The 56,842-nt window shown below is 60.9% G+C and carries 50 protein-coding genes and 2 pseudogenes (2 of these 52 running past the window's edge); 25 read left to right on the top strand and 27 right to left on the bottom strand.

Going from position 1 to position 56,842, the window contains the following annotated elements; genetic code table 11:
• The 9 genes and pseudogenes from J2046_RS04535 to J2046_RS04495 form a co-directional block, all read right to left on the bottom strand.
• Positions 1-742 carry the 5' portion of a glycosyltransferase family 4 protein gene (locus J2046_RS04535; RefSeq protein ID WP_411828461.1) on the bottom strand. It extends 521 nt beyond the left edge of the window, so the window shows 742 of its 1,263 coding nt (coding positions 1-742); it begins with the start codon at positions 740-742; the stop codon falls past the left edge of the window.
• Positions 739-1,512: a polysaccharide deacetylase family protein gene (locus tag J2046_RS04530; RefSeq protein WP_210049892.1), complete on the bottom strand. Its 774-nt coding sequence runs from the start codon at positions 1,510-1,512 to the stop codon at positions 739-741. Before J2046_RS04530 ends, J2046_RS04535 begins: the two co-directional genes overlap by 4 nt.
• Positions 1,505-2,845, bottom strand: a complete 1,341-nt coding sequence (locus J2046_RS04525; protein ID WP_210049890.1) for an O-antigen ligase family protein — start codon at positions 2,843-2,845, stop codon at positions 1,505-1,507. Before J2046_RS04525 ends, J2046_RS04530 begins: the two co-directional genes overlap by 8 nt.
• A gap of 2 nt (positions 2,846-2,847) precedes the next feature.
• On the bottom strand, positions 2,848-4,512 hold the full coding sequence (locus J2046_RS04520; protein WP_233469542.1) for a GumC family protein: 1,665 nt from the start codon (positions 4,510-4,512) through the stop codon (positions 2,848-2,850).
• Between the two features lie 112 nt (positions 4,513-4,624).
• Positions 4,625-5,782: a GNAT family N-acetyltransferase gene (locus J2046_RS04515; protein ID WP_233469541.1), complete on the bottom strand. Its 1,158-nt coding sequence runs from the start codon at positions 5,780-5,782 to the stop codon at positions 4,625-4,627.
• On the bottom strand, positions 5,779-7,086 hold the full coding sequence (locus tag J2046_RS04510) for a lipopolysaccharide biosynthesis protein (RefSeq protein WP_233469575.1): 1,308 nt from the start codon (positions 7,084-7,086) through the stop codon (positions 5,779-5,781). Before J2046_RS04510 ends, J2046_RS04515 begins: the two co-directional genes overlap by 4 nt.
• A gap of 2 nt (positions 7,087-7,088) precedes the next feature.
• Positions 7,089-9,055, bottom strand: a pseudogene (gene asnB, locus J2046_RS04505) (asparagine synthase (glutamine-hydrolyzing)).
• Between the two features lie 103 nt (positions 9,056-9,158).
• The gene (locus J2046_RS04500) at positions 9,159-10,532 is read right to left on the bottom strand and encodes an FAD-containing oxidoreductase (protein WP_210049888.1); all 1,374 of its coding nucleotides are present in this window, start codon (positions 10,530-10,532) and stop codon (positions 9,159-9,161) included.
• Positions 10,529-11,005 carry a DUF4126 family protein gene (locus J2046_RS04495; RefSeq protein ID WP_210049886.1) on the bottom strand — a complete coding sequence of 159 codons (477 nt, stop codon included), beginning with the start codon at positions 11,003-11,005 and terminating at the stop codon, positions 10,529-10,531. Before J2046_RS04495 ends, J2046_RS04500 begins: the two co-directional genes overlap by 4 nt.
• 242 nt (positions 11,006-11,247) lie before the next feature.
• Between J2046_RS04495 and J2046_RS04490 the strand changes: the two genes are divergently transcribed.
• From J2046_RS04490 to J2046_RS04470, 5 genes are all read left to right on the top strand, one after another.
• Positions 11,248-13,074: a sensor histidine kinase gene (locus J2046_RS04490; RefSeq protein ID WP_267950827.1), complete on the top strand. Its 1,827-nt coding sequence runs from the start codon at positions 11,248-11,250 to the stop codon at positions 13,072-13,074.
• Complete coding sequence (locus J2046_RS04485; RefSeq protein ID WP_210049885.1) at positions 13,071-14,456, top strand: sigma-54-dependent transcriptional regulator; 1,386 nt, start codon at positions 13,071-13,073, stop codon at positions 14,454-14,456. Before J2046_RS04490 ends, J2046_RS04485 begins: the two co-directional genes overlap by 4 nt.
• Positions 14,457-14,666: 210 nt before the next feature.
• On the top strand, positions 14,667-15,650 hold the full coding sequence (locus J2046_RS04480; protein WP_210049884.1) for a tripartite tricarboxylate transporter substrate-binding protein: 984 nt from the start codon (positions 14,667-14,669) through the stop codon (positions 15,648-15,650).
• A 100-nt stretch (positions 15,651-15,750) separates the two neighbouring features.
• The gene (locus J2046_RS04475; RefSeq protein WP_210049883.1) at positions 15,751-16,212 is read left to right on the top strand and encodes a tripartite tricarboxylate transporter TctB family protein; all 462 of its coding nucleotides are present in this window, start codon (positions 15,751-15,753) and stop codon (positions 16,210-16,212) included.
• A gap of 9 nt (positions 16,213-16,221) precedes the next feature.
• Positions 16,222-17,727, top strand: coding sequence for a tripartite tricarboxylate transporter permease (locus J2046_RS04470; protein WP_210049882.1), 1,506 nt, complete (start codon positions 16,222-16,224; stop codon positions 17,725-17,727).
• Between the two features lie 65 nt (positions 17,728-17,792).
• Here J2046_RS04470 and J2046_RS04465 read toward each other — a convergent pair whose 3' ends face one another.
• Positions 17,793-18,845: a LacI family transcriptional regulator gene (locus J2046_RS04465; protein WP_210049881.1), complete on the bottom strand. Its 1,053-nt coding sequence runs from the start codon at positions 18,843-18,845 to the stop codon at positions 17,793-17,795.
• Positions 18,846-19,105: 260 nt separating this feature from the next.
• On the opposite strand from J2046_RS04465, the gene J2046_RS04460 reads away from it, so the two are divergent.
• From J2046_RS04460 to J2046_RS04435, 6 genes are all read left to right on the top strand, one after another.
• A complete protein-coding gene (locus tag J2046_RS04460; RefSeq protein ID WP_233469540.1) occupies positions 19,106-20,362 on the top strand; it encodes an ABC transporter substrate-binding protein in 1,257 nt (418 codons plus the stop codon).
• A 95-nt stretch (positions 20,363-20,457) separates the two neighbouring features.
• Positions 20,458-21,384 (top strand): carbohydrate ABC transporter permease, encoded by a 927-nt coding sequence (locus tag J2046_RS04455; protein WP_210049880.1) that lies wholly within the window; start codon positions 20,458-20,460, stop codon positions 21,382-21,384.
• On the top strand, positions 21,381-22,262 hold the full coding sequence (locus J2046_RS04450) for a carbohydrate ABC transporter permease (RefSeq protein ID WP_210049879.1): 882 nt from the start codon (positions 21,381-21,383) through the stop codon (positions 22,260-22,262). The genes J2046_RS04455 and J2046_RS04450 overlap by 4 nt, the downstream gene beginning before the upstream one ends.
• A 6-nt stretch (positions 22,263-22,268) precedes the next feature.
• Positions 22,269-23,375: an ABC transporter ATP-binding protein gene (locus J2046_RS04445; protein ID WP_210049877.1), complete on the top strand. Its 1,107-nt coding sequence runs from the start codon at positions 22,269-22,271 to the stop codon at positions 23,373-23,375.
• A gap of 239 nt (positions 23,376-23,614) precedes the next feature.
• Complete coding sequence (locus J2046_RS04440; protein ID WP_210049875.1) at positions 23,615-25,315, top strand: sensor histidine kinase; 1,701 nt, start codon at positions 23,615-23,617, stop codon at positions 25,313-25,315.
• A gap of 57 nt (positions 25,316-25,372) precedes the next feature.
• Positions 25,373-26,476: a DNA topoisomerase IB gene (locus J2046_RS04435; protein ID WP_210049874.1), complete on the top strand. Its 1,104-nt coding sequence runs from the start codon at positions 25,373-25,375 to the stop codon at positions 26,474-26,476.
• Positions 26,477-26,478: 2 nt separating this feature from the next.
• Here J2046_RS04435 and J2046_RS04430 read toward each other — a convergent pair whose 3' ends face one another.
• Positions 26,479-27,039, bottom strand: a complete 561-nt coding sequence (locus J2046_RS04430) for a type 1 glutamine amidotransferase domain-containing protein (RefSeq protein WP_210049872.1) — start codon at positions 27,037-27,039, stop codon at positions 26,479-26,481.
• Between the two features lie 40 nt (positions 27,040-27,079).
• The gene (locus J2046_RS04425; RefSeq protein ID WP_037152610.1) at positions 27,080-27,280 is read right to left on the bottom strand and encodes a hypothetical protein; all 201 of its coding nucleotides are present in this window, start codon (positions 27,278-27,280) and stop codon (positions 27,080-27,082) included.
• Between the two features lie 198 nt (positions 27,281-27,478).
• Between J2046_RS04425 and coxB the strand changes: the two genes are divergently transcribed.
• Genes coxB through J2046_RS04400 form a run of 5 tightly spaced genes read left to right on the top strand, consistent with a single transcriptional unit; the run spans position 27,479 to position 33,147 of the window.
• Positions 27,479-28,552, top strand: a complete 1,074-nt coding sequence (coxB, locus tag J2046_RS04420; RefSeq protein WP_210049870.1) for a cytochrome c oxidase subunit II — start codon at positions 27,479-27,481, stop codon at positions 28,550-28,552.
• On the top strand, positions 28,549-31,065 hold the full coding sequence (gene ctaD / locus J2046_RS04415) for a cytochrome c oxidase subunit I (protein WP_210049869.1): 2,517 nt from the start codon (positions 28,549-28,551) through the stop codon (positions 31,063-31,065). Before coxB ends, ctaD begins: the two co-directional genes overlap by 4 nt.
• Positions 31,062-31,445 (top strand): hypothetical protein, encoded by a 384-nt coding sequence (locus tag J2046_RS04410; RefSeq protein ID WP_210049868.1) that lies wholly within the window; start codon positions 31,062-31,064, stop codon positions 31,443-31,445. The genes ctaD and J2046_RS04410 overlap by 4 nt, the downstream gene beginning before the upstream one ends.
• Positions 31,442-32,086 carry a cytochrome c oxidase assembly protein gene (locus J2046_RS04405; RefSeq protein WP_210049867.1) on the top strand — a complete coding sequence of 215 codons (645 nt, stop codon included), beginning with the start codon at positions 31,442-31,444 and terminating at the stop codon, positions 32,084-32,086. Before J2046_RS04410 ends, J2046_RS04405 begins: the two co-directional genes overlap by 4 nt.
• Positions 32,083-33,147 (top strand): c-type cytochrome, encoded by a 1,065-nt coding sequence (locus tag J2046_RS04400; protein WP_210049866.1) that lies wholly within the window; start codon positions 32,083-32,085, stop codon positions 33,145-33,147. Before J2046_RS04405 ends, J2046_RS04400 begins: the two co-directional genes overlap by 4 nt.
• 229 nt (positions 33,148-33,376) lie before the next feature.
• Here J2046_RS04400 and J2046_RS04395 read toward each other — a convergent pair whose 3' ends face one another.
• Positions 33,377-33,643, bottom strand: a complete 267-nt coding sequence (locus tag J2046_RS04395) for a hypothetical protein (RefSeq protein ID WP_210049865.1) — start codon at positions 33,641-33,643, stop codon at positions 33,377-33,379.
• 113 nt (positions 33,644-33,756) lie between these two features.
• On the opposite strand from J2046_RS04395, the gene J2046_RS04390 reads away from it, so the two are divergent.
• Together J2046_RS04390 and glgX are read left to right on the top strand one after the other, a co-directional pair.
• Positions 33,757-34,041 carry a hypothetical protein gene (locus J2046_RS04390; protein ID WP_210049864.1) on the top strand — a complete coding sequence of 95 codons (285 nt, stop codon included), beginning with the start codon at positions 33,757-33,759 and terminating at the stop codon, positions 34,039-34,041.
• A gap of 307 nt (positions 34,042-34,348) precedes the next feature.
• On the top strand, positions 34,349-36,427 hold the full coding sequence (gene glgX / locus J2046_RS04385) for a glycogen debranching protein GlgX (protein ID WP_210049863.1): 2,079 nt from the start codon (positions 34,349-34,351) through the stop codon (positions 36,425-36,427).
• 17 nt (positions 36,428-36,444) lie between these two features.
• Here the strand turns inward: glgX and J2046_RS04380 are convergent, their stop codons facing one another.
• From J2046_RS04380 to J2046_RS04355, 6 genes are all read right to left on the bottom strand, one after another.
• Positions 36,445-36,933 carry an NUDIX hydrolase gene (locus tag J2046_RS04380; protein ID WP_233469539.1) on the bottom strand — a complete coding sequence of 163 codons (489 nt, stop codon included), beginning with the start codon at positions 36,931-36,933 and terminating at the stop codon, positions 36,445-36,447.
• Positions 36,934-37,049: 116 nt separating this feature from the next.
• Positions 37,050-38,528, bottom strand: coding sequence for a glycogen synthase GlgA (gene glgA, locus J2046_RS04375; RefSeq protein WP_210050297.1), 1,479 nt, complete (start codon positions 38,526-38,528; stop codon positions 37,050-37,052).
• 299 nt (positions 38,529-38,827) lie between these two features.
• Positions 38,828-39,187 (bottom strand): DUF2934 domain-containing protein, encoded by a 360-nt coding sequence (locus J2046_RS04370; RefSeq protein WP_210049861.1) that lies wholly within the window; start codon positions 39,185-39,187, stop codon positions 38,828-38,830.
• 396 nt (positions 39,188-39,583) lie between these two features.
• Positions 39,584-40,081, bottom strand: coding sequence for a YciE/YciF ferroxidase family protein (locus J2046_RS04365; RefSeq protein WP_210049860.1), 498 nt, complete (start codon positions 40,079-40,081; stop codon positions 39,584-39,586).
• Positions 40,082-40,168: 87 nt separating this feature from the next.
• The gene (locus J2046_RS04360) at positions 40,169-40,435 is read right to left on the bottom strand and encodes a hypothetical protein (protein WP_233469538.1); all 267 of its coding nucleotides are present in this window, start codon (positions 40,433-40,435) and stop codon (positions 40,169-40,171) included.
• Complete coding sequence (locus J2046_RS04355; protein ID WP_210049859.1) at positions 40,432-41,019, bottom strand: cysteine hydrolase family protein; 588 nt, start codon at positions 41,017-41,019, stop codon at positions 40,432-40,434. Before J2046_RS04355 ends, J2046_RS04360 begins: the two co-directional genes overlap by 4 nt.
• A 156-nt stretch (positions 41,020-41,175) precedes the next feature.
• On the opposite strand from J2046_RS04355, the gene J2046_RS04350 reads away from it, so the two are divergent.
• Complete coding sequence (locus J2046_RS04350; RefSeq protein WP_210049857.1) at positions 41,176-41,505, top strand: hypothetical protein; 330 nt, start codon at positions 41,176-41,178, stop codon at positions 41,503-41,505.
• Positions 41,506-41,513: 8 nt separating this feature from the next.
• On the opposite strand, the gene J2046_RS04345 is transcribed toward J2046_RS04350, so the two are convergent.
• Both J2046_RS04345 and J2046_RS04340 read right to left on the bottom strand, forming a co-directional pair.
• On the bottom strand, positions 41,514-41,693 hold the full coding sequence (locus J2046_RS04345; protein WP_210050327.1) for a hypothetical protein: 180 nt from the start codon (positions 41,691-41,693) through the stop codon (positions 41,514-41,516).
• 213 nt (positions 41,694-41,906) lie between these two features.
• A pseudogene (locus J2046_RS04340) lies at positions 41,907-42,089 on the bottom strand (hypothetical protein); the annotation flags it as partial.
• Between the two features lie 126 nt (positions 42,090-42,215).
• Here J2046_RS04340 and ku (J2046_RS04335) point away from each other — a divergent pair.
• Positions 42,216-43,022: a non-homologous end joining protein Ku gene (gene ku / locus J2046_RS04335; protein ID WP_210049856.1), complete on the top strand. Its 807-nt coding sequence runs from the start codon at positions 42,216-42,218 to the stop codon at positions 43,020-43,022.
• Positions 43,023-43,344: 322 nt separating this feature from the next.
• Here the strand turns inward: ku (J2046_RS04335) and ligD are convergent, their stop codons facing one another.
• Positions 43,345-45,867: a DNA ligase D gene (gene ligD, locus J2046_RS04330; RefSeq protein WP_210049855.1), complete on the bottom strand. Its 2,523-nt coding sequence runs from the start codon at positions 45,865-45,867 to the stop codon at positions 43,345-43,347.
• Between the two features lie 2 nt (positions 45,868-45,869).
• The gene (gene ku / locus J2046_RS04325; RefSeq protein ID WP_411828460.1) at positions 45,870-46,730 is read right to left on the bottom strand and encodes a non-homologous end joining protein Ku; all 861 of its coding nucleotides are present in this window, start codon (positions 46,728-46,730) and stop codon (positions 45,870-45,872) included.
• Positions 46,731-46,886: 156 nt separating this feature from the next.
• On the opposite strand from ku (J2046_RS04325), the gene J2046_RS04320 reads away from it, so the two are divergent.
• Positions 46,887-47,393: a sigma-70 family RNA polymerase sigma factor gene (locus tag J2046_RS04320; RefSeq protein WP_325169724.1), complete on the top strand. Its 507-nt coding sequence runs from the start codon at positions 46,887-46,889 to the stop codon at positions 47,391-47,393.
• Positions 47,394-47,397: 4 nt separating this feature from the next.
• Here the strand turns inward: J2046_RS04320 and J2046_RS04315 are convergent, their stop codons facing one another.
• Together J2046_RS04315 and J2046_RS04310 are read right to left on the bottom strand one after the other, a co-directional pair.
• Positions 47,398-48,126: a glutathione S-transferase gene (locus J2046_RS04315; protein ID WP_210049854.1), complete on the bottom strand. Its 729-nt coding sequence runs from the start codon at positions 48,124-48,126 to the stop codon at positions 47,398-47,400.
• Positions 48,127-48,128: 2 nt separating this feature from the next.
• On the bottom strand, positions 48,129-48,764 hold the full coding sequence (locus J2046_RS04310) for a UdgX family uracil-DNA binding protein (protein ID WP_210049853.1): 636 nt from the start codon (positions 48,762-48,764) through the stop codon (positions 48,129-48,131).
• A gap of 177 nt (positions 48,765-48,941) precedes the next feature.
• Here J2046_RS04310 and J2046_RS04305 point away from each other — a divergent pair, with 177 nt between their 5' ends.
• On the top strand, positions 48,942-51,284 hold the full coding sequence (locus J2046_RS04305) for a glucose/quinate/shikimate family membrane-bound PQQ-dependent dehydrogenase (RefSeq protein ID WP_210049852.1): 2,343 nt from the start codon (positions 48,942-48,944) through the stop codon (positions 51,282-51,284).
• A gap of 203 nt (positions 51,285-51,487) precedes the next feature.
• Here the strand turns inward: J2046_RS04305 and J2046_RS04300 are convergent, their stop codons facing one another.
• Positions 51,488-51,790: a BON domain-containing protein gene (locus tag J2046_RS04300; protein ID WP_210049851.1), complete on the bottom strand. Its 303-nt coding sequence runs from the start codon at positions 51,788-51,790 to the stop codon at positions 51,488-51,490.
• 54 nt (positions 51,791-51,844) lie between these two features.
• Positions 51,845-53,785, bottom strand: a complete 1,941-nt coding sequence (locus J2046_RS04295; RefSeq protein ID WP_210049849.1) for a hybrid sensor histidine kinase/response regulator — start codon at positions 53,783-53,785, stop codon at positions 51,845-51,847.
• 186 nt (positions 53,786-53,971) lie between these two features.
• Between J2046_RS04295 and J2046_RS04290 the strand changes: the two genes are divergently transcribed.
• The 3 genes in view from J2046_RS04290 to J2046_RS04280 are tightly spaced (at most 39 nt apart) and all read left to right on the top strand, a layout consistent with a single transcriptional unit that may run on beyond the window.
• A complete protein-coding gene (locus J2046_RS04290; protein WP_210049847.1) occupies positions 53,972-54,574 on the top strand; it encodes a TetR/AcrR family transcriptional regulator in 603 nt (200 codons plus the stop codon).
• A 39-nt stretch (positions 54,575-54,613) separates the two neighbouring features.
• Positions 54,614-55,771, top strand: coding sequence for an efflux RND transporter periplasmic adaptor subunit (locus J2046_RS04285; protein WP_210049846.1), 1,158 nt, complete (start codon positions 54,614-54,616; stop codon positions 55,769-55,771).
• A 32-nt stretch (positions 55,772-55,803) separates the two neighbouring features.
• Positions 55,804-56,842, top strand: partial view of an efflux RND transporter permease subunit gene (locus J2046_RS04280; protein ID WP_210049845.1) — the 5' portion only. 2,126 nt of this gene lie beyond the right edge of the window; 1,039 of the gene's 3,165 nt are visible here — the first part of the coding sequence; its start codon is at positions 55,804-55,806; its stop codon lies off the right edge, out of view.

Below are 56,842 nucleotides of genomic sequence, written 5' to 3'. Positions count from 1 at the left end.
AATAGTCGCCCTCCGTCCAGTCGGTGGAGAAATGATCCACATCGACGAAGTTCGGGATATGGACCAGCTTTTTTGCGGGCCAGCCCCATTCGATCAGTTTTTCGCAATAGAAGCGGCTCGGCACGACGATGCGGTCGACCTTGTTGCGATAGAGGCCGAGGGTTCGATGGAGAAGCGTCTCGGCGAAAACCACGGCGCTCAGCGGCAGCGAGCCCTTGACGCAGCGGTTGACGACGACGTTGTGAATGCGGCCGCCCTTGCAGTCTTCGCAAATCGCTCCGTCGCGCAGCATCTTGTAGGAGGGACAGGCGAGTTTCAGGTCATGAGCCGTCATCACCACCGGAATGCCGGCATCTTTCAGGGTGGCGAAGATCGCCGGCGAGATATGATGATAGATGTTATGCGCGTGTGCGATGTCAGGGCGTGCCTTGTCGATCAGGCGCTTCAGGTTGCGCTGCGCTTCGAAAGAATAGATGACCTTCGCGGCCTGCACGACCTTGTCCTTCAAGCCGATCTCGCGGCCGTATTCGATCTCGGATACGAAATAGTCCGACCATGGCGAAGGCAGGTTCTTTTCATGCTGCATGGCAAAGGGCACAACATCCCAGCCGATCTCTTCGAAAAGCGCCGTATGGTCGAAGAACACCGCCTCGGCGCCGCCGCGCCGGTAGAAATAATTGTTGATGTTGAGAAGGCGACGTGTGCCCGCCATCGTCACCTGGACATTCATTGGAGCGTTCATCGTGGATCAGCCTCCCAGCCCAGGGCGCGCGCTGCCGCCTCTATCGTCAAAATGCGGCATCCACGCTGATGGGCATGACGGACCAGATGTTCGAAAGTCCCCGGCGTGCAGCCAAAAGGCGTCGGCGTTTCGGTAATGTCGTGGGTGAAGAAGATGAGCCAGCCAGGATTCTTCACAACCTCATCGATCCAGCAGGTCAGCCCGTGCGCATGTTCCTCGGGTTGACGGATTTCCACCGCTTGCAGCATCAGCGGGTCGACTGCGCCGCGGTTGATCGCCTCGCCTGCTCCCCGACAGGTCCGGTAGCGGCTGGCAAGTTCACGGCGTGCCGGCGGCCATGCGGCGTTATAGGGGAAGGCGAAGTTAGTGGCCGGGCGGGGAATGCCGATACCACGCAGATAGCGGGCGCTTTTGTCAAGGTCGTCGGCCAGTGCTGAGCCGTAGGAGCGGACGCGACGATGGGCGAATGTATGGCATCCGATCTCGTGGCCCCGGCGGAAAAGCTCAAGAGAGCCTTCGCGGCTGATCAAGGTCCGGTCCGGTTCGACCCGACCTTCGATGCCACCGGCGATGTAGAACGTGCCGTGCGCATCGTATTTCTCCAGGATCGCCGCGCCGTGGGTCAGGGCCGTTTCCGGCACGTCATCGAACGTGAACGAGACGATTGGAACATCGGTTGCGACCGTACGGGTTCGCGGTGCCATCTTCCAGATGAGCCGGTTGCTCACCCGATCGATCAAACTGCCCATTGCCTCCAATGCGTCAGGCATGGGCTGGCTTCCCTCTTCGCATCGATTCCCCCTCGATATGGACCGCATTCGCCTCATAGCGGAGCCCGAAGATCGCCATGCAGAACAGGAACCAGCCGATGATGTAGCCGGCCGAACTTTCATAAAGGAGGCTTTCGAGGCACGTGGTGAAGATCATGTAAAGCCAGATGCGCAGGAAAAGCCGTCCGCTATGACTTATCTTTCCTTGAACGCCGATCTTCGAAAAGCTCCGCAGCGGCACCGCGAAGAACCAGATCAAGGAAAGAACGAGGGCGGGTATTCCGCCGATCAGCAGGATCTCCACATAGGAATTATGCGCATGCGACGCCTGGATCGCCCAGGTCTCCAGACCTTCACCGCCATAGACCAGTTCCTGCGTGCGCCAGAAGGATTTGAGGCCGAAACCGGTCATCGGGAATTGCGAAATCGCGTTGAAGGCCAGCCGCCAGATATCGGTGCGATTGGTGAAGGTCGCATCCACGCCGAGGCTTGTCACCAGTTCGCCCAGGGCCGGGGAAAGGGCGGCGCCGACGGCGACGAGGTTGAAGGCTGCGACCCCGCCCAAGGAAAGCGGGATGCGCAGGAGCGGGAATTTCTCGAACAGCCAGGCCAGCAGGATAATTGCCGGCAGCATGGCCGAAGCGGTCTTGCCGCCGGTGTGCATGAGAAACCATGTTGCGCTGACGACTATTGTCAGGCCCACCAGCCGCGACCAGGTTCGCATGATGAATATGCCGCAGAAGGCAAACAGCACCATGGCGGCCGCTGCATTGTTCTTGTGCGGAAAATAGCCGCGCCATAGCCCGGCATGCATGGGTTCGGAAACCTCTGCAGCCGAATGGATGGAAAAGTACGGCAGAAAGTAGATACCGTAATAGGCAAGCCCGATGCAGGCAAGCGTTCCAATCGCCAGAAGCTTGGCGAAATGGGTTTCGGAACGCGGCAGCAACAGGCAGGCATTGGCGCCAACGACGATCAGCGATGTGACGAACAGCGCCTTGAGGCTGTTGAAGCTGTGGTTCGAGATAAGCGACACGAACAGAAGCCAGAGGAAAAGTGTCAGCATCAGCCACCACGGCTGCAGGAGCGTGCCCCGCATCGGAGTCATCATGGCGCAGGCGACTGCGCCGAGCGGCAGGAAGATGAACAGGAGCTGGTTGAGCCTGCTGGAATTGTCGGTTTCGATGCTCGCGGACGAAGGCAATGTCAGATCGTAGAAAGGATTGATCGATATCGCGACGAACAGGAATATGGCGATGAACAGCAGCGAACCGATCATGCTGCGATGATCGATCTCAGATGAACTTATCGCTGCGGCGGCGGGGCTGCGCATGGTCAACCCCCCAATGCGTATCTCTGCGTATAGGCAAAGCGTTCACGGGCATCGCCGAGATGCCCCCACAATCCCAGTATCAGAGCAAGGCCAGTACCGGCCATGAAGCCGCCGATCGCGCCTGCCACAAGCAGGATTAGCGTGCGCGGCGGCCAGCTTTTCGTCTTCGGCGGCACGGGCGGGGATATGACCCGCACGTTGCTCGTGTCGATCTGCTGGCGCTCGGTGATCTGATGGGTGCGGCCGAGATAGGTCTCGTAGACGGCGGCCTTGGCGCGCGCATCCCGCTCCAGTTCCCTGAGGCGTACCTGGGCGTCGTTGTTGGTGAAGACGGTCGAACGTTCCGCGTCCGCCTTGCTGCGCAACTGGGAGAGCGTCGAGCGGGCTTCGTCGACGTCGGTCCTGGCACTTTGAAGAATGCGGTTCGCCTCGTCGGCTATGGCTTTTTCGAGCGCGGTCTTTTCGGATTGCATGGAGATCAGGCGCGGATGCCGTGCACCATAGGTAAGGGTCAGCGAACCGATCTGCTGCTGCAGCGTGTTGTAGCTGGCCCTCAGCGTTTCCATACTGGGCGAGTCGAACACGGTCGCGGTGACCGTACGCCTGTCGGCGACGGCGGACCGCATCTGGTTGTAGCGCGCCTCGGCCTGGATCAACTTCTGTTGCGCGTCGAGGACCTGGGTGTCGAGTGCGCTCGAAATACGGGTGCTGGCCAGCTCGCCCGTATTGGATTCCTGGATATTGTTGTCGCGCCTGAACTGCGCGACCCTTTCCTCCGCGTCCGTCACGGCGGCGCGCAACTCGTCCAGCCGACCGGTCAACGTTGCGGCGACGCGGCCGGCGCTGTCGGCGGAGGATTCGAAGAGTTCCGCCTCGAAGGCGCGGACGATCGCCTCGGAAAGCCTGACCGATTTTTCCGGATCGGAGGTCCAGACCGAGAGCGTGACCACGAAGGAGCGCTCTTCCCGGCCTGCCTTCACCCGGTCGCCGAGTTCCATCAAGACGCCGAGTTCCTTGTCGCCGGCCGGTCGGTTGCCGGAAATCAGCCGGTACAGCGGCGCAAGCAGGCTCGGTTTGGTGAACTCGGGGTCCTCGGTCAGCTTCATGTCCCGGATGACCTGCATCAGGACATTGCGGGAGGTGAGCACGCGCAGCCTGCTTTCGACCTCCAGCAGTTGCGAATCCCGCTGAGGGTTGGAGGCGAAGACATCATCGTTGACGACGTTGAGGTTCTGCGGATCGATGATGAGGTCCGTATAGACGGTGTAGCGGGGCGTGGCGGTTGCTGAATAGAGGAAGGCCGCAATCACGCCAATGACGGTCATGACGATGATCCAGCGCAGCCCGCCGCGCAGCCAGGAGAGAATGTCTCCCGGCGTGATTTCCGAAAGGCTGCGGACCTGCGCCTCTATGACGCCATCGAGCGAGGATTTCTCCGGTTTTTCGGGTTCCTCGAAACGGTCCGGCGCTGGCTGCCGCGGGGTCGGGCGCCGCCAGTATTCGTCATGATCGTCATCGCGCTCATCCTCGATCCGCTTTCCGGTTTCGAACCGGTCGTCATTGAGACGATCGAGAAGCGAGCCGCGATAAGGCATGCCGGTGCCCTGGCCGGTGGACGCGGCATATGATGCCGGTCGTTGGTTCTCAGGCTCCTTCGGCCGGTACATGCACACCTCCAGCCATGCAGCCTTCGCATCGGAGAGACCGCGTTTCAGCAAATAACGTCGCTTCAATCACTAGGTCAGCACGATGAATATCGCGTTAACCAAGGCATTGGTCCTATCGAAAGTCCGTCAGAAGGCGGCTCCAGCTTTCGGATGCCAGGCCGCCGACAAAGATGTCGTTGCGGGTTGCCGCTTCACGGATATCGGAATGCCGGGTCACCATGCAGAAATAGCCGCGATGCTTGAAGCTCATCTGCCGCTGACGCATCAGCGCATTCATCAGGAAAGGCTGAGCCGTGCCATGGGCGGCGGCATAACCGGATGTGGCGAGATCGGCGAACATCTGCCCGACGACATCGAATTCGCGGCCTTCGAGACAGAGGATGTTGAGCACATGCGCCGCCTCGCCCGGCTTGCCGAAGAAGAGGTAGCAGCCGATCGTGACGCCCTGGCCGTTTACCACGAGCTTGCAGTGGAGCCGGCCGAGCGAGATGTTCGATGCGGCGGTGTCCATCAGCCAGAGCAGGTCGTCGCGCGACCAGTCCGGTCGGATGGCAAAGCGCTCGGTCATCCTGCCGGCGCAGGCGAAGAATTCGTCGAAGCCGGCCTCGATGGAAGCCGTGCCCTCGGGTCTCGGCGGCGTGAAGGCTGCGAAGCGGCGCCTGGCGGCGAGATCGGCAGGCTTCAGGAATGGGGAAAGCGGCAGATGCCGGGCAAGCGGCAGCTTTTCCCGGACCCGATTGAACCCGGTATGGAAGGGCCGGAAGGTGCGGCGCCATTCGAGGCTTTGAATCGGCAGCATGAAGCCGCCGCCCGTCGTCCAGTGATCGGCGCTGACGGGGGAGGCGTTGTCGGAAAAGCAGAGGTCGGGTTGCGACAGGCGGACCGCCCGCGCCAGTCTCGCAGCACCCGCAAACCCTGCCTTGCCATCCGCCATGAAGGCGCACAGAAGCCGGGCTGTGATCCGGCGGCCCGCAGCGTGAAAGGCCATCGGAAGTGCAAGCAGAGCGCTGTCGATGCGGCCTGCGCCATCCTCATGCACGATGCTGCCGTAATCCGGCTCATATCCGGGGTTCTTAAGGAAAACGCGATCGAGATAGTCGAGGAGATCCGGGCGAGGTTCTTCGTTTTTCCTGCGGAATGCCTTGTTGAAAAGCCGCCCGACGGATTGAACATCGGCAACCTCCATCGGGCGCACGCCATGGGCATGTTCACGAGCAGCGACAGGGTTTTGAGGACGAAGCGTCTGCATGATGCCTGGCTGAAGATTCATTCGGCAGGCTCCCCAACCGCAAGGCCTGCCTGTTTCCTGCTCTTGCCGACCATGTGGGAATAGACCGCCCAGGCGGCGAGCGCCATCGCGATTTCGATGACATAATACGAGACGAAGGTTCCGGTGGGTGGTGCGTACCACGTGGCCAACGCGGCTATTGCCGCTCCGAGCAGGCTGCCCAGACCAAGGACGGACGCGCGTGCCCCCTGGTGGCCGGCTGCACCGAGAGCCTCTACCGCGATCGACCAGCACGTTACCGGGATGACGACCCAGCAGAGGATGCGGACGAACAGCACCAGCGAGGTGTAGTCGTGGCCGAAGAGATAGGGCAGCACGGGTGCGAGGATATAGACCGCAATCGTAGCGCCGATGCTGATCGCGATCGCCGCCGCGAAGATTTTCGAGACTCTCTCCGTCGCGTGATGCAGGCCGCCAAGGCTCGCTTTGGCGGTGCCTGGATAGACGATGCGGTTCAGCGCGTCGACGGACAGGTAGCTGCTTTCGATGATCCGCCGCGCGACGCTGTAGCTTGCGACGATCTCGGCCGTGGCGACGAGACTGAGCACGAGCAGGTCGGCGTTCTGGCGCGCCGCCTTCAGAATGAACGGAATGCTGAAGAAGAGGCCGAGCTGCAACTCTTCCCGGACGATCCGGAATTGCGGCCGGCCGAGGTTGCGAAGTGCCCTGATGCAGAAGGCCAGCATGATCGCATGGGCGGCGAACTGCCAGATGATCCAGCCGGAGAGCGTCGAGACGCCGAAAACGAGGCAGGCCAGCACGGCGGCTGCAGTGCGGATCAGCGCGAAGCCCATCACCACCTTGTTGGCCGAACCGAAGTCCGAAAACGCGATGAAGGCCTGTTCGGAAAGGAGGATGCTGCGCACCAGGATGATGTTGGTCACCAGCATCATGGCGATTTCGATGCTGTTCACAGCCGCATTGGGAGAAACTTCGAAGAAGAAGGGCAGGACGATCGCGCCGATGACGACGAGCAGGATGCCGCTTACCGAGATCAGGATGATGTTATGCCCCAGCATCGCCGGATACATCGCATGGTCGCGGGCGACGCGCCGCACCAGACATTCGGTGGCGCCGACGCCGCAGAGATGCACGGCGATCAATGAAACGGCGGTGATTGCCACGAACAGGCTGAATTCATGCACGCCGAGAGACCGGGCGAGGATCGCAAACGTCAGGAGCTGTGCCGCCGAACTGACGATCAGACTGCCGCCGGAAGCTGCATAGGACACGATCATCGGCACGAGTTCGCGGTAGCGCAGCAGCTTTCCGATCGAGTGGGGCATGGTCATGCTCGGCCTCCTGCCGCCGCTGCGAGGTTCGGAACGTCTGCCGTCGCGCGGGAGCTAAAATTCTTCAGCCAGAGCTGGGTGGAAAGAATGCCGACGAAGGCGGCGTTGTCGCGGAAACCTGAAACAGGCTGCGTACGGCACTTGTGATGAAGTTTTGCCACCGCCCGGGTATTGAAGAGGCCGGTGGAGGTGATGGCCTGTTCGCTCAACATTTCGCTGACATAAGCCTGCTCTTCGTTTCCGGTGAAGGATCGGCTGTCGGGCGCGCGATAGGGTTGTTTCGGCCGCTTGCTGATTGCCCCGGCAACAGATCCTTCGCCACACGACGCAAAATATGCTTTTCCTCGAGGCCCTTCAGTTTCATGCCGGGCGGCAGGCGGCCAGCGAATTCCACCAACCGATGGTCAAGGAAAGGGAAGCGGCCTTCGATGCCATGCGCCATGGCCATGCGGTCCCCCTGGCTCGACAGGATATAGCCGGGCAGCAGGAAGCGGCTTTCCAGGTATTGTGCTTGATGAAGCGGGTGCCAGCGGCCGAAATTTTCCGGCAGGCGGGAAGCCAGCTCTTCGGCTGGATCATAGGTGCCCAACGTAGCGCGCAGGTCGTCGGAATAGAAGATCTTGGCGGCCGCTGTGGTGCGAAAGCGCGGCCGGTGTGAGAAGAGCGGATCATCCGCCGCGTCGTTTCCCGCTCCGAAGAAGGCGGCGAGATACTCCGCCGACTGCTGTTTGAGGCCCGGCAGATAGGGATAGAGCTTGCGGAAAAGATGCGACCGGATCTTCGAGCCCGGCTGCCGCGCGCAGAAGCGGCGCACGCGCGCCTCGCGGAAGATGTCGTAGCCGGCGAAGACCTCATCGGCGCCTTCGCCAGTCAGCACGACCTTCATGCCTGCCTCGTGGACAAGGCCGGAAAGGCGATAGAGCGGGGCGGGCGCGGTGCGCAGAACCGGCCGCTCCGTGAAGCGGACGACATCCGGGAAACTCTCGGTAATGTCGGCCGGGCCGCAGGCGACGGCACGGTGATGCGTGCCGAGCGCGCGGGCAACCTCCATCTGGAAGGCGCTTTCGTCATGCTCGGCGTCGTCGAACGTGACCGAGAACGTATTGAGGCCGTTCGGGGCCATCGGCGCGGCGAGCGCCGCGATCAGCGAGGAATCGAGGCCGCCGGACAGGTAGGCTCCGACCGGCACGTCAGCGCGCATGCGCAGCCGCGTGGCATCCGTCAGCAGCGCTCTCAGTTCTTCCTCGCTTGCAGCCTCATCGGCCTGCCCGTGGTCGCCGGCATCTGGGAAATCGAGGGTCCAGTAGGGGCGAATGTCCTTCCGTGCGCTCTCCGCGATCATCAGATGGCCGGGTTCGAGCTCGAAGATGTCCTTGAACGCCGTGCGTGGCGGAATCGGCGTCCAGAGCGTGAAGATCTGGTCGAGCGCGACGGGGTCGAGTTCCGCCTCGATGCCTGGCACTTCAAGCAACGCCTTAATTTCCGACGCGAAGTAGAGCGTACCCTTGTGCTCGGCATAGAACAGCGGCCGCACACCCATCCGGTCGCGGGCCAGCATCAGCCGGTGTTCGCGGGCGTCCCAGATCGCAAAAGCAAAGTCACCGTTGAGGCGCGACAGGCAGGCTTCGCCGTAAGCGGCATAAAGCTGCAACAGCACTTCCGTATCGCTGCCGGTGCGGAAAACGACCCCGCGCGCCTTCAGCTCGTCGCGCAGTTCGACGTAATTGAAGATCTCGCCGTTGAAGACGATGGTGAAGCGGTCGTCGCTGCCCGTCATCGGCTGCTGTCCGTCGGAAAGGCCGACGATCGAAAGCCTGACATGGGCAAGCCCCACACCCGGCGCGGTGAACACGCCCTGGCCGTCCGGCCCACGATGGGCGATCGCATGCGCCATCGATGACAGGAGGCGCTCCGGCTTCCCGGAGCCGCATGCCTCACCTATGAAGCCAGCAAAACCGCACATCTGTTTCCATCATGAACAGGGACTAGTGCCGTCGTTCATAAATCGAAATGCTTGCCGGTCCCCTTACATGATCGGTAAAATTCGAATCGTGTGCAAAAGAGGTTCACCCTGGCTGCATGCTGAGGATCACCGTCGGCCAGAGTTCCGAGACGGTCGGATGGATCGGAACCGCCCAGCGCAGCTCGTCGAACGTTGCGCCGGCATTCATCATGTCGAGCACGCCGTGGATCGACTCGTCCCCGCCGGTGCCGAGGATCGCGGCCCCCAGAATCTGCTTCGTTTCCGCATCGACGACGATCTTCATGAAGCCCAGAGTCTCGCCTTTTTCAACCGCGCGGCCGACCTGGGTCATGGGCCGCCGTCCGACAAGAATCTTCTTGCCCGCCTTCTTCGCTTCCGTCTCGCTCATGCCGACGCGGCCGAGCGGCGGGTCGATATAGAGCGCGTAACCGAGCAGCCGGTCGGAGACCTTGCGGTTCTCGCCGTCGAAGAGGTTTGCAGCGACAATCTCGAAGTCGTTATAGGCGGTGTGCGTGAAGGCACCGCGGCCGTTGCAGTCGCCCATTGCCCAAATGCCTTCGACATTGGTCGCGAGATCGTCGCCGACCTTGATATAGCCGCGTGCGTCCGACTCCACGCCTGCCTTGTCGAGCCCAAGGTCGTCGGTATTCGGGCTGCGGCCGACCGCGAGCAGGATATCAGAACCGATGACCTCCGGCTCGCCTTCGGTGCAGTTCACCCCGACGGCGACGCCATCCTTATGCTTCCTGAAGCGGATGCATTCCGCGCCGGTGCGGACCTTGATGCCCTCCGCTTCGAGAATGCCGCGGACAGCCTCGGAAATCTCTTCGTCCTCGCGGCCGATGAGGCGGGGGCCTTTTTCGACGATTGTCACCTGCGCGCCGAAGCGGCGGTACATCTGGGCGAATTCGAGCCCGATATAGCTGCCGCCGACGATGACGAGATGTTCCGGCACCCGGTCCAGCATGACGATGTCGCTGTTGGTCATGTAGGGTACGTCGCCGATGCCCTCGAAATCCGGGATCGCGGCGCGTCCTCCGACATTCAGGAAAATCTGCGGCGCGGTCAGAAGCTCGTCGCCAACGCGTACCGTATCCCTGCTTTCGAAGCGGGCGTGTCCGCGGATCAGTGTGCAGTTCGGCATGCCCTCCAGCCAGCTTTCGTTGCCGTGGCGGGAATCGAGCGTCACTTGATGCGAGCGGCGCATCACGGCCGGCATGTCGATCTTCACGGGGCTGTCGAGCACGACGCCGTAATCTGCGCCGCGGCGGGCGAGATGGGCGGCATAGGCGCTGGCGACGAGCGTCTTGGTCGGCTTGCAGCCGGTGTTGACGCAGGTGCCGCCGACATGCTTGCGCTCGATGATCGCAACCGTCTTGCCGGCAACGTTGAAGCGCCCGGCAAGCGAGGGGCCGGCTTGGCCTGCTCCGATGATGATCGCGTCGAAAGCTTTCATGGGGTGACCGGGATAGGTAATGCCGAGACGATAAGGTAGGCGCCGATGATCGCGACCGCATCCTCGATGAAGGCGGCGGGCGGGTCCTTGCCGAAGCTGGCGGCCAGCCCGGCGCGGGCGGCGGCCCCGCCATAGGTGCCGGCAATCGCGCCGATGATGCCGGCAACCAGCCCGACGATCCACGCGCCATAGGGTGTGCCGATCGCCGCTCCGGTCAATGCGCCCATGATGACGCGGGCGCCGAATTGCTGCGGCACCTTGCGGCTCGGCGTCGAGGGAAGCTGGTCGGTGACGTATTCGACGACCGCCAGGATCGTGAAGACGCCGACGGCCCAGATGGTGCCCATGAAGGCAAGCCAGGAGCCCGAGAGATCAAGCCAGCCGAGATAGGCGGCCCAGGCGATGGCAGCCGGCGCCGTCATGGCGCGAAGGCCGGCCACGACGCCGATTAGAAGTGCAAGCACATAAAGCATGAGACCCCCATTTCGCCGTTGTCGACCTTGGCCTACCCGGTTGCGACACTGTTCCCGACCTCGTACCTGGTCAAGTAAAACTTGTATAAAGCTTGGCATATGTCTGCTTTAAAGGGTTTGAGCGCCCGCAAAGCGTGTATTCGGTGCGGTGTCAGGATTTTATGGAAATCGGTTGTGCAAGGATTAAAATGACCGTCTAATTCCGTTAGAAGCACCGGGAGGATGGAGGAGCCGGGAACCTGTTGAGATATCGCATTCTTCTGCCGCTCGCCGTACTTGCAGCGATTGGTCTGGTGCTGGTCTTGAAGGGCAGCGAGATTGCTGCGCGCAGTTATATGAACGAGGCCGAGGCGCAGGCCGGCACGACACTGCGCCTGGCGGTATCGGCATTGGACGGGCATTTGAAGCGCTACGAGGCGCTGCCGGCGCTGATCGCCGACCAGAACAATATAGAGGCACTCATTTTTGATCCGAGGAACGAGGGCCTGCGGGCGCGCACGAATGCCTATCTCAAAGAGATCAACGCGCTTCTGACATCCTCGGACATCTATGTGATGACCTTGGACGGCGCGACGATCGCTGCCAGCAACTACGATTCCCCCGTCAGCTTCGTGGGTGAGAATTTCATCTATCGTCCCTATTTCCAGGATGCCGTCGGGGGCCGGCAGTCGCGGTTCTATGCGCTCGGCACCACGTCGCTCAAGCGCGGCTATTACTTTGGCTCGCCGATCGAGATCGACGGCATCATCCGCGGTGTGATCGTCTTCAAGGTGGATATCGACTCCATCGAGGCTTCCTGGGGTGGCGGCGACGACCGTATTTTCGTTTCCGATCCTGAAGGCATCATCTTCATGACCGGCAGCCCGGAATGGCTCTATGCGAGCATCCTGCCGCTGACGCCGGATCGAATCGCCCGCACCGAAGCGTCGCGCCGGTATGCGGATACGAAATTGCGCGAACTGCCGGTAAAACGGGGAAGCTTTGCCGGCCGCGATGTGATGATGATTGCCGACGGCAGGGCCGAGAAGGAATATCTCGTCGTGTCGCAGCTGATGCCGGAGGCGGGCTGGACCGTGAATGTCCTGATGGATACCGGCTCCGTTCGTGTCCAGGCGCAGACCGTAACGGTTGCCGCCTTCCTGACGCTTTGTCTTGCCGGACTGGCGCTTGCTATCATCGTGCAGCGCCGCGCCCGGTTGAACGAGCGCATGCAGTTGCAGGCGGAAGCGCGCAACGAGCTCGAGCGGCGGGTGGCCGAGCGCACCGCCGATCTTGCCCGCGTCAACAGCCGCATCGAGGAGGAGATCGCCGAACGGCGGCTCACCGAGCAGCGGTTGCGCCAGACGCAGGCGGATCTCATCCAGGCCGGCAAACTCGCCGGTCTCGGGCAAATGTCGGCGGCGCTCTCGCACGAACTCAATCAGCCGCTTGCGGCCGCCAAGACCTATACGGAGACAACCGGTGTATTGATCGACCTCGGACGCATCGAAGAGGCGAGAGACAATGTCAGCCGCATTTCGGCGCTGATCGACCGCATGGCGTCGATCAGCAAGCACCTGCGCAACTTCGCCCGCAAGCCGAACGAGAAGCTCGGAGCAGTCACGCTGGACGAGGCGATGCGAGACACGCTGGAAATCGTCGCAGCGCGGCTCAAGGCTGCGGATGCAACACTCGAAATCAAGATCGATCCCGCGCTGCCGGCGGTGAAGGCGGGCGCCGTCAGGCTCCAGCAGGTTCTGGTCAATATCATCACCAATGCCGCCGATGCGGTCGAAGGGCTCGATGACCGACGCATCACCGTTTCCGCGGGACGTGACGGCGACAAGGTGACGGTATCGGTACGCGACCGCGGGCCGGGCGTCGCGGCGGCAATCCGCGAGCGCATCTTCGATCCCTTCTTCACCACCAAGGGCGTCGGCAAGGGGTTGGGCCTCGGTCTTTCGATCTCCTACAATATCGTCAAGGATTTCGGCGGCAGTCTGAGTGTCGCCGATCACCCCGAAGGCGGCGCGGTCTTTCTCATCGAGCTGCAAGTCGCCGACGGCAATCTTCTGGAGGCGGCGGAGTGAACGGGCAAAGGGTCTTGCTGGTCGATGACGAGGAGGAACTGCGCCGCTCGACCGCACAGGCGTTGGAGCTTTTCGGCCTGAACGTCCAGACCTTCTCCAACGCCGATCACGTTCTGGAGCTGACCGGCTTCGGCTTCGACGGCGTGGTCGTCAGCGATATCCGCATGCCCGGCATCGACGGCATGACGCTGCTCCACCGCATCCGCGAACTCGACGCGGAAATCCCGGTCATCCTGGTGACGGGCCATGGCGATGTGCAACTCGCAGTCAAGGCGATGCGGGAAGGGGCCTACGACTTCCTGGAAAAGCCGTTCACGCCGCAGCATCTGGCCGGCATCATCCGTCGCGGTCTTGATCGCCGCGGCCTCGTGCTGGAAAACCGGCGGCTGAAGGCGGTCGCCGGCAAGCGCGACGATCTCGAAACGCGGCTGCCGGGCCGCACCCAGGTAATGGTCGACCTGCGCTACCGCATCCGCGCGATCGGCGCTGCCGATGCCGACACGCTGATCATCGGCGAGACGGGAGTGGGCAAGGAAGTGGTGGCCAGGGCGCTGCACGACGTCAGCCCGCGTAACAACAGGCCCTTCATTGCCATCAATTGCGCGGCGCTGCCGGAGAACCTGATCGAGAGTGAGCTTTTCGGCCACGAGGCCGGCGCTTTTCCGGGCGCGCTCAGGCCCCGCTACGGCAAGTTCGAGCATGGGCGCGGCGGCACGATATTGCTCGACGAGATCGGCTCGATGCCCGTCGACCTGCAGGCGAAGTTCCTTCGCGTGCTGCAGGAGCGCGTGATCACACGTCTCGGTTCCAACGAAATGGTGCCGCTCGACGTGCGCTTCATCGCCACCAGCAAAGTTGATCTTGAAGCAGAGGTCACGGAGGGGCGTTTTCGCGCGGATCTCTTCTATCGGCTCAACGTTGCGACGATCCATGTGCCGTCACTGGCGCAGCGCCGGGCGGACATTCCGTTGCTTTTCCTGCAGCTCGTGCGTGAGGCGGCGGCCCGTTACGACCGCGAGGATATGGATGTGCCGGCCGACATGATCTCGGCGGTTGCCCAGCGAGACTGGCCCGGCAATGTGCGTGAGCTGCGCAATGCCGCCGACCGGCTGGTGCTCGGCCTCGACGTAAAGCCTGGTGAAGCTGCCGGATCGGCACGGGACGGGGGCAGGGAAGGGATGGGCCGGCTTGCCGACAAGGTCGCGGCGTTCGAGCGGAACCTGATTGCGGGGGAGATCGCAGCCCATGGCGGGGCGCTGAGACCGGTCTACGAGTCCCTCGGTATTTCGCGCAAGACGCTCTATGAAAAGATGCAGAAATACGGGCTCGACAAGAAGCTGCTCGGCCCGGAACACTTGCTTCAAGACGACAGAGACGGCTGACTGCTCCTGGATGGGTGGAAATCCACCCATGCTTTTTGCGCGTTGTTTCCGAATCCACCCATGTTGCGGCGCGATATCGGCAGAAATGCGGTTTTAATACTTTCGCACCGGTTGAACGCCTTTCACGGCTTGCAGCAAATGGCTGCCAGGTTGGCGCCGGAGGAGACTTGAGCGCTGGCTTTGCCATATATTTCATCTTGGAGGACCCCGATGAAAATCCTGAACGCCGTCCTAGGCGCAACCGCTCTCGCGGCACTTTCGCTTTTTTCCGCTTCCGCTAATGCCCAGGGGTATCCGGAGCGCCAGATCACCATGGTCGTGCCTTTCTCGGCCGGCGGCCCGACCGACACCGTCACCCGCCTCGTCGCGGAATCCATGTCGAAGGATCTCGGCCAGCAGATCATCGTCGAAAACGTCGGCGGCGCCGGCGGCACGCTGGGGGCAGCCCGCGTGGCGAATGCGGAGCCGGACGGCTATACCCTTTTGCTTCACCATATCGGCATGGCGACCAGCGCGACCCTCTACCGCAAGCTTCCCTATGACACGCTGAACGCATTCGAATATGTTGGCCTCGTCACGGAGGTTCCGATGACGCTTCTCGCCCGCAAGGACATGGAGGCGACCGACCTCAAGGGCCTGATCGACTATGCCAAGGCCAACCAGGACAAGGTGACGGTCGCCAATGCCGGCATCGGCGCCGCCTCGCATCTGTGCGGCATGCTATTCATGAGCGCGATCGAGACCTCGCTCGTCACCGTTCCCTACAAGGGAACCGGTCCGGCGATGACCGATCTTCTCGGTGGCCAGGTCGACATCATGTGCGACCAGACGACCAATACGACCAAGCAGATCCAGGCCGGCACTGTGAAGGCCTATGCAGTCACCTCGCCGGAACGGCTTGACGTGCTCAAGGATCTGCCGACCGTTAAGGAAGCCGGCCTGCCACAGATGGAAGTCGGCATCTGGCATGGCATCTATGCTCCGAAGGGCACACCCAAGGAGGCGATCGACAAGCTCTCCAAGGCGTTGCAGGTGGCGCTGAAGGACCCGAATGTCGCGGCCCGCTTCGTCGAACTCGGCACCAAGCCTTCGCCGGAAGCCGATGCGACCCCGGAAGCGCTCAAGGCCAAGCTGGAAGGCGAGATCGCCCGCTGGAAACCGGTCATCGAAGCTGCCGGCCAGTACGCGGACTGAGACTGTCGGGCGATCGAGGCATGCCGTTTTCGCAGGTCCCTCTTCTCCCCAGCGGGGAGAAGAGGCCGCAAGGCGCGCTTCTCCAACTGACGGAGACCCCATGAATTCTCTGAAATTCGACACAACCAATCTGATCTGCGGACTGCTGTTCATGGCGATCGGCATCTTCTTCGCCTATCAGTCCTTTGAACTCGATCTCGGCACGGCGTTTCGCATGGGGCCGGGCTATTTCCCGTTCATCCTTGCCTGCGCGCTCATGCTGTTCGGAATCATTATCCTCGTCCAGTCGGCACGCGTCCAGGGGGAGCCGATCGGCCATATCGCCTGGCGCGGCATGCTGTTCATCCTGCCGGCGCCGATCCTCTTCGGGCTGACGGTGCGGGGGCTCGGCTTCGTGCCGTCGCTGTTCATGACCGCGCTCTTTGCCTGCTTCGCGTCCGGCCGCATGAAGCCACTTACGGCAATCGTCCTGTCAGTGGCGCTGACAATCTTCTGCGTCCTGGTCTTCAGCTACGGTCTTGGCCTGCCATTCCGCCGCTTCGGCCCCTGGCTCGGTCTTTGAGGTTTGAGCATGGATCTTCTCAACAATCTCGCGCTCGGCTTTTCGACCGCTTCCTCGCTCGCCAACCTGTTCTTCTGCCTGATCGGCGTGCTTCTCGGGACGCTCATCGGCGTGCTGCCGGGCATCGGCCCGACTGCGACGATCGCCATGCTGCTGCCGATCACGTTCCAGCTCGAACCGGTCTCGTCGCTGATCATGCTGGCCGGCATCTACTACGGTGCGCAATACGGCGGCTCGACCACGGCGATCCTGATCAATCTGCCGGGCGAATCCTCGTCAGCCGTCACTGCCATTGATGGCTACCAGATGGCACGCAAGGGCAAGGCGGGGGCTGCTCTGGCGATCGCTGCGCTCGGTTCCTTCTTCGCCGGCACAGTCTCGACTTTCCTGGTTGCCATTTTTGCGCCGCCCCTGACTGAAATCGCCCTCCAGTTCGGCGCTGCCGAATATTTCTCGCTGATGGTGGTCGGCCTCGTCTCCTCGATCGCGCTGGCGCATGGCTCGATGGTCAAGGCGCTGGCAATGGTTGTGCTGGGCCTGCTTCTCGGCCTGGTCGGCACGGACATCTATACCGGCACGCCGCGGTTCACGCTCGGCATCCGCGAATATTCCGACGGGTTGAATTTCGTCGCGGTCGCGGTCGGCGTCTTCGGCATTGCGGAAATCCTGCGCAATCTCGAAAACGAAAAGAGCCGCACGGTGCTGATGGCCAAGGTCAGCGGTCTGATGCCCACAAAGGAGGATTTCAAGGCGATGATCGCGCCGGTGCTGCGCGGCACTGTTATCGGGTCGGTTCTCGGTATCCTGCCGGGCGGGGGGGCGATCCTTGCGGCCTTCGCTTCCTACACGATTGAAAAGAAGGTCTCGAAGAACCCGCAGGAATTCGGCCAGGGAGCGGTGGCGGGCGTCGCCGGGCCGGAATCGGCCAACAATGCCGGCGCGCAGACCTCGTTCATCCCGCTGCTCACCCTCGGCATTCCGGCAAACCCCGTCATGGCGCTGATGATCGGTGCGATGATCATCCAGGGCATCGTCCCCGGTCCGAATGTCGCGACCGAGCAGCCGGCGCTCTTCTGGGGCATCATCGCCTCCATGTGGATCGGCAACCTGATGCTCGTCGTCCTGAACCTGCCGCTGATCGGGCTGTGGGTGAAACTGCTCACCATCCCGTATTACGTGCTGTTCCCGATCATCATGGCCTTCTGCTCGATCGGGGTCTACAGCGTCAATTCTAACGTCTACGATCTCTATTCCGTCGCTTTTTTCGGCCTCATCGGCTACGTGTTGTCGAAACTGCGCTGCGAGCCCGCGCCGCTCCTGCTCGGCTTCGTGCTCGGTCCGCTTCTCGAAGAAAACCTGAGACGTGCGATGATCCTTTCGCGCGGCGATCCGAGCACGTTCGTCACGCGTCCGATCAGCGCAACCCTGCTTTTCATTGCGGTTGTCGTCCTCGTGATTGTCTTCCTGCCGAGCGTCAAGGCAAAGCGCGAAGCGGTGTTCCAGGAAGAGGATTAGGACGCTGGAACCTCTACCTTTGCATGATCAATCCTGACGGATCATGCGGACGGCGCTCCGGGCGGTCAGACCGTCTGGAGCGCCTGTAATTCGTGGACGGGCACTGGCCCGGCGATACGCTTGAGGAGCAGTCGCCCCATCAAGAGGCCTGCTTCGGAAAGGTCCTCATAGATCGTCTCGACTCGCGGACGAACCTGGTCGAAAAGGCCCGAGGTCTGCTTGGCGACCAGCCGTACATCCTTTCCGAGTGCGAGGCCGTGGTCGTAAGCGGCGGCCATGACCGCGAGTGCCGAAACTTCGCCGCCGCAGATGAAGCCGTCGGGACATTCCGGCTCGCCCATGCGGTGGTAGAGATAGTCGCGGATGTCGTCGGATTTGCTGTCGAGCGTCACGCCTCTGGCAATCTCGAAGCCGATACCCTCCTCGCGTACCGCCGTCATGAAGCCGTGGCGCATGTGGTGGGCGAACGTGAAGCGCTCCGGCGGCAGGATGATCGAGAGCTTTTTAGCGCCGGCGTCAATCAGCTTGCGCGCGGCCTGATAGGCGAACCCGTAATTGTCGTAATCGACATAAGGGTGAGCGGTCGCAAGTTCGGTTCGGCCGTGACAGATGAAGGGAAAGTTGTTCTCCATCAAGAGCTTCACGCGAGGATCCGAAGGCTCGGTGCGTGTGAAGATGATGCCGTCGGCCATGCGGTTGCGCATGATGTGGCGCACCGGGTCGATTTGCGGCGTGTCGGAGAAATGAGGTGTGACGACGAGGTGATACGGCGTGCGCCGCAGCGCCTCGGTCAGTCCCCGAATCATCGACGTCGCATAGCCTAAAATTTCCTCGTGCGGATCGAGAATGAGGCTGATGACATTGGTACGGCCGGTACGCAGACGTTGCGCCGCCCGGTCCGGCAGATAGCCGATCTGTTCCGCGGCCTGCCGTACGCGCAGCCGCGTTTCAAGCGCAATCTGGGGCGCGTCGGCGAGCGCCCGCGACACGGTGGTGACGGCGAGCCCCGTCATTTCGGCGATTGTTTTCAGCGTGGGCTTCGTATACGCACCGGCTCTCTCCGTGACAGGCTCCGGCTTCGCCCGCCGACCCTCGTCCTCCAGGTCTTCCAGCGACATGTCTTCTTTCCTCCGCTCCTGCTCCGAGATCGGAACAGGCCTCATCTACATCGTTACAAATTTTTCTGATGTCGTCAGGAAATTTTCTCGATTCCTGAGGAAAAATTTGTCTATTTCAAGATTTGCGTTTTTTTTCATCATGTTAGGTGTCGCCCGAAACCCTGCAAAAAATCCTCGGGCTGGGTTGACACCGACTGCGTTTATATCGTTATAAATCGCCATATCCGGAGAGGAGCCCGGATGCAAAGGGAGATTTCTCAATGAATATTCGAATGATCAGCAAATTCGCCGCAGGCGCGGCGATCATCGCCCTGACGGCCGGTGCCGCCAAAGCACAGGAGAGCGTTGAAGTCCTCCACTGGTGGACATCCGGCGGTGAGGCTGCGGCTCTCAACGTGCTAAAGGAAAACCTCCAGAAGGAAGGCGTCGCCTGGAAGGACATGCCGGTTGCCGGCGGTGCCGGCTCCGCCGCCATGACCGCGCTTCGCGCCCGCGTCACAGCCGGCGATCCGCCGACAGCCGTCCAGCTTCTCGGCTTCGACCTCCGCGACTGGGCGGAAATGGGCGTTGCCGCAAACCTCGACGACCTTGCAGCCAAGGAAGGCTGGGACAAGGTCATCCCGGCTGCTCTCCAGGATTTCTCCAAGTATGACGGCCACTGGATCGCCGCTCCGGTGAATATCCACTCCACCAACTGGCTGTGGATCAACAAGGCTGCCCTCGATAAGGCCGGCCTTCAGCCGCCGACGAACATCGACGAATTCATCGCCATGCTCGACAAGTTCAAGGAGCAGGGCATCACGCCGATCGCGCATGGCGGCGTTCCGTGGCAGGACGGCACGATGTGGGAAGCCGTCGTTCTTTCCATCGGCGGCCCGGACTTCTACAAGAAAGCCGTCCTCGACCTCGATCCGGAAGCGCTTTCCGGTGACACGATGAAGAAGGTTTTCGACACCATGTCGAAGATCCGCACCTATTTCGACCCGAACTTCTCGGGCCGCGAATGGAACCTCTCGACCGCGATGGTCATCGAAGGCAAGGCGGGCGCGCAGGAGATGGGCGACTGGTCGAAGGGCGAATGGCTGCGCGCCAATAAGAAGCCGGGCACGGACTTCGTCTGCATCCGCTTCCCCGGCACCCAGGGTTCGGTGCTCTTCAATGCCGACCAGTTCATGATGTTCGACGTCGGTGATGACCAGCGCGACGCCCAGCTCAAGATGGCATCCGCCGTCGAAGATCCGGGCTTCCAGATCGCTTTCAACACGGTCAAGGGTTCGGTTCCGGCTCGTACCGACGTCTCGGACGAAAAGTTTGACGACTGCGGCAAGAAGGGCATGAAGGATCTCGCCGAGGCTGCTTCGAAGGGCACGATGATGGGCTCGCTCGCCCATGGCTACGCCCAGCCGGCTGCCATCAAGGAAGCCATGCTGGACGTCATCACCCAGCACCTCAACGGCCAGCTCACCACCGATGCAGCGCTGAAGCGCCTGCCGGAAGCGGTCGCTGCCGCGAAGTGATCGGTTGATCGCAAATTACTGAAGCTTGAGTGGCCGGGAGGCAATCCCGGCCACTTTTCAAATTTCCTTCTTTCTGGTGTTTGCCGGAGGTCATGATGACGACAATCGAACCGGTTCCGGTCGTGGAGCCGCAGAGACAAGGCCGCACTTTTGCGGATGGATTGCGCAACGCGCTGCCGAAGATCGTGCTTGCGCCCTCGTTCGCCGTGATCCTCGTCTTCGTCTACGGCTTCATCCTCTGGACAGTTTATCTGTCCTTTACGACCTCGCGCATCCTGCCGGTTTACAAGTGGGGCGGGTTCGATGCCTATTTCCGTCTCTGGTCGCAGCCGAACTGGTATGTGGCCATGCAGAACCTGGCGATCTTCGGCGTTCTCTACATCGGCATCTGCATTGCGCTCGGCCTGTTCATCGCCATCCTGATGGACCAGCGTATCCGTGCCGAAGGAGTACTCAGGCCGATTTTCCTCTATCCGATGGCGCTCTCCTTCGTGGTGACCGGTACGGCGTGGAAATGGTTCCTGAACCCCGGCCTCGGGCTTGAGAACACCATGCATCATCTCGGCTGGGAGAGCTTCAGGTTCGACTGGCTGGTCAACCCGAAGATGGCGATCTACACCGTCGTCATTGCCGGCGTCTGGCAGGCATCCGGCTTCGTGATGGCGATGTTCCTCGCCGGTCTTCGCGGCATCGACGGCGAGATCGTCAAGGCAGCGCAGATCGACGGTGCGTCGAACGTCGCGATCTACCGCCGCATCATCATCCCGCTGCTTCGCCCCGTCTTCCTCTCCGCCTTCATCGTGCTCGCGCATATGGCGATCAAGTCCTACGACCTGGTCATCGCGCTCACCGGCGGGGGGCCGGGCAATGCGACCGAACTGCCGTCGACCTTCATGTATTCCTACACGTTCACGCGCAACCAGATGAATGTCGGCTCCGCCAGCGCAGTCATGATGCTGATGGGCATCACCGCGATCATCGTGCCGTATCTCTATTCGGAACTGCGGGAGAAGAAGCAATGAGCGCCGCGAACGAAACCATCAGCGCCGGCTCGGCCCGTACCGCCCGCTATTTCATCTACGCGGCCCTGATCATCCTGGCGGTCGTCTACCTGCTGCCGCTCTATGTGATGCTGACCACATCGCTGAAACCGCTCGACGAAATCCGCGGCGGCGACATGCTGGCCCTGCCGCGCGAGCCTTCGATCGCCGCCTGGGTGAGGGCCTGGGGCGAGGCCTGTATCGGTGTCTCCTGCGTCGGCATCAAGGGCTATTTCTGGAATTCGATCAAGATGGTCGTTCCGGCGGTGATCATCTCGACCCTGCTCGGCGCGCTGAACGGCTATGTGCTGACCAAATGGCGGTTCCCGGGCCACAAGATCGTCTTCGGCATGATGCTGTTTGCCTGCTTCATTCCGTTCCAGGCCGTCCTCATCCCGATGGCGCGACTGCTCGGCCTGATGGGGTTGTCCAACTCCACGACCGGCCTCGTGATGGTGCACGTGATCTACGGTCTCGGCTTCACGACGCTGTTCTTCCGCAACTATTACGAGGCCTTCCCGGACGAACTCGTGAAGGCCGCGATGATCGACGGCGCCGGCTTTTTCCGCATCTTCTGGCGCATCCTGCTGCCGAGTTCGGGGCCGATCATCGTCGTCACCATCATCTACCAGTTCACCAATATCTGGAACGACTTCCTGTTCGGCGTATCGTTTGCGGGGGGCGAAGCCTCGCCGATGACGGTTGCGCTCAACAACCTCGTTTCCTCCTCCACCGGCGTGAAGGAATACAATGTCGACATGGCCGCCGCCGTGTTCGCCGCCTTGCCGACCCTGTTCGTCTATATCGTCGCCGGACGCTATTTCGTGCGTGGCCTCATGGCCGGCGCAGTTAAGGGATGACCGCTTATGAGCTTTCTTGAAATCAAGGACATTCGCAAGAAGATCGGCAATGTCGAGATACTGAAGGGCATCAATATCGATCTCGAAAAGGGCGGCTTCCTAGTCCTTGTCGGTCCGTCGGGCTGCGGAAAGTCCACGCTTCTGAACGCGATCGCCGGCCTCCTGCCGCCGTCATCGGGCGATATCGTCATCGACGGTCAGGTGGTGACCGATCTGCATCCTTCGAAACGCGACATCGCGATGGTCTTCCAGTCCTACGCGCTATACCCGAACATGACGGTGGAAGAAAACATCGCGTTTGCGCTGGAAATGCGCGGCGTGGACAAGGCCGCCCGTGAGGCGGCAGTGAAGCAGGTCGCAAAGACGCTGCAGATCGAGCATCTGCTCAAGCGCCGTCCGAGCCAGCTTTCCGGCGGTCAGCGCCAGCGCGTCGCCATGGGCCGGGCGCTTGTCCGCCAGCCTCGCGTCTTCCTGTTCGACGAGCCGCTCTCGAACCTCGACGCCAAGCTGCGCGTCGAGGTTCGCGCCGAGATCAAGGCGCTGCACCAGAACACCCATGCGACCATCGTCTATGTCACCCACGACCAGATCGAGGCGATGACGCTGGCCACCAAGATCGTCGTCTTGAAGGAAGGCACCGTGCAGCAGGTCGGGACGCCTTCGGAAATCTATAACCGTCCGGCCAATCTCTTCGTCGCGGACTTCATGGGCTCGCCGGCGATGAACATGCTGAAGGGCAGGGTCGTTTCCTCGGGCGGTGCACAGGCAATTGCGCTTTTCGGCAACGAGAACGTCAAGGTCGCCATGCCGCCGTCCGTTACGAAGAGCCTCGCCGATGGTAAGGAGATCATCCTGGGGCTGCGTCCGGAAGCGATTACCGACACCGGCCTTCTCGATCCGCAGGTGCGTTCCGTGGCGCAAATCGTAGCGGATGTGAGCATGGTCGAGCCGACGGGTTCCGACACGTTCGTGACCGGCAAGCTGGATGGGGCAAGCTTTACGGCCCGTACCCGTGCCGATGTGCATGTCTCGGTCGGCCAGAAATTCCCCTTCGCCTTCAATCTCGACAAGGCGGTCGTCTTCGATCCGGAAACGACCGGCCGCATCGATTGACACGGGCAGGTTCGGCCCTTTTTGCCTTCCGGCTTGCAGGCGGTGCCGGGAGGCCTCCTTCCGGCGGGCGGGTCGCTCCTTTTGGAGAAGCATATGGTCAGCAATCAATCCTTGGCCAAGCTTTCAAAACCGGTTAGAAAGACCCGCTAGTTGTATTAGCAAAAGGGCGGGATACTAAAATGAATACGGGGGCAGGTGACATAGGCGCCTGCGTTTTTCCTTTTGGGTAAATGCGCGGAATGATGAGGGTTTCGCGGTTTTTCCCGACTGCGCCCATCGGCGCTTATCTGGTTGCGCTCGCTGTCGGCGTTGCGTTGCCTTTGCTGGTTTTCGTCGCCTATCTGATGATGGAGCTCGAGGCGAACGAACGCGAAATCCTGGCGAACGAGACAGCCGAGGATGCGCAGCTTATTGCGCGATCGATAGATCGCGAATTGCAGGACATGGCAACGACGCTTCGGCTGCTCGTCACGTCCCCTGAACTGGAAAGGCGCGATCTGCGCGCCTTCCACAACAGGACACAGAACAGCCTGCGGTCGAATTCACTCTATGTCATCCTGGTCGATGCCGCGGGCCAGCAGCAGCTCAACACACGCCTGCCTTTCGGGACGCCGCTCGGCAAGGTATCCAACATGCCGGCGCTCGAATCGGTGCTCAGTCGCCGCGTGACCGAGGCTTCCAACGTCTTTTTCGGCACCACCAGCGGAAAGCACGTTTTCAATATCAGCATGCCGCTGCCCAGGGAGGTTTCCGCCTCGGGCGCGGCAATGATCATCACCCAGAATGCCGAGGACCTGCAGAAGCTCATCTCCACTGAAGGGCTTTCAGAGGGCTGGACGGTCGCCATCGTTGACGGTTCGGGACACGTGGTCACCTCTTTGGGTGCCCATGCGTTGTCGTCGGGCACGGCCTTCCCGGCCGATACGCTCAAGCTGATGACCGGCTTCAAGGGAACGATCGAGGATGTCGATGGCGAGTTGAAGCAGATGTACGGTTATGCGCAGATCACCGGCTGGACATGGAAGGCCGTAGTCTGGGGACCGATCGATGCGGCGCAGGCGAGCATTCTGACCACATGGCGGCAGTTGATCTCGGGTGGCGCTGTTTTCCTTGCCGTCGGCATGCTGATCGCCTGGCTTGTCGGTCGTCAGCTTCGCATCCCGATCCGGCAGATCGCGGAAATGGCCGAACGTATCGGCAAGGGCGAGATCGTGTCTCCGGTGGAGACAAAGATCAGGGAAGCGAATCAGGTGGCCATCGCGCTTTCGAATGCTTCTTTCGACCGCAGCCAGGCAGAGGACCGCATCCACCTTATCCTGCATGAACTCGTGCACCGTACGAAGAACATCCTCACGCTCGTCCAGGCGATGATGCGCCAGCTCGCGCGGAAGGACACCACGATGGAGGAATTCCAGAAGGCGATCGGCAACCGTTTGCAGGGCCTCGGGAAATCGATCGAGGCGCTCGCGAAGGAGCAGTGGGCCGGGGTGTCGATCCGGCGCGTGGTGGAAATCCATATGAGCACCTTTGCCGAAGTGGCCGACCGGGTAGAGTTGCAAGGCGCGGATTTCATATTGAAGGCCGAGGCGGTGCAGAATCTCGGCCTCATCCTGCATGAGCTTGCCACAAATTCCGTGAAGTATGGGGCTCTTTCCGTGCCGCAGGGCAAGGTCCGTATCGCCTGGAAGGACGTGCTCGACGAGACCGGTAGCGAACCCAATCTCCGGCTGGTATGGGAAGAAAGGGATGGCCCACCGGTCCACGAGCCGTCACGGACCGGTTTCGGCACGACGATCATCAAGCGCCATGCGGCCGCAGCTTTTTCAGGGCAGGTCGACGTGGATTTCCGGTCCGAGGGGCTCTGCTGGATGCTGACTGCGCCACGTTCGTCTTTCGAGCGGGGCGAAGGTACAGAAAGCCTCAAGGACATCGTGATCTGATCGCCGGCTACATCGCTGGAACGAAGTTGATATGCTTGTCGTTAAGCGGCCATGGACATGGACGCCCGTCTCACCTCGCTCGATATCGATCAGGGTTTTCTCAAAATCACCGGCCTCACCTATGTCAGCGATACGGAGCCGGGCATCCGGCGGCTCCGCCGCGGCAGAGGGTTCTGCTACCGTCTGCCCGATGGGAGCTTGCTGACGGATGATCAGGAACGGCGCCGGATCGCCGCTCTCGGCCTGCCTCCGGCCTATGAGAATGTCTGGATCTGCCTTGATCCGCGTGGGCACCTTCAGGCGACGGGTTATGATTCCCGCGGGCGGAAGCAGTATCGCTACCATTCCGATTGGCAGAATTTCCGCAGCGAGCAGAAGTTCGACCAACTCATCCGGTTCGGCGAGGCGCTGCCGCGCATACGCCGCAAGGTGAAGCGGCATCTCGCGCTTGATCTCGAGGGGTCCGATACGGTTGTCGCCGCTCTGGTGGCCCTTCTGGATGCGACGCATCTGCGTGTCGGCAATCGCGCTTATGCAAAGGAAAACAAGACCTACGGCGCCACGACGTTGCTCAAGCGGCATATGACCCTCTCGGGCGCCACGATCCTGCTTCGCTTCACGGCCAAGGGCGGCAAGCGCGTCCGGCATACCTTGAGGCATCCGCGTCTGCAGCGCATCCTCGAGGACATTGCGGACCTGCCCGGCCGGCGGCTCTTTTCCTGGCCGGACGAGCAGGGCGTGCCCCATCCGGTCGATTCAGGCCGGCTGAACGCCTATCTTGCCAAGGCGGCGGGCTTTGCCATCTCGGCCAAGACATTCCGTACCTGGGGTGGCAGTCTCACAGCATTCATGGCGGCGTGGGAGGCGGTGGAGATGAATGGTGGCCGCCCGAAGATCAAAACGATGGCCAATGCAGCATCGGCTGCCCTGCACAATACACCTGCGGTCTGCCGGTCAAGCTATATCCATCCGGGGATTCTTGCGCTGTCTGAAGATATCGCGCCGCTTGAAAAGGTGATGGCGGACGAGACCGTATTGAGCGGTCCGAGGGGCTTGAGATCGAACGAGCGGCGTCTGTTGGCATTCCTGCGGGAAGTGTCCGATGTTCCCGCGACGACCGCCCGCGAGGAGCAGCGGGCGGCCGAGGCCGAGCGGGCGTAATTCTACGCCGCCCGGCGATTGTGGCGTCCTTCTTGGACTTCCTCGATGATCTTGTCAACGAACTGCGGCAGGTCGCTCGGCGATCGCGAGGTGATGATACCGTTGTCGACGACGACCGCTTCGTCCTTCCAGGAGGCGCCTGCATTGCGGATGTCTGAGCGGATCGAGCGATAGGATGTCGCCTTTAGACCGCGCAGGGCGTCAGCCTCGACCAGCAGCCAGGGACCATGGCAGATCGCCGCAACCGGCTTGCCGCTCTTCACGAAATCACGCACGACGCGCACGGCATCCTCGTTGACGCGCAGGAGGTCCGGATTGATCTGGCCGCCGGGTAGAACGAGGGCATCGAAATCCTCAACCTTGACGTTTTTTGCCTCCAGATCGACACCGATTGTATCGCCCCAGTCCTTCTTGTCCCAGCTCTTGATTTCGCCGGTCTTGATCGAGGCGACCTTCACATTCGCGCCGCGCTTCCTCAACTCATCGAGCGGGACCCGCAGTTCCGAACGTTCATAGCCGTCAGTGGCAAGGATCAGGATGGAAGCGGTATCAATAGCGGTCATATGCTGTGCTCCTTTCAGTCGAATTCCATTGCTGTTGGGCTCAGAGGCGGCCGCTGGAAAGGTCTCGGCCGTTGATGGAGGCAGGAACGCAGATTTCGTCGCGCGGTGCCTTCGGCAGTGGAAGGACAACGGCTTCAGGTACGACGACCTGCACGTCTTCCGGGTGTTCAACGGCAAACGTCTTCTTCTCCTGCCGGGTCCCCTTCAGTCTGTTCCTGAGCATTTTGAAAAAGTGTCGCATGATAATCTCCCGTCGCGAACAAGGGCATCTGCCCTCACGAAAAGGCAAACCCCGCTGTGGCGAATTCGTTCCACGTTTTTCACAGCCTGTTACAGAAAGTTATCGCGGGCATTGGAACAAAATTCCGGCTTGCGTGTTTTTGCCAACCGTTTCTGTGATCTCCTGTCGCAAAAGACCTCTGGCCCGGGTGCATGCTGAATGGATGATGACCGCTTGACCGGCCCCTGCTGCCGGCCAATCCGATCAAAAAGAAGCCTCGGTCAGCAGGGCATCAAGGGCAGCTGTTGCCGATCGGTCCGGCCGATCGCCTCCGCACTTTTTCTCTGTCCGTTGCTTGTGTCGTGCTCCGGCATTCAATCGGCGCTCGATCCCGCCGGGCGCGAGGCGGCGCATGTCGCGACGCTTTTCTTCACCATGCTGATTGGTGGCGCGGTGATATGGCTCGCGGTGGTCGGTCTGCTGTTTTATGCCGCGCGCAAGAGGCGTGTTCATTCGGAAAAGGGTGCCGGTCAGCTCATCCTCTGGGGAGGCGCAATCTTTCCCACCGTCGTGCTGGCAGCACTGCTTGCCTATGCCGTATGGCTGATGCCAAACATCCGGCCGTGGTTCCAGGAGGAGGCTGGCAGCGTGCGTCGCATCGAGGTCACCGGCGAGCAGTTCTGGTGGCGTGTGAGGTATCTCCGGCAAGACGGCACGGTCGCATTCGAGACGGCGAATGAGGTACGGATTCCCGTCGGGGAGCGTGTCATCTTCTCGCTCAGATCGCCCGACGTCATCCACTCTTTCTGGATTCCCGTGCTTGGCGGCAAGATGGACATGATCCCCGGCCGCGACAACCAACTCACGCTCATGGCAGAAAAGTCCGGCACCTATCGCGGCGTCTGTGCGGAATTCTGCGGTTCGTCGCATGCGCTGATGGCGTTCACCGTACTCGCCATGGAGCCGCAGGATTTCGAGGCCTGGATGGCTGCGCGGCAGGGTGCATCCGGTGCCGAGGACGTGGAAGGACTGGCGCTCTTCCTGAAACAGGGCTGTGACGGCTGTCATGCCATCTCCGGAACCGATGCGCGCGGCACGATCGGGCCGGATCTCACTGCCTTCGGAGAACGTGGCTCGGTCGGAGCCGGCACTCTGGAGAATGTGGAGGACCATATCGCCCGCTTCATCCGCGACCCCGGCGCGATCAAGCCGGAAGCCCGCATGCCGCATTTTTCCATGCTGCCGGATGCCGAGATCGACCGGATCGCCGCTTACCTGAAGGGGCTCAGATGAACGAGGAACTGGGCAATTTCTCGCCTCAGGAGCGCGCCGCTCAGGAAGAGCGGCTCCGCAAGGTGTGGGAGACGCCGAAGGGCATCCGTTACTGGACCTCGGTCAACAACAGCCAGATCGGCCTCTGGTACGGCGTCACCGCCTTTGCCTTCATGCTGTTTGCCGGCCTGCTGGCGCTGCTGATGCGGTTGCAGCTTGCAGTGCCGGAGAACGATCTCATCTCCGCCGATCTCTTCAATCAGGCCTTCACGCTGCACGGTACGGTGATGATGTTCCTGTTCGCGGTGCCGATCTTCGAGGCGATCGCGATCTTCCTGCTGCCCTCCATGCTCGGCGCCCGTGAACTGCCGTTCCCGCGGCTTTCGGCCTTCGGTTTCTGGAGTTTTCTCATCGGCGGCATCTTCGTGTGCGGCTCGATCTTCTTCAATGCCGCGCCGAATGCCGGCTGGTTCATGTATCCGCCGCTCGCGACCGACGAAGAATATTCCGGCATCGGCGCGGATATCTGGCTGCTCGGCCTTTCCTTCATCGAAGTGGCCTCGATCGCCGCGGCGGTCGAGATTATCGTCGGCATCATGAAATGCCGGGCGCCTGGCATGCGCATCAATCTGATGCCGATGTTCGCCTGGTATCTGCTGATCGTCGCAGGAATGATCCTCTTTGCCTTTCCGCCGCTGATCGCGGGGGATATCCTGTTCGAGATGGAGCGGATGTTCGACTGGCCCTTCTTCGACGCGGAAAGGGGAGGCGATCCGTTGCTCTGGCAACACCTCTTCTGGATCTTCGGCCATCCGGAAGTCTACATCATCTTCCTGCCTGCGATCGCGCTGATGGCGATGATCGTCCCGACCTTCTCGCAGCGGCCGATCGTCGGTTATTCGTGGATCGTGCTGGCAGCCGTGGGCACGGGTTTCCTGAGCTTCGGGCTGTGGGTGCATCATATGTTCGCCACCGGCCTGCCGCAGATCTCGCTCGCTTTCTTCTCGGCGGCGTCGGAGGCCGTTGCCATTCCGACCGCCGTGCAGATCTTCGTCTTCATCGCCACGATGCTGGCGGGCCGCGTCATCTTCTCCGTGCCTATGCTGTTCGGCGCCGGCGGGCTGATCATCTTCGTGATTGGCGGGTTGACCGGCGTCATGGTGGCGCTGGTGCCGTTCGACTGGCAGGCGCACGACACCTATTTCGTCGTCGCCCATCTGCATTATGTGCTGATCGGCGGCATGCTGTTCCCGGTCGTCGCCGGCATATACTATTATTTCCCCTTCTTTACCGGAAAGAAGCTCAGCGATTTCTGGGGCAAGGTCGCCTTCTGGCTGATGTTCTCAGGCTTCAATATCGCCTTCTTCCCGATGCATTTTTCCGGCCTGCGCGGCATGCCGCGGCGCGTCTTCACCTATCCGGAAGGCATCGGCTGGGACTGGTTCAACCTTCTCTCGACGGTTGGTGCCTTCATCTTCGCGGCCGGCGTGGCGACCCTCGTGATCGATATTCTCCGCCCGAAGCACAGGCCCCACGAGCGCAACCTCAACCCGTGGAATTCCGGCACACTGGAATGGACGAACGACCCGCAAGAAAGCTGGGGCATGCGTTCGGTGCCGATCATCACCAGCCGCTATCCGCTCTGGGACCAGCCAGATCTTCGGCGGAATATCGAAGAAGGACGGTATTATCTGCCGGATGCGAAATCCGGGGAACGCGAGACCTTGGTGACCTCCGTGCTCGATGCCGAGCCGATCCAATGTCTGCGGGTGGGCGGCCTTTCCTATGTGACGATTATTGCGGCCATCGCACTCGGCGGTGTTTTCATCGCACTGACGTTTCATTGGTGGATCATGACGATCGGGTTCGCCATCATCACCTTCATCGCGATCATCGTCTGGCTGTGGACCGGTACTGCGCCTATTCCGGAGGCTCCGGAGATCGATGTCGGACTTGGCCTGAAGCTGCCGATCTATGTTTCCGGCCCTGCCTCGGTCGGGTGGTGGGCGATGTTCATCACCATGGTCGGTGATGGCACGGCGTTTGCGAGCCTCATCTTCGGCTATTTCTTCTACTGGACCATCCACGAGGATTTCACCGCTGCCGTTCCCGGACCAGGGGCCTTCTGGCCGATCATGGCGCTGGTGTTTTTCGTGGTCGCTTGGGGGCTGACGCTGCTGGCCCGCGAGTTCAACAACAAGGGGGCGGCTGGTGCGCGCATGGCGCTGGTTGCGGCTTTTACCGTTACCGTCGCGGCTTCGGTTGCAGGCCTTGCCGGACCTTACCTCCATGGCATGGACCCGACAGCCAACGTTTATCCGGCGACAGTCTGGATTCTGGCGATCTGGACGGTGGCGCATGCAGCAGTCGGCGCGATCATGCAACTCTACTGCCTGGCTCGCAGTTTTGCGGGCAAGATGACTGCCGAATACGACCAGGATATCCGCAATGTCGCGCTTTACTGGCACTTCATGGCGGTGACCGCCGTGGTGACTTTCGGCGTCATCGGCCTTTTCCCGATGGTGAGCGCATGAAGAGCGTCATCCCGCGTGAAGTCGAGAGCTTGTGGACGCTGTTTACCGCGCCGACGGTCTGGGCGCTGCATTTCATCGTCTGCTACGCGACCGTTGCAATCTTCTGCGCCAGGGGGCTTGCCTCCGACATTTCGTTCGATACCATCCGCCTTGCTCTTGCGATCTTCACCCTGCTGGCGTTGGCGATAATCGTACTCTCGGCCTATCTCGCCTGGCGGCAATGGGGTTTCGGCTCCGGCGATCCGCCGCATGATGCTCCGACCCGTAAGGATCGCAGATATTTCCAGGGCTTTGCCACGCTGCTGTTATCCGGCCTCAGCTTCGTGGCTGTCGCCTATATGGCCATCCCGCTGATGTTCATCGCGGAGTGCCAGCCGTGAGAAGGATCGCGCTCGTTTTCGGTCTTACCCTGTTGCTCCTGCTCTGGGGCGTGCTGCTGCCTTTGGCCGACCGGACATCCTTCTCTGTTCACATGATCGCCCATATGGGTGTGGTCGCGGGCGCCGCGCCGCTGATCGCCATCGCTCTTTCCGGGACGCGTTTTGATTTTACCGCCGGTCATGCCTGGATGACGCCGCTCACTGCTTCTCTTGTCGAACTCTTCGCCGTGTGGATCTGGCATGTCCCGGCAATGCGGGCCTTGTCGGAATCCTCCGTCCTTTTCGCGGCCATCGAGCAGGCTATCTTCCTCGGCGCAGGACTGGCGCTCTGGCTTTCCTGCCTCGGCGGGACATCAGGCGGACGGGAAGAGCGACGGCTTTCCGGCACGTTCGGGCTCCTCTTCACCTCCATGCATATGACACTGCTTGGAGCGCTTCTTTCTCTTTCGCCTCGTCCGCTTTACGGTGGCGGGGAAGCAAGTTGTCTGGGTGTGACGCTGACAGCGGCGGCGGATCAGCAGGTCGGCGGGGTGGTCATGCTGCTGGTTGGTGCCGTCGTCTACCTCGCCGGCGGCATTGCCCTGCTTGTCCGGACGCTGGGAGATAATGTGGCAGAGCCGTTGGGGAGGAAAGTTCTATGATGATCCGTTGGAAGCATCTGATTGTCCTGGTCATCGTGCTGCCTGTGCTCGGGCTTCTGGTCGCCTGGTCCGGTGTTGTAAGTGTCGGGGCAAGCAGCGGCCATTGGGCTGCGACGAACTGGTTCCTGCATTGGGTCATGCGGAATTCCGTCCGCACCGCCGCATTGTCCGTCGAGGCGCCCCCGCTCGACAATCCGGCGCTCCTGCCGCCGGCTGCCGGTCATTTCGAGACGGGTTGCGCCATCTGTCACGGCTCGCCGGCGCAAGGCCGGTCGGATGCGGTGCGCGCCATGCTTCCGCCGCCGCCAGACCTGAAGACCGTGGTGCCGACCTGGACCGATGGGCAGCTTTTCGAGATCGTCAAACATGGCGTGCGCTTCACCGGCATGCCTGCCTGGCCGACGCAAATGCGCGACGACGAGGTCTGGGCGATGGTCGCCTTCCTGAGAAAGCTGCCGGAGATGGACACCAACGCCTATCTGCAGGTCTCCGGCCTCCACGGCATCGGCAATGCGGGCGAGGTTTCGCCGCTGCCGATCACCTGCGAGAGCTGTCACGCGGAAAAGCGGCTTACCAATGACAGCATCATTCCGCGCCTCGCCGGCCAGTCGGAGCCCTATCTGCTCAACAGCCTGCGCGCTTATGCGCAAAGGCAGCGGCCGAGTGGCATCATGGAGGTGGCGGTCGGCACATTGGCCGATGAAAGTCTGCCGGAGCTTGCGAGCTATTACGCAAAACAAGCGCGGCCGCAGCGCGCGGTTTCTCCTGCTGATGCGCAGTTGATCGAAAAAGGAAGGGAACTTGCCGAAAAGGGAAGGCCGGCGGACAAGGTTCCTGCCTGCTTTAGCTGTCATGAAAAACCTGGAGGAAATCCCGCCTATCCGCGTATTTCGGGCCAGAACGCCGCCTATATCATGCGTCAGCTCCAGCTGTTCCATGCAGGCATCCGAGGCGGGTCGTCGTTCAGCCACCTCATGATCGAGGTCGCCAGCAAGCTGAAGGAAGAGGACTTTGCCGCTCTCGCAGCCTTCTTTGCCGGCCGCGAGAGCAGGGTGCCCTGAAGTTTCAGGCCACGCTCTCCTCCCCAGGAGTCCGGAAAACCGGTGTCAGACCGGAACGACCATCATGTAGCAGGCTGCAATCACCAGAACGAAACCTGCTGCCTCCACCCATTCCCTGACCATAGACGCCTCCCTCCGCATCGGTGGTAGATGAACGTGAAAGCGGCATTCTAGTTCCATGAAATGGCCATAAACGTGGCGAGATCGTCATAAATGTGAAGCGCTATGGTTAACGACCATCCGCTTCCGCCCTGGCACGGGCCGCTTCGAGGATCGCGCGCACTTCACGGGCAGCCGAATTCTCGATCGCAAACGCTTCTTCAGGCATGACCCCGGGGTCTTCCTCGCTGTCCTTGAAAGTCGCATCATCCCTCAGCCGCTGCAGGAAAGCGGTGATGGTGACTTCGCCACCGATCATCGCGGCCAGAAGCTCGATGAGCAATTCGCGGTGGGCGTTCAACCGCCCCTCCAGCTCCTCTGGCGTCATCACGGACATAGGTGGCCTCCTCGTCATATCTTGTTTCCTCATGAAGATAGGGGAGGCTTTTCAGGAGGGAACAATCAGCCCGGTCGAAAGTTGGCCTCCTGAACAAGGATATGGAGAAGATCATGGCGCAAGTCATCAAATCAGGGGCTGACCAGCATGGACGCGATGTTCGCGACCGGTTGATCCTGGCCCTCTATGCGCAATTGAAGGCAGAACGTCAGACCCGTGAAGCACTGGAATATGTGATCCGCAACGGAGCGCTGGCACCGGAAGTCCTGGAAGCCATTGCCGGCGACCCCGTTCCGGTCGCGGCGGCGGAAGATATTGCTGCCGTTGAGAAAGTCATTGCACTCGATACACGCCGCCGGGGCGCATCCGGCACATCCGAAAGGGAAGACCGGACATGAAACGCCTGATCGTCGCCGTTTCTGCCCTCATGCTCTTGAGTGCTTGTGACGACAGTGGCGAAAATCAGAACGGCCCGATCAACAGCACGCCTCCGCAACGGTCGAATGCGGCAGCTCCAGCGGACAAGGATCCCACGCCGCAAACCGGTACCGGAGGACAAAGCCCGGCCACCTCACCATCCGGGACGACGAACACTCCGCCCGCAAATCCTGCGCCTTCCGGATCCAATAACCCGTAATCTCAACAGCCAAGGGAACGAAATGCTGTGTCGCACCATTGTTCCGCGAATCTCTCATCAGGTGTGGCATGGATACCAAATCGAGCAATATCGTCATTGAGCCGGGCTCCTGGCACCAGCTTGGGGCCAATTTTGATGGCGAGGGCGTCAATTTCGCGATCTTCTCGGCGCATGCGGAACGCGTCGAACTCTGCCTTTATGACGAGAGCGGCAAGATCGAGACTGCGCGTCTCGAACTCCCGGAATATACGCACGAGATCTGGCACGGTTATGTTCCCGGCCTGAAGCCCGGCGCGCTTTACGGCTTTCGTGTCCACGGGCCCTACGATCCGGAAAACGGTCACCGTTTCAATCCGAACAAACTGGTCATCGATCCATACGCCCGCGAGCTTGTCGGTGATGTGCAGTGGAACGAGGCGCTTTTCGCTTATGACCTGCAGAATGAAGACAAGGACCTGACGTTCGATGAGCGCGACAGCGCGCCCTTCATGCCGAAATGCCGGGTGATCGATCCGGACGCGTTCGATTGGCAGGATCAGAATCGCCCGAGCATCCCGTGGCCGGCTGCGATCGTCTATGAAACTCACGTAAAGGGGTTCACCCAGCTCAACCCGGCGATCCCGAAAGAGCTCCGTGGCACCTACGAGGGCATGGGCCACAAGGCTTCGGTCGATTACATCAAGAGCCTCGGCATCACCTCGGTCGAATTGATGCCCGTCCATTATTTCCCCGACGACCAGCATCTCCTCGACAAAGGCCTGAAGAATTATTGGGGCTACAACACGCTCGGCTTCTTCGCTCCGGCTCCGTGCTACTACGGTCCGAGGGGCATCCAGGGTTTTCGCGATATGGTGCGGGCCTTCCACGATGCCGGCATCGAGGTGATCCTCGACGTGGTCTTCAATCACACGGCGGAAGGCAACGAACTCGGCCCGACGCTCTCGTTCAAGGGCATCGACAACTTTTCCTATTACCGGACCATGCCGGATCAGCACCGCTACTACATCAACGACACGGGCACCGGGAACACAGTGAACACTTCGCATCCGCGCGTGCTGCAGTTGATCATGGATTCGCTCCGCTATTGGACCGACGCCATGCATGTCGACGGCTTCCGCTTCGACCTCGGGACCATCCTCGGTCGTGAGCCGCAGGGTTTCGACCAGCGCGGCGGCTTCTTCGACGCGATGACGCAGGACCCGATGCTGTGGCAAGTGAAGCTGATCGGCGAACCCTGGGATATTGGTCCCGGCGGCTATCAGGTCGGCGGTTTTCCGCCCGGCTGGTCAGAGTGGAACGACAAGTATCGCGATACCGTGCGGGAATACTGGAAGGGCACCAACGTCTCGACCGATTTCGCCGCCCGCCTGCTTGGCTCCGGCGATCTCTACGACCAGCGCGGCCGCCGGCCCTGGGCAAGCGTCAACTTCATCGCCGCTCATGACGGCTTCACGCTCAACGATCTCGTCTCCTACAACGAAAAGCACAACGAGGCGAACGGGGAAGACAACAACGACGGCCATAACGACAATCACAGCTACAATTACGGCGCCGAAGGCCCGACCGATGACGAGGCGATCAACGCGATCCGTGAGCGTCAGAAGCGCAATTTCCTCGCGACGCTCTTCTTTTCGCACGGTACGCCGATGCTGCTTGCCGGCGACGAGTTCGGCCGCAGCCAGATGGGCAATAACAACGGCTATTGCCAGGACAACGAGATTTCCTGGGTCCACTGGGAGAATCTGCCGGAGACCTGCGAAGAACTGCGGGAGTTTACGCGTGGCCTGATCAAGCTGCGTCAGGAGCAGCCGTTGCTGAGGCGTGAAAACTGGCGCGACGGCATGGAGGTGAACTGGTTCAATGCCGGCGGCGGCGAGCAGAAGCCCGAGCATTGGGATGACGGCACGACACTCGGCCTGCATATCGGCCGGGAGGATCTCAAGGGGCAGGAAGGCATCTGGCATGACGTCCTGCTGCTCTTCAACCCGTTTGAAGGAAATGTTCCCTTCCGCATCCCGCAATTCGGCGAGGGCGGCTGGGTGCTGGAACTCACCACGTCCGATCTTTCCAAGCGCGGCCTGGTGATCACCAAGGAAAAGGATTTCGAACTCGAAGGCCGCAGTCTGGCGCTCTTCCGCAGACCGTGAGGCTCGTCAGGTATCTCTCAGGTGGCATGATCTCGATAGACCAGATGCGTGATGATGTCGCTTGACGTGCCGGCAATCAACGCACGGAGCGGAAAGGGCTTCAGGTCATATTCGTCAAGCGTGCCTGCCGTGGGGCGAACCCAGCGGAATTCCAGGTCGTTGGAACCGTCGCGACAACGGTGGACGACCTCATTTTCGTGGAAAGGCATGGGGCGCAGTAGTTCGGTCTCGTAATAAAAGCCGACTTCATGGACTGTCCGCCCGTCCAGTGTGAAGAAGTTCTCGATGACAAAGCGCAACGGACCGATGGCTGCCCGGCATCCGATTTCCTCCTCGATTTCCCGCGCCAGCGTTTCCGTCGTTGCTTCCTGAAATTCCACGCGGCCGCCCGGAAGCGACCAGAAGGGTTCGGTCGTTCCCCGGTGGATGAGTAGATGTCCATTGGCGCGGATGAGCGCTGCGGTTCGAAACTGGAAACGCGAACGCCCCGAGTCCATAACGATCATGGTCCGTGTCGGATTGTTCATCGGAAAGCCTGTCAGAAGCAAATCTGCGTTGCGCGGACGATTCGCTATCCGATTCTTCAACTGGCGACAAACGCCGGGCTGTCCGGACAGATCGTTCAGAGCGTGGCGCGACGCATCTCGCTCGCCGGAACCCGCCCGGATTTGCGCGCCAGGCTGGCATAGACAGCAGCATATTGGTGGGCGCTTCGTTCCCAGGAGAATTTCGCTTTCATCCCCTGGTTCTGCAAGCGAGCCCACATTTTCGGATCGGCATAGGTTTGCAGTGCGCGGCGAAGCGCCAGGCGCAACCCGTCCGTCGTGACCGGATGAAACTGGAAGCCTGTTGCCACGCGGGCCGACATTGCCGCATCATTGGCGTCGATGATGGTTTCGGAGAGCCCGCCGGTTCGCGAGACGACCGGCACGCAGCCGTAGCGCAGGGCATAGAGCTGAGTGAGGCCGCATGGCTCGAAGCGGGACGGTTGCACGATCGCATCCGAGCCGCCGTGGATCAGATGCGCCGTCGGCTCGTCATAGCCGATATGGACGGCCATGCGGCCAGGAAAACGCGAGGCAGTATCCAGAAGTGCCTGTTCGATCTCGCGGTCGCCCTGGCCAAACACGATCACCTTGCCGCCGTTGTGAATCACCTCGTCGGCGGTTTCGGCGAGCATGTCGATACCCTTCTGCCAGGTGAACCGACTGACTGCGGAAAAGACCGGACCGGTGTCCGACGGGTCGAGCCCGAATTTTTGCAGCAGAACGACGCGATTGTCGCGTTTGCGGCGCAGGCTGTTGATGTCGTAGTTGCGCGGCAGGTGCGGATCCGTCGAGGGATTCCAAACGTCGAGATCGATGCCGTTGACGATGCCGCGCAGGACCGAGACGCGTTCGTTCAGAACGCCGTTCATGCCCATGCCGAAGCGTGGCGTGAGGATTTCGCGCGCATAGGTCGGGCTGACGGTGGTGATCGCGTCGGCTGTCTGCAGCCCGCCCTTAAGGAAGCTGATGTCCCCGAAATATTCCATCCGATCCATGGAATATGCTTCCGGAGGCAATCCGAGTTTGTCGAGCAGGTTCGCGGGATATTGGCCCTGGAAGGCCAGGTTGTGGATCGTCAGCACGACCGGCGTCGAGCAGCCCCGTTCCCGCATGTAGACGGAGGCGAGCGCCGATTGCCAATCGTGTGTGTGGACGAGATCGGGACGCCAGGCGGGCAGGACGCCGCCGGCGATTTCCGCCGCGGCCAGCGAAAGGGCGGCAAACCGCTTCCAGTTGTCGGGATGGTCGATGCCCCGTTCATCGACATAGGGACCGCCCAGGCGGTCATAGAGAGTGGGCGCGTCGAGCACGAAAAGGCTGAGGCCCTCGATACGGGTGTGCAAGAGCAAGGCCTTTTCGCCCAGCAGGCTGTCGAAGGCTACGAGCGGCACGGCGCTTTGCAATTGCCGCATCACATTCGGATATCCGGGGATCAACGACGTCGTTTCTATGCCAAGCGGGGCAAGCGCTTTGGGCAGGGAACCTGTCACATCCGCCAGGCCGCCCGTCTTCACGAATGGAAAGATCTCGGACGTGACCGACAGCACCCTCATTTGCGGCTGCACCCGCGTTTCCTCGACCGGGGTGACCACGCTCCCAGACATGGTGTGCTGATCGCGGTGCGTATTGCCGAGGGGGGCGTGAGCGTTCATCATGTCCGCCTCCGCCGTGGGCCGTTTGCACCCCTCGGAACATTTCGGCCATGGCCAATGTTCCCTGTCGGGTTCGGTGTCGGGCGGAGCTCAGACGCAACGGTCATCTCAATCTTCCAAGGCAAGAAAATACGCTCTCGCGACAATGCCACTCGCCGCGATTGATGAAACTGGTCTTGATGTATACGGTCCGGGCGGCGTTACTGGCCGGCCGGCACTTTCTTGGAGCGCTTTTTCGCCGGTTCGACCGCCGCCGGAATAGCTGCGGGGGCCTTCGAAGTCGTCTTGGCAGCAGTCCCTGTTGATGCCGGCTTCGATGTGGCCGTCTTCGTGACAGTCTTTGGAGCTTTCGGCGCTGCTGCCTTTGGAGGTTTTACGACTGCGGCTGCCTTCTTACGGGGACTTGCTGTTGGTGGCGTGTTCGAGGCGGTCGGCTTGAGCGTCGCATGCTCCAGCTTCGCCCTTTCCCAATGCTCCCGATCCTTACCGGAAGGGTAACCTTCCTCTTCCCACAAAGCGTATGCCCGCCTCTTGATCCAATCTTCCTCGGATTCCGCCATTATCGTCTCCATTCGACCGAACGCCCCAACGTGTGCAGCGCAGAAAAGTTCCATCGTCCAAACGAAAAATTGCACCCTGGCCAGCAGAGCACGGCCATGAACTCAAAAATCGGCCCCGGGGGGTATTTTCTGGCAGTTGGGGGTATTTTTTGTCGCCGCCGGGAAGGAGCGCATCCAAATCAAAGGTACTGCGATATAATCCTTCATGCAACTGCTCGGGTCCATATTATAAGCGCCATTCGATCTGCGTCCTATTATCACACCGGCATTCCGCTCCAGCCATGGCAAATGCTCATCTCATTCCGCCTTGGGTGAGCAAAAGCCCAGCTTTGACCGGGCTTTTGCTCAGGGAAAAGGGGCTGTGCGGCTTTACCGGCGCCCCATTCATCGAAAGCCTCAGGCGGCCTTCTGAGCCGCCATGTTGACGGCGGATTTGGCAAGGCTGGTCAAGGCCTCGTCCGTCTTGCTTTCCTCGGCGAGCGTTTCCTCCAGGAGCTTCACGGCGTCCTTGAGGCCAAGCTGCTGGGCCCAGGTGCGCAGCGTACCATAACGGCTGATTTCGTAATGCTCGACCGCCTGTGCGGCAGCGAGCAGGCCAGCGTCAAGCGCAGGATTGCCCTTGAACTCGTCGAGGATTTCCTCGCCCTCTTCGATGATGCCGTCAATCGCCGGGCAGGTCTTGCCCTGGGCCCGCTTGCCGATGATTTCGAAGACCTGTTTCAGGCGTTCGATCTGGCCTTCAGTCTCATCGCGGTGTTTCTCGAAAGCGGCCTTCAGCTTTTCATCCCGGGCGCCGCGCGCCATCTTCGGAAGAGCCTTCACGATCTGGCGTTCGGCATAATAAATGTCTTTCAGGGTTTCATGGAAAAGGTCGTCGAGGGTCTTGCTGGCCATTGCTCTCTCCTTGGGTTTTATAGGTGTTGGATGAAAAGGTATTGCGGGGCACCTAACGACGAGGTGCCACGAAGGTTCCTGTTCCAGTCAGCGGCTGTGCGGATGAGGTTCGCGGCCGCCCGGCGGCTTGTCGTAGAGACGCTCTATCGCCTCGTCCTGCTGCTCTTTTTCGCGGTCTGTCAGGCGACGGCGCTGTAACAGCGCGTAGGCGATCGCAGCACCGAGAAGGATCGGCCCGATCGCCACGACTATGAACCAGAAGTTATCGGCCATTGCTTTCTCCTTGTCTGGGAACTTGTCGCCTATGTCCGCAAAACTGCCCGTTGCCGCAAAGGTTCCGGAAATCGTCGTCATCCTTTCCACCAGCGCAGCACCTCGTCCGTGTCGGCGAGCCGGATCTGGTTCGAAAAACGCCTGCCGAAAAGGGCGAGGGATGCGTCATGCGTCTCGTCGGAGGCGCTACAGATTGCATCTTTGACGAGAATGATCGCATAGCCGAGGTCCACGGCGCCGAGAATGGCGGCAAGGACGCAGACATCCGTCTCCCCACCGGAGATGATCAGCGTGGTGACGCCCTGGCCTCGAAGGAAATGATGAAGCCGGTTGTCGAACCAGGGCGAGTAGACCATCTTGTCGAAGACGATTGCGGGAGGAGCCAGTGCCCTCAGCTCCGGAAGAATGTCGACCATCTCGTCGCCGAGCTCGCCGCGCGTCATCATCGGCCATTTCTCGTAATAGTCGCGCCAACTCCCCTGGGCTTCGGCAGGCGTTGTCGGGGGGACGAAGCGAGTAAAGATCGTACCTGCAGGAAAGGCTGCGGCAATCATCGCGACCGGTTGGCGCACGCGCTGCATCCATGGAATATTCCAGGGCGTGTCTTCCGCGAACATGCGCTGCATGTCGACGCAAAGATGCCGGCAGTGATGCGGGTCCTTCATGTCTTCTTCAGCTTCCATACTTGTCAGGAATAGAAAACTTCCACGGTGGTCAGGAACAGAAAAGCGGCGGCAAAAGTTCCACCGCCGGTGATGGAACCGGGCCTGACCGAGAACGTTGCGAACAGCAGCAGATGTGATGTCTCAAGGGAGAGAGAGATGCAGGAAAAGCTGAAGATCTATCGGCTGGTGCCGAACGCGGCTCCCGATGACCCGAACTGGCAGAATTCGCCGCCGCACGGCGAGGTGGTGGTCCGGGCCAGAACCGCGGGTGACGCGCGCCTCGTCGCGAGTGCGGCGGAGCTCGATTTTACCGAGATCGACGCTTCACCTTCGGAAGGTAACTCGACCGGAATGGCAAGCGCCTTCCGCAACGAAAAGCTCTATACGGTGCTCGAGGATGGGAGCGGACGTTACGAGGCGGAGGGCCCGAGAGGTGTCGTGGCAGGCCGGGTGCGCACCGACAATCTGATCTCGACCCAACTTTGAGACGCGCTTCAGCCGGCAGGGCTGCCCATCTTTTCGTTGAGCGCCTTCTGCAGCTCGCGCGCCAGTTCGAGCAGACGATCGGGGATTTCTTCCTTCTCGATTTCGGCGAGCAGGACCGAGACCCGGCGGTTCACGCGCCTTCCCATCCTGACTTCCTGTTCCTCAACCGGAGTGTTTTGCTTCGCCATCCCGACCTCTGACGTAACCAATATCGGCAAACTCGCGCCGAAATAATGTCCGCCTCGCCGATAATTCCGCTATCGCCCTCCTTACCGCAATATGGTCGACTTCGGATATCCCGAAAAAGTCACAGGGATGCATGAAATACCGACACAAATGAAATAAGGCGTCTTCCTATCACGGAAGACGCCTGAATTGTTCCACACGGATTTTGTTCTTGTCTAGTGTTTTGGCGGTTTTGGTGTGCCGGCCGGGATGGAGGTCACCGTGGTCGAGACGGGGTCGCTTGCCGGAAACGTATCTTCCAGCCCCTCGTTGAGCTGTTCCTCCAATTCCCTGGTTTCGTGCTTGGAACGTGCGGAGCGTTCGGTCGTCTTCTTGTCCCCTTCGTTCCGTGAAGCGTTCTGGCTGCTGGTGCTCATGGGAATGCCCTCCTGTGCAGGTGTCTGAAGCAAACGGTTTCTCCTGAATGTTTGTTCCGGAACCAAGCCGTATCGTGCGGGTTATCGCGGAAAGGAAGGAGTTCTGCCGTGGCGCCGCGTGTATTCTGGAAAGGTTATCTGAAGCTCTCGCTCGTCACCTGCCGGGTGACGATGACGCCTGCCGTTTCCGAAGGCGCCAGGGTGCGTTTCCACAACGTCAATCGAAAGACCCACAACCGTGTCCTCAGCCAGTATGTGGATGCGGATACCGGCGAGGCGGTCGAAGACGACGATCAGGTGAAGGGTTATCCCAAGGGCGAGGACGACTATGTGCTTTTCGAGGACGAGGAACTCGATGACGTCGGACTTGAGAGCACGCGCACGATCGACATCGAGACCTTCGTGCCGGCCAATTCGATCGGCTGGATATGGTACGACAGGCCGCATTATCTGGCACCGGACGACGAGGTGAGCGCAGAGGCTTTTGCCGTCATCCGCGAGGCGATGGCGAAGACCAAAACGGGCGGCGTCGCCCGGCTTGTTATGTACCGCCGCGAGCGGGCGGTGCTTCTGCTGCCGAAGGACAAGGGGATCGTTGTCTGGACGCTTCGCTACGGCGACGAGGTGCGCGATGCCGATGATTATGCCGCAGAGATACCGAAGGAAAAGCCGGGCGCCAAGCATCTGGCGATGATGGAGAAGATCATCGAGGAGCGCACCGAGGCTTGGAAGCCATCGATGGCAGACGATCCGGTGCAGGACCGGCTTCTCGACATCATCGCCGAACGCAGGAAAGGCCGCAAGACGAAGAAGCGTACCCAGGAGAAGGCGCCGGAGCGGCCGAGCAACGTCATCGACATCACGGCGGCGCTCAAGAAGAGCCTTGAGGCAGAACGGAAATCGCCCCGGAAGTGATCGTTTCAGGAGTATTGAGGATGTGCGTGCTGCGGGCACCCGGGATGCCCTGCTAGCGGGGCTCTAGCATTCCGAACCCCTGCTACTCGAACGGTTTGGGTATCCACGAACTTGCATTGTCCGTCCTAAGCATGTTTACTGGCCACGCATCTCTCTGGGGCAGGGGTTCCAGCGGTATGCAGGCGGCCGGGATGTGTGGAGACTCCCGGTCGTCCTTCGCTTGCGGGAAGAGGGTCGCGGAACGGAAGCGTGGCGAGGGGCAAAACCCGCATATGCGATTGCCCTGGTCTTGAGCGGATGCCGTATCGTTCCGGCTTCGCAGCTATCTCTTCTTCACCTTGAACTCGATCGGCGCTTCCGCCTTGCGAAAATCAGCCCAAGGATCGCTCGCCTGCCGGGCAATCCGCGTCGAGGTGTTGTTGACCGTGAAATAGTTGGGGCCGATCACGCCGCCGAGCTCGTCCCAGGCGAGCGGCATGGAGACGGGCGCACCCGGCCGCGCGCGAGTGGAATAGGGGGCGACCGCGGTGTTGCCTCGGCCGTTGCGCAGGTAGTCGATCAGGATCTTGCCCTTGCGTTTCGACTTGGTGATGGTCGAGACGTATTTGTCCGGGTCATCACCGGCCATGCCGTCGGCGAGCGCCTTCATCGCAGCCTTCACCTCAGGCCATTCCGCCTTGGGCTTCACGGGGGCGACGACGTGCAGGCCCTTGCCGCCGGACGTTTTGACGAAGGGCGCGAGGCCCATGTCCTCGAAGCGCCGTTTCACTTCGTGGGCCGCGGCGATGATCTCCGTCCATGAAACGCCTTCACCGGGATCGAGGTCGATATTGACCATATCCGGCTTTTCCCAATCATTGAGCGATGCCCCCCAGGGATGGACTTCCAGTGTCCCGCCCTGCACGAGCCCGAGCAGCCCGTCGAGGTCGCGGATGGAGATATATTCCTCGCTCGGGTCGGCGGGATCCTTCACCAGAACCACATTTTTCGTCATGCCTTTCCAGGCGTGCTTCTGGAAAAACAGTGGTTTGGTAATTCCGTCCGGCCCGCGAACGAGCGCCAGCGGCCGGTTGACAACGAAAGGCGCCATCAGCCGCCAGACCTCGGTATAGTAGTCCGCGAGCCCCGCCTTGGTCACTCCGGCATCCGGCCAGTACACCCGATCCGGATGGGTGAGATTGACCGTCCGCTTGGGCGGTGTCGGTTCTTCCGCTGCATTCACAGGCCCGCCCTCCCGGACGATATCCTTCGGATCCTTGTCTTCCCTCAGACCTCTGAAAGAGGCGTGGCGGATATGGGCATCCGCCGTCCAGCCGCGAAACTCGACTTCCGCCACCAGTTCTGGTCTGACGAAGACGACATCCTTCTTTTCCACTGCTGCGAGCTTTTCGTCAAATGGGCTCTTGTCGCTTCGAATGCCGTTGACCCGCTTGAAGAGCGATTGCGCCACGGTATTGGAGTAGCCCGTGCCGACACGGCCGGCATGACGAAGCTTTCCCTTCTCATAATAACCCATGACCAGCGAACCGATCGCCTTGCGGTTGACGGAGGAGGGAACGTAACCCGCAACTACGAATTCCTGTCTTGCCGAGCATTTCGATTTGACCCAATCGCGCCCGCGACCGGGACGGTAAGGGGCATCGGCGATTTTCGAAATGATGCCCTCCAGGCTCAGCCGGCAGGCATGTTTCAGCACCAGCGCGCCCTCGTCGCTGAAATGCTCGCTGTAGCGCAGCACCGAGCCGCTGTCGGCAAGCAGTGTTTCAAGCGCTTCCTTGCGCCTGAGCAAGGTTGCGCCGGTCAGGTCATAACCGTCGAGATGAAGAAGGTCGAAGGCATAGAAGGTGAAGTGATCGGTGTGGCCCTCGCTGAGAGCCTGCTGGAGCAGCGAGAAATCCGTCGCGCCGGAGCCTGCTTCGACCGCCACCTCGCCGTCGATGATGGCCTCGGAGACCGGAAGCTTCGCGAATGCTGCAACGATCTCCTTACCGAACTTGTGGGTCCAGTCGAGGCCGGTTCGGGTGAGCAGCGTCACCTTGCCGTTTTCAATATGTGCCTGAAGCCGATAGCCGTCGATCTTGATCTCGTGGACCCAGCGTTTTCCGGAAGGGGCGCTTTTGACCAGCGTCGCAAGCTGCGGTTCGATGAAATCCGGCAGCTTGCCCTTCTTCGCACCCCGGATCTTCGAAACCGCGATGTCGGTGTCTTGCGGGTCTGGATCGGTCCGGGTTTTCGTTTTCGAGCGCGCCTTTTTTGCCGGCCGCTTCCTGCCCCAGACCTCCTCGATCGTCTTGCCGGTTTTCACGGAAAGCGGCATTTCTTCGAGAATGTCAGGGTCGCCTTCGTCGCGGGCGAACTCGTCTTCGCCTTTGATCAGCAGCCAGTTTTCGCGTTTCTCGCCTTGCCTCTGCCCCATGCGGACGAGATGCCAGCGGCCTTCCAGCTTCTCGCCTTTCAATTCGAATTCCATGCGGCCTTTCCGGTAGGCCTTGTGCGGATCGCCGATCGGCTCCCAGGCGCCGCGATCCCAGAGCAGCACCGCGCCGGCACCGTAATTGCTTTCCGGGATCATGCCCTCGAAGCCGCCATAATCGAGGGGGTGGTCTTCCACATGGACCGCAAGACGTTTTTCGCCGGGTACGAGGCTCGGACCGCGGGTCACGGCCCAGCTTTTCAGCACGCCATCCATTTCCAGCCGGAAATCGTAATGCAGCCTGGTCGCGTCGTGCTTCTGGATCACGAAACTGTTGCCGGTCGCCTTTGTCTTGCGGGTGCGAGATACCTTTCCTCGTGGTTCGGGAGAAACCTTGAAGTTTCGCTTCTGGTGGTAGGTTTCAAGCGCCATGATCAGCCGGCCTTTCTCTGGGGGGTGGTCGTCTTACGCGAGGTTGCCCTGGAGGCGGTCTTCTTGGCGGTCGTCTTCTTCCGCTTGTCGGGAGCGCCGGCGCTCTGGCGGAGCGCGTCAAGCAGGTTCGACACTTTCTTGACTTCCGGCTTGGGCTTCTTCTTCAGCTTGCGGCCTTCGATCTTCGCTCTGACGAGTTCGGCGAGGGCCGCCTCGTAACGGTCGTCGAATTCGGTCGGGTCGAATTTTCCGCGCTTGGTTTCGATGATGTGTCCGGCAAGGTCCAGCATTTCGCCCTCGATCTTGAAGTCCTTGATATCGGAGAAGATTTCCTTGGCGGGTCGCACCTCGTATTCATAGTTGAGCGTACTGGCGATCATACCGCTTTCGCTCGGACGGATAAGCAACGTCCGCAGGCGCCGGAAGAGAACCGTGCGGGCCAGTGCTGCGACGCTCTTTTCTTCCAGCGCCTTGCGGATCAGCGCAAACACCTCGGCGGACGGCCTGTCCACAGGCATCAAGTAATAGGGGCGGTCGAGATAGATCGTGTCCACTCCATCGCAGGGGATGAAGGTTTCGAGTTCGAGCGTCTTGTCGCTTTCGGGTATCGCCGCCTTCACTTCGTCCGGTTCGAGGAAGACGTATTCGCCGCTTGAAATTTCGTAGCCCTTGACGATGTCGTCGCTTTCCACTGGCTTGCCGGTGTCGGCATCAATCATCTGGCGGTGGACGCGGTTGCCGGTCTCCCGATTGATGATATGGAAACTGACGCGGTCGGATGTGGAAGCGGCCGTATAAAGCCCTACCTGGCAGCTCAGCTCCCCGATTTTGAGATAACCTTTCCAGTTCGCACGCGGTGCCACGATCATAACTCCGTGAAAACCTATCAACCGGCCTGCCAGCCGCTTTGTTCCGTCATCAGTATGAACAGGCCGTTCATCTTGGCGGAACCAAATGCGCAAGGCGCGCGTTTGCCACCAAAATCCCCGCCCATCGAGACTTCGGAGAGGTAGGCAACGGTGTCTGAATCACAGTTGAATGGTGATCTCGCACGTGCAGACATAGTGAGGCTCATTCCGGCTCTCCGCGCCTTTGCCCGTACCTTCTGCCGCAATCCCACCGATGCGGACGATCTGGTGCAGGAAACGCTGATGAAGGCGCTCGCCAATCTCGACAAGTTCGAGCCGGGCACCAAGCTCAAAAGCTGGCTCTTCACGATCATGCGCAACACGTTCTACACGCGCGCCAAGGTGCTGGGACGTGAGGCACCGGGAATCGAGGAAAACGTTTCGGGCGATACGGCGGTAGCCGCATCGCAGGAAATGGCCGCGCGGGCGAGGGAGGTGCAGCGCGCGCTCCAGAAGCTGCCGCCGCATTATCGCGAGGTGCTGACGCTGGTGGCTATTCTTGGCGAGAGCTACGAGGCGGCGGCCGAAATCTGCGATTGCGCGGTCGGTACGGTCAAAAGCCGGCTCAACCGGGCCCGGCATCAGATCCTGCAGGAATTGGGCGAAGAGACGACCTAAGCCATCAGGCCGGGTCCTGGTCCAATTCCGGATAGTGCCTGAATATGCCCGAGTCGTTGAATGCGAGCCGGCGCTTCGAATTGACATAAGCCTCGATATTGGGACGCTTCCGGACGAGGTCGCGCAACTTCGCGACATCCGGATAATCCCTGTCGAAGTTCCGCATGGCACGGGGAAAGGCGTAGGCGAGCCCCTCGGCGATCTGGAAGAGCGATAGATCGGCATAGCTCAGGGCGTCACCGACGGTGTGACCGTTCTTTGCCCGGTTTGCCTGGATGACATGGTTGAAATAGCCCAGAAATTTCGGCACCCTCTGCCGCAGGAAGGCCTGTGTGCGGGCCTTCGCCTCTTCCTTCTGATCCTCGTAATAGTCTGTGGTGCTGATCGGGTGGTGCGTGTCATGCGCTTCCGCGACAAAATCCGTCAGGGTAAGCTGAAGGCCATGGATGAAGATGCGGCTTTTCTCCTCCCTGGGCACGAGGTTCAGCTTCGGCCCGAGATAATGGAGGATATTTGCCACATGCGAGACGACGATATCGCCGTCCTTCAGAAAGGGAGGCGCAAAAGGCATTGCCAGATACCCTTGCTTGCCATTCAGATACGCCATCATCGCCGACATGCCGTGGCTCGATCGGGCGACATCCACATATTTGGCGCCGGCCTCTTCCAAAGCCAGCCGCACGAATTCGCCGCGCCCCTGGAGACCGTCCCAGTAATAAAGTTCGTAAGCCATGATCACTCCAGAAAATCGGCAATTTTCCTCAGATCCTCGACAAAGCGGGCACGGTTGAGTTCCGCATCCGCCCGATCCCGGCTCCTCAGCAAGGCCGAGGGGTGAAACGTCACAAGCATGGGCACACCGTTCGGCGAATTCAGGACCTTGCCGCGGTCACGCGTGACTTTTGCCTGTCTGCCCAGCAGAGAATAGAGCGCAGTCGCGCCAAGCGCCACTACCAGTGTCGGCTTGATGAGGCGCAATTCCGCTGCCAGCCACCAGGCGCAGGCCTGCACCTCTCCGGTCTTCGGTTTTGAATGGATGCGCCGCTTGCCACGCAGCGTGAACTTGAAGTGTTTCACTGCATTGGTGACGTAACACATGTCGCGATCGATGCCGGCCTCCTCGAGGCACCGGTCGAGCAGCTTGCCGGCAGGGCCGACAAAAGGCTGTCCGGCCTGATCTTCCCTGTCGCCCGGCTGTTCGCCAACGAAAAGAACCTTCGCTCTTGCCGGCCCTTTTCCGAAGACGAGATGAGTGGCGCTCTTGTAGAGATCGCAACGGGTGCAGCTTTCCGCCTCTTCCCTGACCCTGGAAATGCTTGAGCCTTCTGCACCGGTTGTCTCGAAGGCGGGGCCCTTGCGCGACGTCAACATGACGGAACTCCCTTCATGGGCGCCAAACCAGTTCGATGTCCGGCGGTTCCGGAAGTCGACGGAAAAGGTTGTCCAATATCCATTGGAACTTTTGGGCAAAACCCGTGTTGAAAGCGCAAAGGTGTCGCAGGGTTCCCGCGCGCCTCGCTTTACTGTTTTCACGGACGGGATTTCACTATGGCCATTAAGATTACCGCGATCCTCTTCACGCTGATCGGGATCGCGCTGGCCGTCGGGGGCGGGCAATTGGTGCTGCTCGGCGGAAGTGCCTATTATCTGATTTGCGGTCTCGGTTTCGTACTGACTGCCATTCTTCTGTTTCTCAGACACGCCATTGCCCTCCGGGTCTATGCCGTCCTCATACTCGCCTCGCTGGTCTGGGCGGTCTGGGAGGTCGGGTTCGACTGGTGGCAACTCGGTCCGCGCGGCGGTGTCATCATTTTGCTGGGTATCTGGCTGCTGACGCCCTGGATCCGCAGGCCGCTCGGTTTCTCAAGCCCGACCGGTATGCGCTACGGCGCAAGCAGCACGCCGCTGGCGCTTGCGGTCGTCATCGCCATTGCGGTGGCGATCTTCTCGATGTTCATCGATCCGCTGGATCAGAGTGGCGAGTTGCCGGAGCAGTCCGTCGCCGCAGCCCCCGAAATGGGGGGCGACGTGCCGCCCGGCGAATGGCACCAGTACGGCCGTACACCCTACGGCCAGCGTTATTCGCCGCTCGACCAGATCAATGTCGAGAACGTCGCGAATCTCCAGGAGGTCTGGCGCTACCAGACGGGCGACGTGAAGCGGCCGGACGATGTGGGCGAAACGACCTATCAGGTGACGCCGCTGAAGGTCGCCAATACGCTTTACCTCTGCACGCCGCACAATCTGGCGATTGCGCTCGATGCGACGACCGGTCAGGAGAAATGGAAATACGATCCGAATTCCGGCATGAACCCGGACCGCCAGCACCAGACCTGCCGCGGGGTCAGCTATTATCGAGACCAGGCGACGGCTCCCGGTTCGCCCTGCGCCGAACGGGTTTACCTGCCCACCTCGGATGCGCGGCTGATTGCGCTCGATGCTGCAAACGGTGAGGTTTGCGCGTCCTTTGCAGACAGCGGCACGCTGCATCTCGAAACCGGCATGCAGTACAATCCTGCAGGCTATTATTACTCGACCTCACCGCCGGCTATCGCAGGCAACAAGATCATCATCGGCGGTGCGGTCAACGACAACTATTCCACACAGGAACAGTCCGGCGTCATCCGCGCCTATGACGTGAATACGGGGCAACTCATCTGGAACTGGGATTCCGGCAACCCCACCCAGACGCAACCGCTCCAGCCGGGGCAAACCTACACGACCAATTCGCCAAACAGCTGGTCCGTCTTCAGCGTCGATGAGGAACTCGGCCTCGTCTATATCCCACTCGGCAACCAGGTGCCCGACCAACTCGGCATGGGGCGCAGCGAAAACGTCGAGAAATATTCCTCCTCGATCGTGGCCCTCGACCTGAATACCGGCGCAGATCGCTGGGTGCGCCAGACGGTGCATCACGATCTCTGGGACATGGACGTTCCGGCCCAGCCGGTGCTCCTCAATCTCACCATGCCGGACAATACGGTCGTGCCGGCGCTGGTCGGGCCGACCAAGCAGGGCGACATCTATGTTCTCGACCGGCGTACGGGGGAGCCGATTATTCCGGTCACCGAGGAGCCGGCGCCGGGTGGTGCCATCCCCGAGGATCACACGGCGCCAACGCAGCCGACCTCCGCATTGACGTTCAAGCCGCAGCCGCTGCGAGAAAAGGACATGTGGGGCATCACCATGTTCGACCAGATGGTGTGCCGTATCTGGTATCACCAGTACAACTACGAGGGCCGCTATACGCCGCCCTCTCTCAAAGGCACGATCGTCTATCCAGGCAATTTCGGCACGTTCAACTGGGGCAGCGTCGCGGTCGATCCCGAACGCCAGGTGATGTTCGGCATGCCGACTTATCTCGCCTTCACCTCGCGGCTCGTGCCGCGCGCGGAAATCCCGCCGAAGGGACAGGGCGAGAGGGGCAGCGAGCAGGGGCTCAACCGCAACGAAGGTGCGCCCTACGGCGTCTATATGGGGCCGTTCCTGGGGCCTTTGCAGATTCCCTGCCAGGCGCCGCCCTGGGGTTACGTGGCAGGCGCCGACCTGCGCACGGGCAAGATCGCCTACATGCACCGCAACGGTACGGTCTACGACATGACGCCGCTGCCGCTGCCCTTCAAGGTCGGCGTGCCCGGCATCGGCGGGCCGATCATCACCAAGGGTGGCGTCGCCTTTCTCGGTGCAGCAGTCGATAATTATCTGCGTGCCTATAACCTCACCAACGGCCGGGAATTGTGGAAGGCACGACTTCCGGCCGGCGGTCAGGCTACGCCGATGACCTACGCAATCGACGACGGCCGGCAATTGGTGGTGATGGTCGCCGGCGGCCACGGTTCGATCGGAACCAAACCCGGCGATTACGTGATCGCCTACGCGCTGCCGCGCTGATTGTTGTTCACTTTTCCCTAGAGGTCAGGCAACTGCATATGGGGAACCGAACAAAGCGAGGCGATGAGGGGGTGCACACGCGACAAACTCATCGCCAGCTCATTTGGCTTCGCCCCCCTCATCCGGTTCGGACCACCTTCTCCCCGCTGGGGAGAAGAGGGAACGCATTGCCTACATCATCACTCCATAGAAGCCTCAGCAGGTTACAGCGGCCTTGGTGCGTCATTGAAGAAGGAAGGAGCAATAGAGCGAATCTCGTTGCGGACCGTCGTGACGCCGGGTACGCCGCGGGCCACCTCGTCGGCCCGGCTGATTTCTTCCGGAACCTGGACCACGCCTCCAAGCGTCACCTCGCCGCCTTGCGCCGTCACGGTCACGTCGCTTGCGTCGACGCCGCCGGCCGAAGCCAGTGCATCGGCGACCGCGCTTTCAAGCGCCGCACGGGGAGGAAATTCCACTTCCACTTCGGCGGTCGTCTCATGAAAATGCTGATGTTTGAAGACCATCTGTCGTTCTCCCGTTTCCGATGGGAAAACAACGTTTGTTCCGGCAAATTGGTTTCAGGAGGTGCCGAGGACCGAAGCGATGACGTCCTGAAGCTGATTTTGCGAGAAAGGCTTCGGCAGCCGCGGCAGACGGTTGTCACCGCCGGTGGGCAGTTCCGCGTAGCCGGTTGCAAGCACGACCGGCAGCCCGGGCCACTCTTCGCGGATGGCGGCCGCCAATTCCGAACCGGTCATGCGCGGCATGGAATGGTCGGTGATGACGAGATCGAATTGACGCTCCCCTTTGCGCAGCGTGTCCAGCGCCTCTGCACCGCTATAGGCTTCGATCACCACGTGCCCCAGATCCTCCAGCATCAGCGTCGTATTCATGAGGACCAGGGCGTCGTCATCCACGGCGAGGATGGTGAAGGCACCCTTGGGGGCCTCGGCGGGTGAGGGCATGGAGGTCTCTGAAAATTGCGGGGTGTCATTTGCGTCTGCGACGGGCAGGAAGAGCGAAACCGTGGTGCCCTTGCCCTTCTCGCTTTGGATCACGAGCTTGCCACCCGATTGCTCGGACAAACCCTGGACCATCGGAAGGCCAAGTCCTGTTCCCTTGCCGACACCCTTGGTAGTGAAAAAAGGCGTCGTCGCCCGGACCAGCGTTTCCTCATCCATCCCTTCGCCGGTGTCTGCGACCGAAAGCCGGACGTAACGGCCGGGCTTCAGCTTTTCCGACCCTCCGTCTACAACATGTTCCTCGGCATGGATGGTGATCAGACCGCCGTTCGTCATTGCGTCGCGGGCATTGACGACAAGGTTGAGAAGTGCGGTTTCGAGTTGTACGGGATCGGTCATGACCGGGGGAAGCTGGGGCGGGAAGTGGGTCTCGATCCTGGTATCGGCGCCGAGGGACCGTTGTACGAAATCCATCATGCCGTTCATCAGGGCCTGTGCGTCGACGGCTTCCATGTTGAGTTCCTGCCGACGCGAGAAGGCGAGCATGCGTTGGGTCAGTGCGGCACCACGCTCGGCGCCCTGGATGGCATTGTCGATCAACGGCATCAGAGCCGGATCATTCGGCAGGCGTTTTTTCAGGATTTCCAGACTGCCGAGGACAGCCATCAGAAGATTGTTGAAGTCATGCGCGACGCCACCGGTCAGCTGGCCGATGGCCTCCATCTTCTGTGCCTGGAAAAGCTCCTCGCGAGCCTGGGTGAGTGCCTTCTGCGCTTCGACCTTATCCGTGATGTCGCGGGTGATCTTGGCAAAGCCCAGGAGTTCGCCATGCTCGTTGCGGATGGCATCGATGATCACATGGGCCCAGAAGCGGCTGCCGTCCTTGCGTTGTCGCAGCCCCTCCCTCTCGACGCGTCCTTCTCTCCTGGCGGTTTCCAGGCTTTTTGCCGGCTCGCCGCGCTCGCGGTCCTCTTCCGTATAGAATTGCGAGAAATGCTTTCCGACGATCTCCTCGGCCCTATATCCCTTGATGCGCTCGGCCCCGATATTCCAGTTGCTGACATAACCTTCCGGATCGAGCATGTAGAGCGCGTAGTCCGTGACGCTCTGCACGAGGAGCTGGAACTTCTGCTCGCTCTGCCTGAGGTCGACTTCCGCCCGCTTGCGCTCCGACAGATCGCGGGTGACCTTGGCGAAGCCCAGGATCTCGCCGGACCGGCCCCAGATCGGATCGATGATGGCATGCGCCCAGAAGCGAGTGCCATCCTTGCGAACATGCCAGCCTTCGCTTTCGAAGCGTCCTTCCGTCGCCGCCGTCCGCAAGGCGTTTTCGGGTACCTGGGCGAGGCGGTCTTCATTCGTGTAGAAACAGGAAAAGTGCTCTCCGAGGATTTCCCACGCCTCGTAGCCCTTGAAGCGCTGCGCCCCCGGGTTCCAGCTCGCCACCCTGCCGTCAGGGGCGAGCATATAGATGGCATAATCGGTGATCGCATCAACAAGAAGCCGATAGCGCTCCTCATCAAGTAGCGAAACGTCGTAGCTTTGCGGCATGCTCATCCAATTCCCCGGGCCCGCCGAACGCGGTTCAACACGCCCAAACGTGAATTATAACATTTGGTTCCCAGTAAAGATGATTTTTCGTCACAGTGTAGCCGCTCGGTTCAAGGTTGACAGATGATAGTTTTCGCTTTACGAATGACGAAAAATGAAAATCGTCAGTCGTTAAGTGAAAGCCGTCAATCCATGGAAGTCAGTGAAAATACCATAGAGGCGACGAGGCAGGAGAACGTCAGTCGCATCCTCGATGCGGCGGAACGCCTCTTCAAGCACTACGGCTATACCAAGACCAATGTCGCCGATATCGCCCGCGATCTCGGGATGTCGCCGGCCAATATCTACCGCTTCTTCTCGTCAAAGGCGGATATTCACCAGGCGCTGGCGAACCGCATGCTCGACGGCAGCTATCAGATGGCTGTGGCCAATGCGAAGCGGCCGGTGAGCGCGACGGAGCGCCTGCACGATCACGTCCTGCAGCAGCATCGGCTGACCCTCGAGACCATGCTCGACGAGAAGAAGGTGCACGAGATGGTGGTGATCGCCATCGAGCAGCAATGGCCGGTGATCCAGCAGCATCTGGACCGCCTCCGCTTGCTGATCGCCGACCTGATCCGGGAAGGCATCGATGCCGGTGAATTCCGGGAACAGAACCCGCTGCTGGCGGCCGAGAACTTCATGTCGTGCATGGTGAAGCTGTGCCATCCGATGTTGATCGCCGATTGCCTGCTCGAAAGGCAGATCGGGCAGCCGGAAGATCTCGTGGAATTCGGCCTGCGTGCCTTGAAATAACTGCCCTTATCGAAATCCCGCCATCAGGAGTGCGGCGCCATGTTTCTTGTGAAGACCAGACGTGATGTCTCGTTTCTCGTCAAAGGCCTCGTTGTTGCGACCGCGCTCGGTGCGCTGGTGGCCTGCTCGGACGAGAAGAAGGCCGAAGCGCCAGAGGTGGTTCGGCCTGTCAAGGTGATCGAGGTCTCTGCCGCCGATCAGGGCCGGAAGGTTGAGTATTCCGGCTCCGTCAAGCCGCGCACGGAGATGAATCTCGGCTTCCGTGTCGCCGGCAAGATTACCGAGCGGCTGGTAGATATCGGTCAGCCGGTCAAGCCGGGCGATGTGCTTGCGCGGCTTGATGCGACCGATTACCAGCTCGCCGTCCGCCGCGCCGAGGCCGATCTCGCCGCCGCGCAGAAGCAGGCGGAGATCACCGAGCTCGCCAAGCGCCGGGCCGACAGCCTCTATTCCAAGAACGTCGCCTCCCAATCGGCCATGGAACAGGCGACGCTTGCCTATGACCAGGCTGTATCCTCCCGCCAGTCGGCGGTTTCGGCTTTGCAGGAGGCGCGTAACCAGGTCGCCTATACCGAGCTCAAGTCGGACCAGAACGGAATCGTCACCGCCGTCAGCGCCGATATCGGCCAGGTTGTCGGCACCGGCACGCCGGTCATTTCCGTCGCCGTCGATGGCGACAAGGAAGTGCAGATCGCCGTTCCGGAAATGGACGTCGCCAAGTTCAGCCCCGGCAAGACGGTCAAGGCGCGCTTCTGGTCGGCGGCCGACCTTGTACTCAACGGCAAGGTTCGGGAAATCGCAGGTAGCGCCGATCCGCAGTCGCGAACCTTTGCCATCCGCGTCAGCCTGCCGGACGACCCGCGCGTCCTTCTCGGCATGACCGCGACGATCGAGGCTGTCGAGGACAATGCCGCGCCGACCTGGTCCATTCCGCTTGCGGCTCTTGCCAAGAAGGGCGGCCAGTCGGTTGTCTGGATCGTCGATCGTGAAAAGGGGATGGTGGGTTCGCGCCCGGTGACCGTCGCCGATTTCTCCGATGACGGCGTGCGCATTTCCGAAGGACTTTCGAAAGGCGACCTCGTCGTCTCGGCGGGCACGCAATTCATGCGTGAAGACATGAAGGTGAAGCTGCCGGAAGCAGTTGCCTCCCGATTCGGCAGCGCCACCAGCATCAGCACCGCGTCGGTTATGCCCTGATTTCAAGAACCCGGCCCTAAAGGACCACGACCATGAGCTCCTCCCATCAGGACAATCCTCCGGAAAAGGCCAGGTTCAACCTGTCCCGCTGGGCGATCGGCCATCCGAGCATTGCCCGCTTCCTCTTCGGCCTTATCATCGCCATGGGCGTGCTCGGCGTCATGAACATGGGCCAGAAGGAGGACCCGGATTTCACCTTCCGCGTCATGGTCGTGCAGTCCATCTGGCCCGGCGCCTCGATCGACGACATGCAGAACCAGGTCGTCAACAAGATCGAGCGCAAGCTTCAGGAAACGCCGCATCTCGACTGGGTGAAGTCCTATACCCGCGCCGGTTTTGCGATCACGACCGTGCAGGTCAAGGGCGATACGAATTCCGCGGAAGTGGCCGACGCCTTCTATCAGGTGCGTAAGAAGATCGGCGATATAAGGCAGGATTTGCCTTCCGGCCTGCTCGGCCCCTATTTCAACGACGAATTCGGCGACACGTTCATCACGATGCACGCGATCGTCGGCGAGGGATACAGCTATCCGGAGCTGAAGCAGTTTGCCATTCAGGCACGCGACATGCTGCTTGCCACGCCGGGCGTCGAGAAGGCGGTCATTCTCGGCGACCAGCCGCAGAAGATCTTCATCGACGTTTCCTCAAAGGCGCTGGCTGAACGCGGCCTGACCGTCGTCGACATCCAGAATGCGCTTGCCGGCCAGAACAATGTCGATCCGGCCGGCAGCGTGGAGACCGCCGAGCGCTCGGTTCGCATCTCTGTCGAAGGCGATGTCACGACGCCCGAAGACATCCGGGAACTTCGCCTGCGCGCCGGCAGCCAGGTGATCCGGCTCGGCGACATAGCGACCGTGAAGGAAGGTCTCGAGGACCCCTTCCAGCGCAAGTTCCGCTTCGACGGCCAGGACAGTGTGCAGCTTGGCGTCGTCATGGCGAACGGGTTCAAGGTCACCGATGTCGGTCACGATATCGAGGCAACCTATCACCGCTTCGAAGAGACGCTGCCGGTCGGCGTTTCGGTGCACCAGATTTCCAACCAGCCGGAGGTGGTGACCGAAGCCGTCGGCG

Origin of the sequence: Neorhizobium petrolearium (assembly GCF_017873175.1) — a bacterium.
GTDB classification, from domain to species: Bacteria; Pseudomonadota; Alphaproteobacteria; order Rhizobiales; family Rhizobiaceae; genus Neorhizobium; species Neorhizobium petrolearium.
The sequence above is the reverse complement of the archived record's forward strand: the minus strand, read 5'-3'. Positions and strand labels throughout refer to the sequence as shown.

What these genes read in the sequence shown, in the direction of transcription:
- J2046_RS04530 (WP_210049892.1), bottom strand. Translation starts at nt 1,512, where the DNA reads ATGCCTGACGCATTGGAGGCAATGGGCAGTTTGATCGATCGGGTGAGC.
- J2046_RS04525 (WP_210049890.1), bottom strand. Translation starts at nt 2,845, where the DNA reads ATGCGCAGCCCCGCCGCCGCAGCGATAAGTTCATCTGAGATCGATCAT.
- J2046_RS04520 (WP_233469542.1), bottom strand. Translation starts at nt 4,512, where the DNA reads ATGTACCGGCCGAAGGAGCCTGAGAACCAACGACCGGCATCATATGCC.
- J2046_RS04515 (WP_233469541.1), bottom strand. Translation starts at nt 5,782, where the DNA reads ATGAATCTTCAGCCAGGCATCATGCAGACGCTTCGTCCTCAAAACCCT.
- J2046_RS04510 (WP_233469575.1), bottom strand. Translation starts at nt 7,086, where the DNA reads ATGCCCCACTCGATCGGAAAGCTGCTGCGCTACCGCGAACTCGTGCCG.
- J2046_RS04500 (WP_210049888.1), bottom strand. Translation starts at nt 10,532, where the DNA reads ATGAAAGCTTTCGACGCGATCATCATCGGAGCAGGCCAAGCCGGCCCC.
- J2046_RS04495 (WP_210049886.1), bottom strand. Translation starts at nt 11,005, where the DNA reads ATGCTTTATGTGCTTGCACTTCTAATCGGCGTCGTGGCCGGCCTTCGC.
- J2046_RS04480 (WP_210049884.1), top strand. Translation starts at nt 14,667, where the DNA reads ATGAAAATCCTGAACGCCGTCCTAGGCGCAACCGCTCTCGCGGCACTT.
- J2046_RS04475 (WP_210049883.1), top strand. Translation starts at nt 15,751, where the DNA reads ATGAATTCTCTGAAATTCGACACAACCAATCTGATCTGCGGACTGCTG.
- J2046_RS04470 (WP_210049882.1), top strand. Translation starts at nt 16,222, where the DNA reads ATGGATCTTCTCAACAATCTCGCGCTCGGCTTTTCGACCGCTTCCTCG.
- J2046_RS04465 (WP_210049881.1), bottom strand. Translation starts at nt 18,845, where the DNA reads ATGTCGCTGGAAGACCTGGAGGACGAGGGTCGGCGGGCGAAGCCGGAG.
- J2046_RS04460 (WP_233469540.1), top strand. Translation starts at nt 19,106, where the DNA reads ATGAATATTCGAATGATCAGCAAATTCGCCGCAGGCGCGGCGATCATC.
- J2046_RS04455 (WP_210049880.1), top strand. Translation starts at nt 20,458, where the DNA reads ATGACGACAATCGAACCGGTTCCGGTCGTGGAGCCGCAGAGACAAGGC.
- J2046_RS04450 (WP_210049879.1), top strand. Translation starts at nt 21,381, where the DNA reads ATGAGCGCCGCGAACGAAACCATCAGCGCCGGCTCGGCCCGTACCGCC.
- J2046_RS04445 (WP_210049877.1), top strand. Translation starts at nt 22,269, where the DNA reads ATGAGCTTTCTTGAAATCAAGGACATTCGCAAGAAGATCGGCAATGTC.
- J2046_RS04440 (WP_210049875.1), top strand. Translation starts at nt 23,615, where the DNA reads ATGATGAGGGTTTCGCGGTTTTTCCCGACTGCGCCCATCGGCGCTTAT.
- J2046_RS04435 (WP_210049874.1), top strand. Translation starts at nt 25,373, where the DNA reads ATGGACGCCCGTCTCACCTCGCTCGATATCGATCAGGGTTTTCTCAAA.
- J2046_RS04430 (WP_210049872.1), bottom strand. Translation starts at nt 27,039, where the DNA reads ATGACCGCTATTGATACCGCTTCCATCCTGATCCTTGCCACTGACGGC.
- J2046_RS04425 (WP_037152610.1), bottom strand. Translation starts at nt 27,280, where the DNA reads ATGCGACACTTTTTCAAAATGCTCAGGAACAGACTGAAGGGGACCCGG.
- coxB (WP_210049870.1), top strand. Translation starts at nt 27,479, where the DNA reads ATGGATGATGACCGCTTGACCGGCCCCTGCTGCCGGCCAATCCGATCA.
- ctaD (WP_210049869.1), top strand. Translation starts at nt 28,549, where the DNA reads ATGAACGAGGAACTGGGCAATTTCTCGCCTCAGGAGCGCGCCGCTCAG.
- J2046_RS04410 (WP_210049868.1), top strand. Translation starts at nt 31,062, where the DNA reads ATGAAGAGCGTCATCCCGCGTGAAGTCGAGAGCTTGTGGACGCTGTTT.
- J2046_RS04400 (WP_210049866.1), top strand. Translation starts at nt 32,083, where the DNA reads ATGATGATCCGTTGGAAGCATCTGATTGTCCTGGTCATCGTGCTGCCT.
- J2046_RS04395 (WP_210049865.1), bottom strand. Translation starts at nt 33,643, where the DNA reads ATGTCCGTGATGACGCCAGAGGAGCTGGAGGGGCGGTTGAACGCCCAC.
- J2046_RS04390 (WP_210049864.1), top strand. Translation starts at nt 33,757, where the DNA reads ATGGCGCAAGTCATCAAATCAGGGGCTGACCAGCATGGACGCGATGTT.
- glgX (WP_210049863.1), top strand. Translation starts at nt 34,349, where the DNA reads ATGGATACCAAATCGAGCAATATCGTCATTGAGCCGGGCTCCTGGCAC.
- J2046_RS04380 (WP_233469539.1), bottom strand. Translation starts at nt 36,933, where the DNA reads ATGATCGTTATGGACTCGGGGCGTTCGCGTTTCCAGTTTCGAACCGCA.
- glgA (WP_210050297.1), bottom strand. Translation starts at nt 38,528, where the DNA reads ATGAGGGTGCTGTCGGTCACGTCCGAGATCTTTCCATTCGTGAAGACG.
- J2046_RS04370 (WP_210049861.1), bottom strand. Translation starts at nt 39,187, where the DNA reads ATGGCGGAATCCGAGGAAGATTGGATCAAGAGGCGGGCATACGCTTTG.
- J2046_RS04365 (WP_210049860.1), bottom strand. Translation starts at nt 40,081, where the DNA reads ATGGCCAGCAAGACCCTCGACGACCTTTTCCATGAAACCCTGAAAGAC.
- J2046_RS04360 (WP_233469538.1), bottom strand. Translation starts at nt 40,435, where the DNA reads ATGACGACGATTTCCGGAACCTTTGCGGCAACGGGCAGTTTTGCGGAC.
- J2046_RS04355 (WP_210049859.1), bottom strand. Translation starts at nt 41,019, where the DNA reads ATGAAGGACCCGCATCACTGCCGGCATCTTTGCGTCGACATGCAGCGC.
- J2046_RS04350 (WP_210049857.1), top strand. Translation starts at nt 41,176, where the DNA reads ATGCAGGAAAAGCTGAAGATCTATCGGCTGGTGCCGAACGCGGCTCCC.
- J2046_RS04345 (WP_210050327.1), bottom strand. Translation starts at nt 41,693, where the DNA reads ATGGCGAAGCAAAACACTCCGGTTGAGGAACAGGAAGTCAGGATGGGA.
- ligD (WP_210049855.1), bottom strand. Translation starts at nt 45,867, where the DNA reads ATGGCGCTTGAAACCTACCACCAGAAGCGAAACTTCAAGGTTTCTCCC.
- J2046_RS04315 (WP_210049854.1), bottom strand. Translation starts at nt 48,126, where the DNA reads ATGGCTTACGAACTTTATTACTGGGACGGTCTCCAGGGGCGCGGCGAA.
- J2046_RS04310 (WP_210049853.1), bottom strand. Translation starts at nt 48,764, where the DNA reads ATGTTGACGTCGCGCAAGGGCCCCGCCTTCGAGACAACCGGTGCAGAA.
- J2046_RS04305 (WP_210049852.1), top strand. Translation starts at nt 48,942, where the DNA reads ATGGCCATTAAGATTACCGCGATCCTCTTCACGCTGATCGGGATCGCG.
- J2046_RS04300 (WP_210049851.1), bottom strand. Translation starts at nt 51,790, where the DNA reads ATGGTCTTCAAACATCAGCATTTTCATGAGACGACCGCCGAAGTGGAA.
- J2046_RS04295 (WP_210049849.1), bottom strand. Translation starts at nt 53,785, where the DNA reads ATGAGCATGCCGCAAAGCTACGACGTTTCGCTACTTGATGAGGAGCGC.
- J2046_RS04290 (WP_210049847.1), top strand. Translation starts at nt 53,972, where the DNA reads ATGGAAGTCAGTGAAAATACCATAGAGGCGACGAGGCAGGAGAACGTC.
- J2046_RS04285 (WP_210049846.1), top strand. Translation starts at nt 54,614, where the DNA reads ATGTTTCTTGTGAAGACCAGACGTGATGTCTCGTTTCTCGTCAAAGGC.